The sequence below is a fragment of the Streptomyces pluripotens genome (genome assembly GCF_000802245.2).
In the GTDB taxonomy this organism is placed as follows: Bacteria; Actinomycetota; Actinomycetes; order Streptomycetales; family Streptomycetaceae; genus Streptomyces; species Streptomyces pluripotens.
The window spans coordinates 3564176-3621846 of record NZ_CP021080.1 but is presented as its reverse complement, the minus strand read 5'-3'; the positions used below and the strand labels follow the sequence as shown (position 1 = coordinate 3621846).

Genomic DNA, 57671 nt, shown 5'->3' with positions numbered 1-57671 from the left:
CAGGAACGGCCTGGCCCACGGCACCTACACGGTCACGTACCAGGTCGTCTCGGCCGACAGCCACCCGGTCTCCGGCGCCTACACCTTCTCCATCGGGGCACCCTCGCAGACCGTCGTCCCCAGTGACGGGCCGACCGTGGGTGGGGGAGTCGTGGGCGAGCTCTATGCCATCGGACGGTACGCCTCCTACGCCGGCTTCATCCTGCTCGCCGGCGGCGCAGCCTTCGTGCTCGCCTGCTGGCAGCGCGGCGCCCATGTTCGGGCCCTGCAGCGGCTGGTGGTCGGCGGCTGGCTGACGCTCACCGCGGCCACCCTGTCACTGCTGCTCCTGCGCGGCTCGTACACCACCTCGGGAAAACTCGCCGACGTCTTCGACCTCGGCCTGCTCGGCCAGGTCCCGCAGACCAGGGCCGGTACCGCGCTGGTCTCCCGGCTCCTGTTGCTCGCCGCCGCCGCGCTGTTCATCGCCGTCCTCTTCGGCGCCCACACCCGGCGGGAGGAGGATGCGGGGAAGCGCGACCTGACCCTAGGGCTCAGTCTCGGTGGAATGGCCGTGGCGGTCGGGCTCGCGACCAGCTGGGCGATGGCCGAACACGCCTCGGTCGGGCTCCAGCCGGGCATCGCCATGCCGGTCGACGTGGTGCATCTCCTCGCTGTGGCCGCGTGGCTGGGCGGTCTCGCCGGTCTCCTGGTCGCCCTGTACCGGGCCCCCGCCGAGACCCCGGTCGAGGCCGCAGCCGTCCGCCGCTTCTCGCGGATGGCCTTCGGTTCCGTCCTCGCGCTGATCGCCACCGGCATCTACCAGTCCTGGCGGCAGCTCGGCTCCTGGTCGGCGTTGACCGGGACCCGGTACGGCCAGCTGCTGCTGGTCAAGATCGGACTCGTGGCACTGTTGGTCGGTATCGCGTCGGCATCCCGGCGGTGGACGGCACAACTCGTCGACACGGCCACTCCCACGGGACCGCGCGCGGAGCGTGCACAGCAGGAGCACGCGTCCTCGGTCGCGGCCGGGCACGACTCCCAGCGACCCGCCGAGGACGGCGAGGCCACCAGGATCACGCGTTCCGGCGACAGCACAGGCGCCCAGGCCGCGAGCGTGGACGACGGCCGGAGCAACGGCGACGGTGACTCCCGACGGGCCGCCCAGCTCGCCCGGCAGCGGGCCGCCGTGGACGCCGCCCGGCAGAAGCGGCTGCGGGACGCCGACCCGATCCGCTTCGGGCTGCGCCGCTCGGTGCTCGCCGAGGCGGGCGTCGCGATCGTGCTGCTTGCCATCACCACCGCGCTGACCCAGACCGAACCGGGTCGTACCGAACAGGAAGTCAAGGCCGCCACGTCGTCCGCCGTGTCCGCCTCGGCCGATGCTCCGGACGCATTGGCCCTGAAGCTGCAGTTCGACACCGGCGGCGCCGACGGCAAGGGCGTCGTCAGCGTCGTCCTCGACCCCGCACGTCCGGGCGAAAACGAGATGCACCTGTACGTCCAGCGGCCCAACGGTCAGGCTTTCGACGTTCCGGAGGTGAAGATCTCCCTCACATGCGAAGCGAAGGAGATCGGGCCGCTCCGCGTCACCCCCGACCACATCTCGACCGGCCACTGGTCAGCGAGCGGGGTGCAGATCCCGATGGCCGGCGACTGGAAGATCGCCGTCACCGTGCGCACCTCCGACATCGACCAGACCACCGTCTCCAAGAACGCGCAGATCGGCTGAACGACACCATGCCTGACCAGTCCCCCCAGGAATCCCGTACGCCCGGCTCCGCGCTGCGGGGGCCCGTCGCCGGCAGCGGCGAAGGCCTCTCCCGACGCACACTGCTCGGCACCGCGGGAGCCACCGGAATCGTCCTGGGCTCGGCCGGCGGAGCCATCGGATACGCCGCCGCGCCCGCCCCGCCCACTCCACTGACCTCGATCGGCTCGGAGCGGGCGATGTTTCACGGGAAACATCAGTCCGGCATCACCGAGGGGCTCCAGGCACGCGGCCACATCGCCGCCTTCGACCTGGTGGCGGGCGCGGGCCGCAAGGAGGCGACGGCTCTGCTGCGCCGCTGGTCCACGACGGCCGAGCGGCTGATGGCAGGCGAGGCTGCCGCGCACGACGACACCGATGTGGCCCGGGACGCGGGACCGTCCTCGCTGACGATCACCTTCGGTTTCGGCCACAGCTTCTTCCAGCGGACCGGCCTGGAGAAGCAGCGACCGACCGCCCTCGACCCGCTACCGGACTTCTCCTCCGATCACCTCGACAAAGCCCGCAGTGACGGCGACCTGTGGGTCCAGATCGGTGCGAACGATCCCCTGGTCGCCTTCCACGCCCTGCGTGCGGTCCAGAAGGACGCGGGCGGCACGGCGCATCTGCGCTGGCAGATGAACGGCTTCAACCGCACCCCGGGCGCCACCGCCCACCCCATGACGGCCCGCAACCTCATGGGCCAGATCGATGGCACCGGTAATCCGAAGCCGATCGACCCCGACTTCGACCGGCGGATCTTCGTGCCCGCTCCGGGCGAGCCCGCCTGGATGGCGAACGGCTCCTACGCCGTCGTACGTCGGATCCGTATGCTCCTGGACGACTGGGAGAAACTGTCCCCGTCCGTCCAGGAACAGGTCATCGGGCGCCGCAAGGACGACGGGGCGCCGCTGTCCGGGGGCGGCGAGGCGACCCCGATGGACCTGCAGAAGACCGACTCCACGGGCGCGTACGTGGTCCCGCTCAACGCGCACGCCCGCATCACTCGGCCCGATCAGAGCGGTGGCGCGGCCATGCTGCGGCGCCCGTTCTCCTACCACGACGGCTTCGACGCGGACGGCACGCCGGATGCCGGTCTTCTCTTCATCTGCTGGCAGGCGGACCCACTGCGCGGCTTCGTACCAGTGCAGCGCAAGCTCGACCGGGGCGACGCCCTGTCGACGTTCATCCGGCACGAGGCGAGCGGTCTCTTTGCCGTGCCGGGCGGCCCGGCAAAGGGGGAATACGTGGGACAGCGGCTGTTGGAAGGCTGATCGCGGCCGTGGTGGCGACGGGCTCAGGTGAATCCCCTAGGCGAGGTGGCGGTCCCGACTGTCCTGTCGCGATTCAAACCACCCGGTCGGGTGGCTCTCGTGAGACGGATACGCCGAGCCGCCGGGCCGCTATTAGGGTGAGGTCATGCCAGCGAGCTATGCGTATCTCGGTCCCGAGGGCACCTTCACCGAAGTCGCCCTGCGCACGCTTCCGGAAGCGGCCACCCGGAAGCTGGTTCCCTACGTGTCGGTGCAGTCCGCACTGGACGCGGTACGGGCCGGCGACGCCGAGGCGGCCTTCGTGCCGATCGAGAACTCCGTCGAGGGCGGCATCACCACCACCCTCGACGAACTGGTCGCGGGCGAACCGCTGATGATCTACCGCGAGGTGCTGCTGTCGATCACCTTCGCGCTCCTGGTCCGGCCCGGCACGAAGCTCGCCGACGTCAAGACGGTCTCCGCCCACCCCGCAGCCCAGCCCCAGGTGCGCAACTGGCTGCGCAAACACCTCCCGGACGCCGTGTGGGAGTCGGCCGCCTCCAACGCGGACGCCGCCCGGCTGGTCCAGGAGGGACGCTACGACGCCGCCTTCGCCGGCGAGTTCGCCGCGGCCCGGTACGGGCTTGAAGCCCTGGAGACCGGGATCCACGACGCGGAGAACGCACAGACCCGTTTCGTGCTGGTCGGCCGCCCTGCCCGGCCCGCCGCGCCGTCCGGCGCCGACAAGACCTCGGTGGTGCTGTGGCAGCGCGACGACCACCCGGGCGCTCTGCGCGACCTGCTCGGTGAATTCGCCTCGCGCGGCATCAACCTCATGTTGCTGCAGTCCCGGCCGACCGGCGCCGGCATCGGCCATTACTGCTTCTGCATCGACGCCGAGGGGCATATTGCCGACCGACGGATGGCCGAGGCGCTCATGGGGCTCAAGCGGATCTGTCTCCAGGTTCGTTTCCTTGGTTCCTATCCGCGCGCCGACATCACGCCGGACGCGGCCCGGCCGAAGTTTCCGGGCACGTCCGACGAGGAGTTCATGGCCGCGGCGGACTGGGTGGCACGCTGCCAGGACGGCCGGTTCTAGGCGGGCGTGCCGGCGCAGCCGTTCCTGGCAGGCCCCTGGGCGCGATCGGCGCTACCGGCCGTGGTGCCGGTCCGTAGCCGTGAAGTGGTAAGACCGGCAGATCATCGTTATCCACAGAGGTTATCCACAGGGGCTCTTCTCGATCTGGGGACAAGTCGACAACGAGGAGCCATCGGGTCGACAAATCGCCCTATGGTCCCCAGGCCGACCCACCGGCGCATGACTCACACTTCGTCCACCTGTTTCCTTTGGTTCATCTCTTGGAGCGACCGTTTTCCACCCGAACGTGGGTGTCAGTGGGGTTTGACCCGGGAATTCTTTACCGCATCCATCAGTTCCGGAGTGATCAATTCCGAAATCCACAGAACTTCCACACAGCCTGTGGATAACTCTTCAGGGCGCATGGATCCCTGTGGATAACAGGGATCCCAAGTCCCGCTCCACGCAAGGGAGTCCGGTCAACCGGGCGCCCGACACCTGCCTCGTCCCAGGGAGTGAGACGCTTTCCCCTTGACGGATAAGACACGCTCGGCATTTACCACACAACGGAACGTAAGCCGCGAATCCGAACTAATCACTCGCGGGAATAGTGATTCGTGAGCGGGAACCCGGCACCGGTAGCCTTGGCCCCGTGATTGACCTTCGCCTGCTCCGTGAGGACCCCGACCGTGTGCGCGCGTCCCAGCGCGCCCGTGGAGAGGACGTCGCGCTCGTCGACGCCCTCCTGTCTGCCGACGAGCGGCGCAGGTCCTCCGGCGTCCGCTTCGACGAACTACGTGCCGAGCAGAAGCAACTCGGCAAGCTGATCCCCAAGGCCACCGGGGACGAGAAGGCCGAACTGCTGGGACGTGCCGAGCAGTTGAAGGCCGATGTCAAGGCTGCCGACGCCGAGCGCGATGCGGCCGACACCGAGACCCAGCAGCTCCTGGTCCAGCTCGGCAACCTCGTCCACCCCGACGTACCGGTCGGTGGTGAGGAGGACTTCGTCACTCTGGAGACGCACGGCGCCATCCGCGACTTCGGCGCCGAGGGCTTCGAGCCCAAGGACCACCTGGAACTCGGCCAGCTGCTCGGCGCGATCGACGTCGAGCGCGGGGCCAAAGTTTCCGGCTCCCGCTTCTACTTCCTCACCGGCGTCGGCGCCCTGCTCGAATTGGCCCTGGTGAACGCCGCGATCGCCCAGGCCACTGCGGCCGGGTTCACACCGATGCTCACCCCGGCGCTGGTGCGCCCGCAGTCCATGGCAGGCACCGGTTTCCTCGGCCAGGCAGCCCAGGACGTCTACCACCTCGACAAGGACGACCTGTACCTGGTCGGCACCTCCGAGGTCCCGCTGGCGGCCTACCACATGGACGAGATCATCGACGCCGACCGGCTGCCGCTGCGATACGCGGGCTTCTCGCCCTGCTTCCGCCGTGAGGCCGGCTCACACGGCAAGGACACCCGGGGCATCTTCCGTGTGCACCAGTTCGACAAGGTCGAGATGTTCTCGTACGTCTCCCCCGGTGATTCGCAGGCGGAGCACAAGCGCCTACTGGAGTGGGAGAAGCAGTGGCTGACCTCGCTGGAGCTGCCGTTCCGCGTCATCGACGTGGCCTCCGCCGACCTCGGCGCCTCGGCCGCCCGTAAGTACGACTGCGAGGCGTGGATCCCGACCCAGGGCAAGTACCGGGAGCTCACCTCCACCTCGGACTGCACCGAGTTCCAGTCCCGTCGCCTGTCCATCCGCGTCCGCGACGGCAAGCAGATCAAGCCGCTGGCCACGCTCAACGGCACCCTGTGCGCCGTGCCGCGCACGATCGTGGCCATCTTGGAGAACCACCAGCAGGCCGACGGCTCGGTCCGCGTGCCCGAGGTGCTGCGCCCGTTCCTGGGAGGCCGGGAGGTACTGGAGCCGGTGGCCCGGTGAGCTTCCCGTACGGGCTGGTCGCCACCGACCTCGACGGCACACTCCTGCGCTCGGACGAGTCGGTCTCGCAGCGCACTCGTGACGCGCTCGCCGCGGCCACCGCGGCGGGCGCCGCACACATCGTCGTCACCGGCCGTTCGGTCCCCTGGACCCGGCACATCCTGGACGACCTCGATTACCGTGGCCTCGCCGTCTGCGGCCAGGGCGCGCAGGTCTACGACGCCGGCGCCCACCGCCTGCTGACCTCGGTCACCCTGGACCGGCAGTTGGCCGGCGTGGCTCTGGCCAAGATCGAGGCCGAAGTGGGCCCGCTGTACCTGGCGGCCAGCCGGGACGGGCTCGACGGCGACGTGCTGGTGGGCCCCGGCTACGCGGTCACCGGCAAGCTGCCCGCAACCCCGTTCACGGATGTCTCGGATCTGTGGGCGGCTCCCCTCAACAAGATCTACGTACAGCATCCGACGCTGGGCGACGACGAATTGGCGGACACCGCCCGGCAGGCGGCCGGGGGCTTCGTCACGGTGGCCATGGCGGGCGAGGGCATCGTGGAGTTGCTGCCCCTCGGCCTGTCCAAGGCCACGGGGCTGTCTCTCGCCGCCCGCCGCCTGGGTCTGAAGGCCGCTGACACGATCGCGTTCGGCGACATGCCCAACGACATCCCCATGTTCGGCTGGGCAGCCCGGGGTGTCGCGATGGCCAACGCCCACGAGGAGCTGAAGGCGGTCGCCGACGAGGTGACGGCCTCCAGCGAGGAGGACGGCATCGCGGCGGTTCTGGAGCGGTTCCTGGGATGAAGATGGCTCGGAACCAGGAATTCCGGGCATGTGCAACGGGTACCACGGGCCGCGAAACGCGTGTGCGGCCTACTCGTTCAGGGCCGTTGCTGAAGCGGGAACCCGTGAATCCCGTAGACAGCGTCTCGCGGAGGATGCACGGATCGAACGTGCGCGGGCTTTCCAGGCCCGACCTTGGCTGAGCAAGCCAGTGCCTTACCACTCGGCCAATCCTCCGGGTGGGCGGCCCACGCGAGAGCGACATCGCGTGCTCGAAGCGGCCGCCCCGGGCAGCTTCCCGTGCGGTACGGGCTCGACGGTGGGGCAACTACACCGGAGCCCTCCCCGGGCCGCCCTGCCGGAAGCCGGACGTACTGTCGTGCAGGGACATCGCCCGGCTCCTCTCCCGGCTCGTGGTGCCGGGCCATTCCCGGCGGATGGTGTACAACCACTCTGCCCTGGAGCCGAGTGGGACGCCACCGAATTAACCGGCGGCGGCCTTGCAGAAATGGGCCGAGGACGGTACCGCCCGACTCGATCGCATCAGTTCCACAACCGCTGCTGACCGGCAGGGAGCCGCTGGACGACGAACCGACCGGCGGGCCCTCACCGCCGACGGGACCGCACCACCAGCGAGCCACGGCCGGCGGATACGCACCACCAGCGAGCCCTCACCCACAAACACGCCCTACCGGCGCCGCCACCGACGCCTGCGAGCCTTGCTGAAGAACCAGCCCGCCGGCGGCTCGTCGGAACGCCACGGCTGCGGCTCCGGCGCCTCACCCCGCCAGCGGGCGGCGAGCATCCGGGCCCGGGCGGAGGGCTCGGACGCAGCGGCGGCCCGTATGAACGCCTCGTCCAGCACCACGCCGTCCCAGGCGTCATCGGCGGATCGTCCCCGTGCCGCGTGCTGCGGCATCTCCTCACCCATCTGCGGCCTCCCAGCCGTGCATCGGCCGTCCCCAGTGTGCCCGGCCCGAAGTGAAGTCCCCGTCAAGGCCGCAGACAAGGCCGCAGACAAGGCCTACTCCTCGCCGGCCAGCGTCAGCGCCCGCAGCTTCTGGCCCGCGTACCAGGTGGCCAGGACGGTGACCGCCACCAGCAGCACGGTGGCTGTGGACAGCCCCACGTCGGAGGTCACCAGGTCCCCACCGGCGACCTGGTGAGCGACGGCCAGCGACCACTGCTGGACACTCAGCGTCCGTGCGCCGGGCACCAGGGAGCCGAACAGCGCCTCCCAGACCAGTGCGTAGACGAGCCCGAAGACCACCGCGTGCCGGGAGACCGTGCCCAGCAGCAGGAAGAGCGCCGAGTAGGCGATGGAGGAAACCAGCGCGGCGACCGTGTAGGCCACGGCGATCTGCTGGCCGTTGCCGTTCAGGATCAGGCCCGCGATCAGCGTCGGTACCGCCGAGAAGACCATGGTCACCGCGATGGCGACGATCAGCTTGGTGAAGATGATCGCCGGCCGCTTCAGCGGCTTGGACAGCAGATAGACGACGGAACCGTCGTCGATCTCGGGGCCGATCGCGCCGGTGCCGGCGATGACACCGATGATCGGCACCATGGTGGCGATCGCGAAACCGCCGAGGACGTCCGAGGCGGTCTGGTCATCAGCGCCGGTCAGGCCGCGTACGGCCACGGCGATGACGATCAGTAGCAGAGGCAGCGCGCCCAGAATGAGGGCCCGGCGTCGGCCGAGCAGGGCCCGGTAGGTGAGCCGGGCGACGGTGGGGTCGTACATCTTCGGCCTCCTACGCCGCGACCAGGTACGAGAAGACGGACTCCAGGGACTCGTCGGACGGCGAGACCGTGAGCAGCCGAATGCCGTGGTCCCTGGCGACCTTCGGCAGCAGGGCCGTGAAGCGGCCGAAGTCGACGGCCTGGATGCGCAGCGCGCCCTCGGCCTGATCGACCTCGATACCGGACGTCGACGGGTCGGCGATCAGTGCCGCCGCCAGCGCGCGATCGTCGCTGGACCGCACCAGATAGCGGTGTGGACGATCGGTCATCAGCCGACGGATCCGGCGGAAGTCACCGCTGGCCGCGTGCCGTCCGGCGACGACGACCTCGATGTGCCGGGCGAGTTGCTCGACTTCTTCGAGGATGTGCGAGGAGAACAGCACCGTGCGGCCCTCGTCGCCCATCTTCCGCAGGAGATCCATGAGGTGCATGCGCTGGCGCGGGTCCATGCCGTTGAACGGCTCGTCGAGCAGCAGCAGGGACGGATCGTGGACGAGCGCGGAGGCCATCTTCACGCGCTGCCGCATGCCTTTGGAGTAGGTGGAGATCTTCCGATCCTGCGCGTACTCCATCTCGACCGTTGCCAGGGCTCGTTGGGCAGCCTTCTCGCCCAGGCCGTGCAGTTCCGCGTTGGCCACGACGAACTCGCGGCCGGTGAGGAAGTCGTACATCGCCTCCCGCTCGGGGACAATGCCGATGTGCCGGTAGATGGCGTCGTTGCGCCACACCGGCTGCCCGTCCAGGGTGACCGTGCCGGTGGAGGGGGCGAGGAAACCGCCCATCATGTTGATCAGGGTGGACTTTCCTGCGCCGTTGGGCCCGAGCAGGCCGGTGACGCCCGGTCCGATGGCCATGGTGATGTCGTTGACGGCGACCACGTTGCCGAACCAGCGGGAGACGTGGTCGAGGCTGAGGGTCGTCACATTCCCACCTTCTGGTAGCGGCGCATCAGGAGGCCGTAACTGCCGGCGATCAGACCGAGGACGACCAGGACGTAGACCACACCCTGCCCGACTGACGGGTCGACCGCTCCGGGATTGCGGGCGGTCGCGCCCAGGAAGGCCGACTGGACGCCGTCGATGAGCGTGACCGGCGAGAACAGGCCGATCCACGGGACGGCACCGGTGTTGCCGTGGGTGTAGGCGATCGCCTGCAGCGTGGACACCGCGCCGTAGGAGATGATCAGCACGGCGATCACCGCGGCGATGCCGAAGCCCCGGCGCGGGGTGAAGGCGGCGATGACCAGGCTGATGCCGGCGAACAGCAGGGAGAGCAGGGCCACTGAGACCAGTCCCTCGGCGAATTCCTTCGTCTGATGGGCGAAGCCCAGTTTGGACAACAACGCCCCGACGTACATCACGAGCAGCGGGGCGGCGGTGAGGACGAAGATCGCCGAGGCGAGCGCCGCGAACTTCGCGCGGACGTAGTCGGCGGTCTCGATGGGCCGCGAGAAGTACAGCGGCACGGTCTTGAAACGCAGATCGCGGGAGACGGCCTGGGGCGCCTGCGAGGCGACGTACAGGCTGATCACGGCCTGCAGCATGATCGCGTAACGCGTGTAGACGACCGGGAGTTCGTGCGCCTTGGTGGCCACGGCCACGGCCACCATGATGGCGGCGGGCAGGCACATCACCACGAACAGCAGCATCGGGAGCACCTTGGACTTCACCGAACGGCCGAGTCCGTAAGCACCGCGCAGGGACTGCGAGTACAGCGATCGGCGGGCGTAGGCACGGCCGAGACGCGGGCCTTCGTAGCCGCGGTAGCCGATGTCGTGGATGCGGGTCTGGTCGCCGGAGGGCGGGACCGCTGTGTGCAGGGGCTGCTCAACCGCCATGGCCGACGGGCTCCTTCCGCTGCTCGTCGCTGCTGGTGAACACCTCGGAGATGTGGTGTCGCCGCTGCTCCATGCGCACCAGGCCGAGTCCGAGGTCGGCGACCACGTCCCGGACGATGTCGTACGTCTCCTCGCCCTCGGCGGTCAGCAGCAGCACGCGTCCGGCACCGGGCAGGCCCCCGCTCTCGGGGTGGATGTCTGCCCCCCGCGCATGAAGCGCCTCGCGTACGGCGCGGGTGCCGTCGGGATGGGCGTCGCTGTCGGTGACCTCGATCGCGAGGGTGGTCGTGGTCTGGGTGAAGTCGGTGGTGGAACTGGAGCGCAGCAGCGTGCCGCCGTCGATGACGACGACATGGTCGCAGGTGCGCTCCAGTTCGCCGAGCAGGTGCGAGGTGACCAGGACCGAAATACCGAAGTCGGTGTGGATGCGGCGGATCAGACCGAGCATCTCGTCCCGGCCGACCGGGTCGAGGCCGTTGGTCGGCTCATCCAGGAAGACCAGCCGCGGGTCGTGCACCAGGGCCTGGGCGAGCTTCACCCGCTGCTTCATGCCGGTCGAATAGCCACCGATCGGACGGTAGCGCTCCTCGTACAGGCCGACGTGACGCAGGGTGTCCGCGGTGCGCTCGCGTGCGGCGGCAGGTGGCAGACCGGACATGCGGGCCATGTGGACGACGAACTCGGTGGCCGACACGTCCGGCGGCAGGCAATCGTGCTCCGGCATGTACCCGACGCGCTCGCGGATGGCGGCACCCTTGGTGGCGACGTCGAGTCCGAGCACCTCGGCGCTGCCCTCCGTGGCGGGGGATAGACCCAGCAGGATCTTGATCAGGGTGGACTTGCCGGCGCCATTGGCTCCGACGAGTCCGGTCACACCGGGCCCGATGTCCACGGACAGCCGGTCGAGCGCGGTCACCCGGGGGAACCGCTTGCTCAGGCATTCGGTCGCGATCACAGTCACGCCGTCGACGGTAGTGATCCGGGCCACGTCCGTCGTCAGACCTCAGAGCCCTCTTCGCGTCCGACCCAGGTATGACGGGCCCCTAGGGATCCCCACCGGGTCGGTCCACGACCCACCGACCGGGCACCGTCCACAGCCTCGCCTCCCGCCTATTGACGCCGCCTCTAACAACTGTCACATTCACCAGTGTCAAGTTACGGACACGTACCGCGGTCGACGCAACGACGGGACAGGGCGGCATGACGACGGCAGTGAGCGGCGGACTCGCCGCGCAGTTGCAGGGGTTCAGGCGGGTGCAACACCTCGCCTACGAATGCGCGGAGGCGGTCGCGGCACGGTTGGAACCGGGCGTGACCGAACGCGAGGCGGCGCGGATGCAGCGGGAGTGGCTGCGCGAGCGCGGGGTGCGGGACTGGTTCCACCTGCCCTTCGCCTGGTTCGGCGACCGCACGGCGTTCGTGAACTTCCGCGTACCCCTGCAGTTCTTCCCGACGAGCCGGGCCCTGGAGCCCGGGATGCCCTTCATCCTGGACATGGCGCCGGTGTACGAGGGGTGCACGGCGGACATCGGCTACTCCGGCTCACTCGGTGCCAACCCGGTTCAGGACCGGCTCATGGCCGACCTAGAAGCGCACCGGGAACTCATCCTGCACCAGGTGCGCGAGCGGCGCTCGCTGCGCGAGATCTACGAGAACGTGGACCGGCTCATGGTCCGCCAGGGCTATGCCAACCGGCATCGCGCCTACCCCTTCGGTGTGATCGCCCACAAGGTGGACCGGGTGAAGCAGCGCCGCTTCTCCACCCACCTCTTCGGGTTCGGCACCCAGTCCCTGAAAGGCCTGGCCGCCGATGCGCTGCACGGCCACCGCGAGGGCTGGTCACCGCTGTGGTCGCCGCACCGCTTCTCGGACCACCCACCGCAGCCGGGCCTGTGGGCGGTCGAACCTCACCTCGGCTTCCGGGGCACGGGCGCGAAGTTCGAGGAGATCCTGGTGGTCACCGACTCCCGGGACCCCGAGGAGAGCGCCTTCTGGCTGGACGACGATCTGCCGCACGTGCGGCGCTGGGCGGAGGAGAAGTGACACTGGAAGACGCGCGGGAGCGCTGGGTGCGGACCGGCGGGGTGGAGCTGTGCGTGGCCGAACTCGGTGACCCGGAGCAGCCGACGGTGGTGTTGGTGCACGGCTACCCGGACAGCAAGGAGGTCTGGTCGGAGGTCGCAGGCCGCCTCGCGGACCGCTTCCACGTGGTCCTGTACGACGTCCGGGGCCACGGCCGCTCCACGGCTCCGATGCCACTGCGCGGCGGCTTCACCCTCGCCAAGCTCACCGACGACTTCCTGGCCGTCGCGGACGCGGTCAGCCCCGGCCGACCCGTGCACCTGGTCGGACACGACTGGGGCTCGGTGCAGTCCTGGGAGTTCGTCACGTCCGGCCGCGCGGAGGGCCGTATAGCGTCCTTCACCTCGATGTCCGGACCCTCCCTGGACCACTTCGGACACTGGATCAACGCGCGCGTGAAGCGGCCGACGCCCCGCCGGGTGGGCCAGCTCCTCGGCCAGGGCGCCAGGTCCTGGTACGTGTACCTGCTGCACACACCGGTCCTGCCCGAGCTGGCCTGGCGTGGCCCGCTCGGCAAGCGCTGGCCCAGGATTCTGCAGCGGATCGAGAAGGTCCCCGGGCACGACTACCCCACCGCCTCCCTGCCGTCCGACGCGGCGCACGGCGCCTGGCTGTACCGGGACAACGTCCGCGCCCGGATGCGCCGGCCCCGCACGGATGCATTCGCACATGCGCCCGTGCAGCTCATCACACCCCAAGCGGACGCGTTCCTCTCGGAACGCCTGTACGACGACCTGGAGCAGTGGGTACCGCGGCTCACCCGCCGCACACTCCCGGCGAAACACTGGATTCCGCGTACCCGACCCGATCAACTCGTCTCCTGGATAGAGGAATTCATCATGTCCGTGGAGGGCGGGCGTCCCGCCCCCCATGCCACCGGTCGCCATGCGGAGCGCTTCGGGGGGCAGTTGGTGCTGGTCACCGGGGCGGGCAGCGGGATCGGCCGGGCGACGGCCTTCGCGTTCGCCGAGGCCGGAGCACGTGTGGTGGCAGTCGACCGCGACGCCGAGGCCGCGGCCCGCACCGCCGAGCTGTCCCGGCTGACCGGCGCCCCCGAGGCCTGGGCCGAGACGGTCGACGTCTCCGACGAGCAGGCCATGGAGAAGCTCGCGGAGAAGGTCCACCGCGCGTACGGCGTGCTGGATGTTCTGGTCAACAACGCGGGCATCGGCCTGTCCGGCTCCTTCTTCGCCACCTCCACCGACGACTGGCGCAGGATCTTGGACGTGAATCTCTGGGGCGTGCTCCACGGTTGCCGCCTCTTCGGGGCGCGGATGGCCGAGCGGGGTCAGGGCGGTCACATCGTCAACACCGCCTCCGCAGCGGCATACCAGCCCTCACGGGCGCTGTCCGCCTACAGCACCTCCAAAGCGGCAGTGCTGATGCTCTCCGAGTGCCTACGCGCCGAACTCGCCGGTCAGGGAATCGGGGTGAGCGCGATCTGCCCCGGCTTCGTCAACACCAACATCACTGCCACGGCCCGCTTCGCCGGCGTCGATGAGGCCGAGGAACGGCGCCGCCAGAAGAGCTCCGCCCGGTTGTACGGGATGCGCAACTACCCGCCGGAGAAGGTGGCCGCGGCGATTCTGGACGCGGTGGCCCGTAACAAGGCGGTCGTACCGGTGACTCCCGAGGCACGCGGAGCGCATCTCATGTCCCGCTTCCTCCCCGGGGCGTTGCGGCGCGTAGCACGGCTGGAGCCGAGGCTGTGACCGCAGCAGGACGTCACACCGCTGCGCTCACGCCAGTACTGTGCAGAGCAACATCCCGGCCGCAGGCCGTGCGGCGGCGGGCTGGGCTTCCGCGTTCCCCGTCCTCACGAGCTGGCTGTGGCACCAGAGTTGCATGCTGCCGGAGTGCCGCGGTCTGCAGACTCCAGCCACCTGGGGGAGTTGAGGGGCAGGTCCAACACATCGCCGCCCGTTTCCTGGAGTTCACTACCGAGTACGTCTTCGCCCGCTATCTGGACGATCCGGCGCCTCCGTACGGACGCTCATGCGGCCGACGCAGCCGCACTCGTACGGCGGCTGCGCCCGCTGGCCCGGCAGACCGTTGGTGCCGAACCGGCCCGGGCCATACACCTGTTCGCCCCACATCACCTCCGTGCGTACCTTGCCGTGGACAAAGAGGTGGAGCCGCAGCTCGGCACGCGCCCCGTCCAGTTTGCCACCGAGACGATCACTGCCATGGAAAGGCTTGTTGGTCGGGAACACGCTGCTGCATTCTGCTCACTGAGCACCGAACAGGGGCTTTGGGCCAGAATGTTGGACAAAATGAGGTTAACTTGTCTATGCAACAGAAAAGTTGCTCAAACACACTGAAATCTATGGCCAGTTGTCCACAGATGCTTCAATTCCTTTGTGGATAAGCCTTCCTGACTGTGGATCAAACCTGGTGCCAAAAAATGACCTGCGTGATCCGCGTCTCAGCCGCAGTCTGGATGCATGGACGAAACACGCGCCGTCAAGATGTCGAAGTACCTCTCCAAACACCTGCGCCACCAGCCGCGGCTCATCGGAATCGCACCGGACCCGGGCGGCTGGGTGGAAATCGAGGCACTGATCAACGCGGCCACCGCCAACGGATTCGGTTTCACCCGTGAGGAGCTGGACCACGTAGTGGCTGTCAACGACAAACGGCGCTTCGAGATCGAGGGAACAAGAATCCGCGCCAGCCAGGGCCACAGCATCGAGGTCGACCTCGGCCTGCCCCAGGCGGTCCCGCCGCCGTATCTCTACCACGGGACCGTCGCCCGCAATCTGAATGCGATCCGGGCCGAGGGAATCCGCCCGATGGACCGGAACGATGTACACCTGTCCGCGGACCGGCAAACCGCCACCCGCGTGGGCGCCCGCCGCGGCCGACCCGTAGTGCTCGCCGTCGAGGCCGGCGCCATGCACCACGACGGCTACGTGTTCCGCGTCAGCTCCAACGGCGTCTGGCTGACCGGGGCCGTGCCCCCGGGCTACCTGCGCCTGCCCGGCCCACGCTGACGTGTGCGCCGCGGGCGAGGACAATCAGTGGTGTGCGGCACGGCCCCGGCAGGCCATGTCATTCCCCCGATGCGGGCCTTCCATCAGCCCAGCTGTGCGACCGCCTCCCTGGCGATGCGCTCGAAGACGGCCTCGTCCGCGGCGAAATCCGAGTCCGGGACCGGCCAGTGGACAACGATCTCGGTGAACCCGAGCTCCCTGTGCTGTCCGGCGAAGTCGACGAAGGCGTCCAGGGACTCCAGTGGACGGCCACGGTCCGGTGTGAAACCGGTGAGCAGAATCTTGTCCAGGGTCGTGACGTCCCGGCCGGCGTCCACACACGCCTTGCCGAGCTTCTCGATCTGCCCGCGGATGGCCTGAACCGACTGTTCCGGAGTGCCGGTCTCATACAGCTTCGGGTCACCTGTGGTGACCCATGCCTGCCCGTGCCGCGCGGCCAGCCTCAGCCCGCGCGGGCCCGTCGCGGCCACGGCGAAGGGCAGCCGGGGACGTTGGACGCAGCCGGGGACGTTACGCGCCTCGTGCGCCGAGTAGTGGTCGCCCTTGTACGACACCGCACCCTCGGTCAGCAGCCGGTCGAGTAGGGGCACGAACTCCGCGAGCCGGTCGGCGCGCTCGCGCGGGGTCCACGGCTCCTGGCCGAGGGCCGTGGCGTCGAATCCGGTGCCGCCCGCACCGATACCGAGGGTGATCCGGCCGCCGGAGATGTCGTCCAGGGAGATCAGTTCCTTGGCGAGGGTCACCGGGTGGCGGAAGTTGGGCGATGTGACGAGGGTTCCCAAACGCATACTCTGCGTAGCCGTCGCCGCAGCGGTCAGCGTGGGTACCGCCCCGAACCACGGCCCGTCCCGGAAGCTGCGCCAGGAGAGGTGGTCGTAGGTGTAGGAGGCGTGAAAGCCGAGGTCTTCGGCACGCTGCCAGACCTTCTGTCCTTCGCCCCACCTGTAGATGGGAAGGATTACGGTGCTCAGTCGCATGCCCACGACCCTATGCTCTGGCGACGGGGGCAACGGCAGCACTGGACGTCCCCGGCTGGGGCTGCCTTCAGCGCTCGCGGTAACGCTCGAAGACGCGGGCGCGCTCCTGCTCCCAGGTCCAGTCTGCGGCTGTCCGGTGAAACGGGGCCCCGCCGGCCAACTCGAAGAACTGTCCGGCCGGCCTGCCGGTCTCCTTGAGGATGACGATGGCGGAGAGCATGGGCCTGGGCCCCTTGCTGTCCCTGCGGCACGCGTCGGCCAGCAGGTGGCTGATGATGGAGCCGCGGTAGTGGACGTGGTGTCCCTCCGCCTTCAGCGCTTCGCTGAGGGACTTGTACCAGCCGTCGGTGCGGCCTTCCCACGCCCAACGCCGAAGGATCTCCATCGTCTCGTCCAGCGCTGCCACGTACTCGGCGTCGCCCAGTCTCATCCCGCCCCCGTTCTCACGTCCGGTGAACGGACGCCACGCGCACCTGCGCTGTCGTCACGTCCCAGTACGCTGCCAGACCGCGGTGAGCGCGGCAACGGGGTCGGTGGCGGCCGGTGCCGCCGGCCACCATTCGCCGTCGTTCTCCTGGAGGTAGGGGTACCAGCGGGCGTCTGGGCCGAGGCGCAACTGGATGCCGCGGTTGGTGAGGGTGAGACGGTTGCGCCAGGCCCTGATGCGCACAGGGGCGTCGGTCATCTCGGCGAGGGCCGCGGTCAGCGAGGTACGGGCCACTGCCATCGCCGACGGGTCCGGGCTGTGGGGCTGTTCGGCAACAGCGACGCCGGTCGGACCGCCGTGGCGCCAGGCGCGGGTGAGGCGGGCGAAGGCGATCGGGTTGGCGCCGGTGTTCTGGATCAGGTGGTGGAACCACTCGGGGCCAGGGTCGCTCGCTGCGATGCGTACGGCGTCCTGGTGCTGGGTCAGGCGCAGGGTGGAGGTGTCGCCGGACAGCAGTCGCGTCGCCCGCGCGGAGGCGTCGGCCATCAGGCGCTCCAGGTCCGTGCTGGTGAGACCGCTGCCGGTCGGCGCGGGAATCGGCAGCGCAGCGGCGAGGGCGGATGGTTCGGGCAGCTTGGGCAGCCTCGGGGCGTGCTCGGCCAGGGCGGCCCACGCGGCGTAGGCGCCGGCCGCGTGGATACCTGCCGGAGTGGGCGGGGTGTCCACGGTCCGGCCCGCGGTGCGGCGTGCGCGCAACTCCGCGAGAACCTCGTCCCGGCCGCGGCCCCGCAGCGCGAACAGCAGGAACGGGTCGGCGTCGATGGTGGCGGCGATGGCGTAGCAGAGCGCGGCGGCGTGTTTGCAGGGGTGGCCCCAGTCGGGGCATGAGCATTCGGGGTCGAGTTCGGTGGGCTGCGGGAGCAGGGGGACGCCGGCGTGGCGGGCGTCGTCGACGAGTTCGGCGGGCATCTCGCCGTCGAGGAGTGCGGCGAGGTGCCCGGCTCGAGCCGCGACGGTGTCGAGGAGGGTGTCCCACTGGGCGTCGGCAAGGACGGGCAGGTGGACGGCGGAGCGGTACGGGCGGGGACGGCTGCCCTGAACGTCTGCTCTGACCTGGCCGGGGGCGACGGTGACGGGGCCGACCATGCCCTGGCGGGCGTAGGTGCGCCCACGGGACAGGCGTCCCGAGTCCAGGGTGGAGTCCTCCAGGGCCGTGACCCACGCCTGGCCCCACCAGGTGGCGGCGAAGGCGCGCCTGCCGCGGGCCGGTGCGCGGCGTGGGCCGGGGAGCGAGGGGCTCATGCGGGCCTCCCCAGGGCTACGAGTTCGGCGAGGTCGGCGTCGGACAATTCGGTCAGCGCGACCTCGCCGGAACCGACGACGGCGTCGGCGAGCGCCCGCTTGGATTCCAGCAGCTTCGCCACCCTGTCCTCCACGGTGCCCTCGGCGATGAGCTTGTGGACCTGTACGGGCTTGTCCTGGCCGATGCGGTAGGCGCGGTCGGTGGCCTGGTCCTCGACGGCCGGGTTCCACCAGCGATCGTAGTGCACGACATGGGTGGCGCGGGTGAGGTTGAGTCCGGTGCCCGCGGCCTTCAACGACAGCAGGAAAACCGGCACTTCACCGCGTTGGAAGCGTTCCACCATCTCCTCGCGCCGCGCGACGGACGTGCCGCCGTGCAGGACGAGGGTGGGGATGCCTCGCTCGGCGAGGTGCTTCTCCAGGAGGGTCGCCATCTGCTTGTACTGGGTGAAGACCAGCGCCGACTCGCCCTCGGCGGTGATGGTGTCGACAAGTTCGTCGAGGAGGTCGAGTTTGCCCGAGCGGCCGTGCAGCGGTGTGGACTGACGCAGGTACTGGGCGGGGTGGTTGCAGATCTGCTTCAGCGCGGTGAGGAGCTTGAGGATCAGGCCGCGGCGGGAGATACCGTCGGCTTCGGCGATCTTCGCCATGGTTTCGCGGACCACCGCTTCGTACAGGCTCGCCTGCTCGGCGGTCAGCGGCACGACGCGATCGGTCTCGGTCTTGGCGGGCAGTTCTGGCGCGATGCCCGGGTCTGACTTCCTGCGGCGCAGCAGGAACGGACGGACGAGGCGGGACAGCCGTTCGGCGGCATGCGGGTCTTCGCCCGACTCGATCGCGCGGGCGTGGCGGTCGCGGAAGGCGGTGAGCGGGCCGAGGAGTCCAGGGGTGGTCCAGTCGAGGAGCGCCCACAACTCGGAGAGGTTGTTCTCCACGGGGGTGCCGGTGAGGGCGACGCGGGCGCGGGCGGGCAGGGCGCGCAGTTCGCGGGCGGTGACGGCGTAGGGGTTCTTGACGTGCTGGGCCTCGTCGGCGGCGATCAGCGACCAGGCGTTCTCGGCGAGAGCCTCCCGGTCGCGGCGCAGCACCCCGTATGTGGCCAGGACGATCTCGTCGTTGGCCAGGTCCTTCAAGTGGCGGTCGCCGCCGTGGTAGCGGCGCACTGGCACGGTCGGCGCGAACCTGGCCGCCTCGCGCTGCCAGTTGCCGAGCAAGGAGGTGGGGCAGACGACGAGCGTGGGACCCGCGGTGGCGGGGGCGGTCTGGCGGTGCAGGTGCAGGGCGAGCAGGGTGATGGTCTTGCCCAAACCCATGTCATCGGCGAGGCAGCCGCCGAGGCCGAGTCCGCACATCTCGGCCAGCCAGGCCAGGCCGCGCTTCTGGTAGTCGCGCAGCGTGGCCTTCAGAGCGGCGGGCTGGGCGGCGGGGGCACGGGATTCGGGGGCGCGGATACGAGCCACGAGATCGCCGAGTGCCCCGACCGCCGCGCAGGTGATCGTCTCCCCGTCCCGCTCGATCTCGCCGGTCAGCGCGGCGCCCAGTGCCTCCATGGGGGTGAGTGGTCCCATCCGGCGGCGCCGGGCGCGGGCCACCAGCTTCGGGTCGGCGACCACCCACTGGTCGCGCAGCCGGACAAGGGGGCGGCGCGCCTCGGCGAGGGCGTCCATCTCGGCCTCGGTGAGCGGCTCGCCGCCGAGCGAGAGCTGCCAGCGGAAGTCGAGGAGGGCGTCGGCGGCGAGCATGCCACCGGCGCTGGAGCCGGGTGCCGTGCGCTGTCCGATCTCCGCGGTCGCGGTGAGAGTCTTGACCAGTTCACGCGGCCAGTGCACGTCGATGCCGGCGGCCCGCAGCGTGTCGGTGGCGTCGCCCAGCAGGTCGAAGGCTTCGTCGTCGGTCAGCCGCAGCTGGTCCGGAGCGGCGTCCTTCAGCAGCCGGCCGAGTGGAGACCACACGCGGGCGCCGCGGCGCAGTGCGAGCAGCGCCTCGGTCTCGGCGCGAGGCCCGAGGAGGCGCTCGGTCTCGGACGGCTCGTTCCACAGCCGTGCGGCCTCTACGACGAGCGCCGGATCCGCCGCGGTGTGCAACTGCAGCACGGCCCGGAACTGCCGACGCCGCCCCTCGGGTACGTCGACCCGAAGTGAGACGCCGACGTCGGCGGTGAACGCGGCGACGGTCTCCTCAGCCCACTCCCGCAGGGCGGGCACGGCACGCGCCTCGCGCCAGGCGTACGGCAGCGCTCCCATCCCGAGCGGCGAAGCCGGAGTACGGACCAGGTCGTCCGCGACCGCATCGCAGAACTGCCTTAGCAGCGTGCCTGGTTCGGCGATCCGTAGCGGGCCGGGGCCGGGCTCGGGCAGACAGTGAGCGTGAGGTGGGAGGGCGGAGACAAGGGTGTCCAGTGACTGACGCTGGGCGACGGTGAAAGGGCCTGCCTGCCAGGTGTCGTAGCCAGCGGGGGTGAGGGCCGGGTGGAGACGACCGTCGGCGAGCAGCCTTAGCGCGAAGCGGGCGGCGGCCTGCCAGGCGGCGGCGGACGGGTGCGGTGGCTGCGCCCCGGCCAGGGCGGACACGGCGAGGGCGACGGGGAGCGCGTAGCCCTCCACCCTGCGCCGCCGGACCGACCGGCCGTGCGGCAGCACCAGTTCCACCGACTCGGGTTGGACGCTCGCGGGCACTGTGCCGTCTGCCGCCGCTGCCCCGGTGGGCTTCCAGAGCAGCAGCCGTCCGAGGCGGGCAGGCTCGCCGGGCAGGAACACCGCCGCCCAGCCGCCGTCCAGGAGGGTAACTGCGAAGGCGGTTGCCTCCGGGTCGGCGAGTGGTGGTGTGACCCTCGTGTTGGTACGTGGTTCTCGTACGACGACCCGTGCCACGCTCTTTGCCCCATCGTCTTCCATGCGGCCCTCACCGCATCCCGCTTATCAGGCAGGCCCATCATGGCGGGGCAGGGCAGCCTTGCTCAAACCCGGATGCCGGGTGGCTGTCCCTTTTCGGCGAGTACGGCTTCGGTGTCAGTGGTACCGGGTAATCTGCGACCTCGTGCCAACGTGTACCGAGCGCGAGGACTCGGGGCGCATATCGCAGTATGCTCAGGTCATGGCGGACACGACACGCTTCACGGTGACGCTGCCGACCGAGCAGGTCGCCGAGCTGAGAAAGCTCACCGACAACGTCTCCGGGTATGTTGCCGAGGCGGTGGCACGACAGCTGCGGCACCAGCTGCTCGGCGCCGACCTGCTGCGTCACCAGGAGGAGCACGGGGATTTCACCGAGGAGGAGCTGGCAGAGGCCCGCTCCGGGATCTTCGGGACGACGGGCACAGGTGGGTCGGCGAGTGCGGCGTGAACAAGCACGTCGAGACCGTCGTCCTGGACTCCCAGGGGGTCTCCGCCTGGATTGCCCAGCACCGCAAGATCCTCGCGATGTTCCACGTGTTTCATGCCATGGGTGCCGATTTCGTCATCGGAGCCAACACCATTGTGGAAGTCAGCCATGCGCGGGTGAACATGCCCCGGCTGCGGTGGGTGCTGTCCCGCGTCAAGGTCGAGCCGGTGACTGAGAACGCAGCGAAAGCGTCTGCGGAACTACTCAAGGCCGCAGGTCTGCATGGCCACACGTACGCGATCGACGCGACTGTCGCCGAGATGGCACTGCGCCAGCCCGGGCCGGTGGCCATACTGACGTCCGACGTTGACGACATGGCCCGGCTGTGCGGTGACCGAGTCCGGCTCATCGGCATCTGAGTGCGGAAGTGCGGTTGCCGTCCCCGGCCCAAAGCGAATTCCCCAGGTGCAGGTCGCACCCGGGTGCGCCGAGGCCAGATCCGGACAAGATCGTGCTCACCGGTTTCGCCCGATTCGAAGCCGCCCGGTGTCGCCTCTGGGCCGCCGTCATGAACATCGCCACCGCTGGCAGGAGCCGGGCTTCGCTGAGATCGTCGTGCACCAGCCCGTCCCGGACAACGGTTTCGCCAGGAACGAGAAGGTCCGAGGTGGTCTTCGAGCGAATTGGCCCGGCGGCACCCGCCCGGTCCGCTGGGGCGCACCAGGCGTCATCTGTGTCTCATCTGTGCGGAGTGCCGCACGGCCGTGCGGGCATATGCGCGAGAATGACCGGGTGACCTCAGCGACCAGACAGCCCGAAACCCCTGCCGCCGCACCGCCCCCGCGGCTGATTGCCACCGACCTCGACGGAACGCTGCTGCGCGACGACAAGTCGGTCTCCCCTCGGACTGTCGCCGCGCTGGCTGCCGCCGAGGAGGCGGGCATCGAGGTCTTCTTCGTCACCGGCCGGCCGGCTCGCTGGATGGACATCGTCAGTGACCACGTCCACGGCCACGGCCTGGCAATCTGCGGCAACGGGGCAGCCGTGGTCGACCTGCACGGCGGCCCCGGCGCCCACCGGTTCGTGAAGGTACGCGAGCTGGCCCGGGAGAGGGCCCTGGACGCCGTACAACTGCTGCGCCAGGCGGCACCCGGCACAGTGTTCGCGGTCGAGCAGACGTACGGTTTCCACCAGGAGCCGAACTATCCCAAACTGCACATGGAAATACCGGATCATCTCCTGCCCGCCGAGGAACTGCTCGCCTCCGGCGGGCCGGACGCCGACCAACCCGTGCTGAAGATCCTCGCCTACCACCCCGCCCTCGACCCCGACGCCTTCCTCGCTCTCGCCCGGCTGGCCATCGGCGGTCACGCCAACGTCACCCGCTCCAGCCCGAGCGCCCTGCTGGAACTGAGCGGTGCCGGCGTCTCCAAGGCCAGCACCCTCGCCCTGTGCTGCGCCGAGCGCGGCATCTCCCACAACGAAGTCGTGGCCTTCGGGGACATGCCCAACGACGTCGAGATGCTGACGTGGGCCGGCCGGTCGTATGCGATGGGCAACGCCCATCCGGACGTCGTCACCGCAGCATCGGGCCGTACGGTCGCCAACAACGAGGACGGGGTGGCGCTCGTGATCGAGCAACTGCTCACACCACACGTCTAGTTCTACATCCGGCCCCGCTCCCCGTTGCTTCCGCTCTGGTGGTCGCCGCAACACCCCAGCTCAAGGGATGCGATGGACTTCAGGATTCAGGAGAGCCGGAAGGAACAAGGGTCCCGCAAGCCGAGCGGGGAACGGGAGACGGTGGGCACCGAACCGAACAGCCGCCCACGCGGGACCCTCTGCTGGAACACCCCAGCCGAGCGTCTCGCCGAGCTCCTGACATCAGCCAGTTGATCACTCGTGTGGCAACGGCCCCTGGAATTCGCCTCCCCCGGGCACGGTGTCTCCCGCATTGCTCTCGTCCCGCCGTCGTCCCGCAGTGGGTCTGCCGTTGGTCTGCCCGGTGGAGGCCCGTGCCTCTGTGTCCGCCGTGCCCCGGGAACAACGGGTCGCCCTTGGCGCCTCGTCGCCGCAACGACCCGAGGCGACCGCCAGGGCATCCGCCGTCCCGCCCCGACCAGTGATCGGGGTAGCCCGTCCCCCGCAGCAACCGGTCACCGAGGTATCCCTGCACCCCGAGGCCAACCGGCCGCCGGAGCGACAACGGTCACTCCGCACCGACCAGCATCTCCGCCTCCGCCTCCCGCCGTGCCATCTCACGCAGCGGCCCGTCCACCGCAACCAGCTCCGTGTACGACCCCCGCTGCACCACCTGGCCCGCATCGAGCACGATCACCTCGTCCACCATGTCCAGCCCCGCCAGCCGATGGGTGATCAACAGCGTTGTACGGCCCTCCGTGGCAGCCAGCAGATCGGCCGTGAGCGCATCGGCCGTCGCCAGGTCCAGGTGTTCAGCGGGTTCGTCGAGGACCAACACGGGGAAGTCGGCGAGCAGCGCGCGAGCAAGCACCAATCGCTGCCGCTGACCGCCGGACAGCCGTGCACCATGCTCGCCAATGAGCGTGTCGAGGCCATCGGGCAGCCCGTCCGCCCAGTCCAGCAGCCGGGTCCGGGCCAGCACCCGGCGCAGGTCGGACTCGGTGGCGTCCTTCCTGGCCAACAGCAGATTCTCGCGCACCGAACTATCGAAGAGATGCGCGTCCTGCGCACACAGCCCGACCAACCGCCGTACGTCGTCACCGGCCAGCGCGTACGCGTCCACGCCAGCAAGCGTGTACGAGCCGGCCAGTGGGTCGAGGAAGCGCAGCAACACTTGGGCGAGGGTGGTCTTGCCGGAACCGGACGCCCCGACCACCGCGATCCGCCGCCCCTCCTCCAGCGTGAGATCGCAACCGGCCAACGCGTTGCGTCGTTGCCCCTCATACCGTGCGGCCACCCCCGCAACCACCACTGGAAACGGCGAGGTGGGTGCCTGCCGGGGCTGCTCGGGCTCCCGCACGGGCTCCGGGGCGTCCAGCACCTCGTACACGCGCTCTGCACTCCGCCGCACCCGCTGCCGATAGCGCACTGCGAGTGGTAGCCCCAGCACGGCTTCGAACGCGGCCAACGGGGTAAGGACAACCACGGCCATCGCCACGCCGGAGAGCCGGCCCGCAGCCACCGCCTGAGTGCCGAGCAGCGCAGCGGTCGTGACGGTGAGGCCGGAGATCAGGGCGGTGAGCCCGTCGCCCAACGCGGTGATGGCCGCGGCGCGCGAGGCGATCCGGGTGAGGGTGCCGTCGGCCTGCCGGGCAGCATTCCTCCGGGCAGGCAGCGCACCGGCAACGGCCAACTCGGAGGTGCCGGTGAGCAGATCGGTCACCCGGGTGGCCAGCACCCCCCTGGCGGGTGCCAGTCGACGCTCCGTCCGCCGGGCCGCAGTTGCGGTCACCACGGGTACGCCGACACCGGCTGCTAGCAGGCCCACCGCGAGGGCGGCCCCCGCCTCGGGCAGCAGCCATGCCGCAAAGCCGACCGAGGCGGCAGAAACGGCCGCGGCGACGCCGGCAGGCAGCAGCCAGCGCAGCCAGTAGTCCTGAAACGCGTCCACATCCGCGACCAGCCGGGTGAGTAGATCGCCGCGGCGAGCAGTGCGCAGCCCCACTGGGGAGAGACGTTCCAGGCGCTGGTAGACCGCGCCCCGGACATCGGCCAGCATCCGGAGCACGGCGTCGTGTGACACCAGCCGCTCGGCGTACCGGAACACGGCTCGTCCGATGCCGAAGGCTCGCGTCGCCGTCACAGCCACCATCAGGTACAGCACGGGAGGCTGCTGCGAGGCTCGCGAGATGAGCCAACCGGAGGTGGCCATCAGCCCGACGGCGCTGCCGAACGCCAGGCTACCGAGCAGCAGGGCAAGGACGAGCCGCCCGCGCCGGGGCCCGGCCATCGCCCGGACCCGGGCGAGGATGCCACGCGGCCCGAGCGCCGGTTCGACACGGCCTTCGGTACCGGTCTGCCCCTCGGCGCCCTCACGCCCCCGGGCATCGGCGCTCTCACTGCCCCCTGTCTCCCGCGCGGCCAACTGCGCCGGCCGCACGCCGGCCAGTGTCCTCGGCAACTCAACCGCGTCCAGGCGCACCACCCGGTCCGCCACTTCCAGCAGCGCCGGCCGGTGCACCACCAGCAGTACCGTGCGGCCGGCCGCGAGCCGCCGTACCGCGGCCACGACCTCGGCCTCCGTCGCCCCGTCCAGTGCGGCCGTCGGCTCGTCCAACAGGAGCACGGGACGATCCGCGAGAAATGCCCGAGCCAGGGCCAGCCGCTGCCGCTGCCCGGCCGACAGGCCTACCCCGTCCTCCCCGAGCACCGCGTCGACACCGGCGGGCAGCGTGTCCACGAACTCCAGTGCGCCGGCGTCCCGCAGTGCCCGGCGTACGGCGCTGTCGTCCGCATCGGGCCGAGCCAGCCGCACGTTCTCCGCAATGGTCCCGGCGTACAGGTGCGGCCGTTGCGGCACCCAGGCGATCCGCAACCTCCATTCCTCCAGATCAAGGCCGGCGAGATCGGTGCCAGCGACTCGGACGCGCCCCTCGGTCGGCTGCACGAACCCCAACAGCACGTTCAGCAGCGTCGACTTACCCACACCGCTCGGTCCGACCAGTGCGACGGTCTCGCCGGGCTCGACGGTGAAGGACACATCGGTCACGGCATCGGCGGAACGGCCGGGATAGCGGACGGTGACCCCTTCAAAGGCCACCTCTCCCGTCGGCGCCTCACGGGTGCCGGCCGCTGGGACCGGCGTCTCCAGCACGGTGAAGATCTCCTCCGCGGCGGCAAGCCCTTCAGCCGCCGCGTGGTACTGCGCACCCACCTGACGCAACGGCAGATAGGCCTCGGGCGCGAGCACGAGAATCACCAGGCCGGTGTACAGGTCCATGTCTCCGTGCACCAGCCGCATGCCGATCGCCACGGCGACCAGCGCGACCGACAAGGTGGCGAGCAGCTCCAGCGCGAAAGAGGAGAGGAAGGCGATCCGCAGGGTCCGCATCGTGGCCTGGCGGTACTCACCGGTGATTCTGCGGATGGACTCGGCCTGCGCCTTGGCCCGGCCGAACACCTTCAGTGTGGGCAGGCCCGCGACCACGTCCAGGAAGTGTCCGGACAGCCGGGACAGCAGACGCCACTGCCGGTCCATCCGGGACTGGGTGGCCCATCCGATCAGCATCATGAAGAGCGGGATGAGCGGCAGGGTGCCGATGATGATCGCCGCTGACACCCAGTCTTCGGTCACGATCCGTGCCAGCACCGCCACTGGCACGACCACCGCGAGTCCCAGTTGCGGGAGATAGCGGGAGAAATAGTCGTCCAGGGCGTCAACCCCGCGCGTAGCCAGGGTGACCAGGGAGCCGGTCCGCTGCCCGCCCAGCCAACCGGGGCCGAGGAGAGTCGCCTGGTCGAGAAGCCGTCCCCGCAGTTCGGACTTCACCGCCGCGCTCGCCCGGTGGGCGGCGAGTTCGGTAAGCCAGGACACTAGTGCCCGGCCACCGGCGATCCCCGCCAGGAGCAGTAGGGGAGTGGCCAGTTCACTGACGGTCCTGCCCCGCTGGAAGGCGCCGACTACGACATCGGCGACAAGCATGGCCTGGGCGATGACCAGACCGGCGCCAACCGCTCCCAGGGCGACGACCGCCACGAGGAAGAGACGCGTGGCCTGGGCGTAGCGGAGGAGACGCGGATCAATTGGTTTCACGTGAACACGTCTTTCGGTCACAGGGGTGTGTTTCACGTGAAACACACCCCTGTCGGACTCAGTGCGCGATTTCGGCGATGTGTTGTGTACCGATCCGCTTGCGGAACACCCAGTAGGTCCAACCCTGGTAGAGCAGGACAATCGGTGTGGCGACCGCCGCACACCAGGTCATGATCTTCAGGGTGTACGGGCTGGACGAGGCGTTGCTGACCGTCAGGCTCCAGTCCCCGTTGAGCGTGGACGGCATGACGTTCGGGAAGAGCGACAGGAACAGCATCGCCACAGCAGCCACGATGGTGACACCGGAGAGAGTGAACGACCATCCCTCGCGCCCGAACTGATTGGCCACCAGCGCGGCCACCAGCGCAACAGCCGCGACGATCAGGGCCACCAGGCTCTCGCCGTCACCACTGTCAGCCTGCGTCCACAACAGGAAGGCGAGCGCTAGGACAGCGGTGGTGAGTCCGACCCACAAGGCCAGCTTCCGGGCCCGGGCCCGGATGTCCCCCACCGTCTTGAGCGCGGTGAACACCGCACCGTGGAAGGTGAACAGGGTAAGCGTCACCAGACCGCCCAGCAGGGCATAGGGGTTGAGCAGGTCCCAGAAGCTGCCGACGTACTCGAAGTGCTGGTTGATCTTCACACCACGCACGATGTTCCCGAAGGCAACGCCCCACAGCAAGGCCGGGACCAGCGATGTCCAGAAGATCGCTGTCTCCCAGTTACGTTGCCAGCTCTCCTCTGACCGCTTCGCCCTGTATTCGAAGGCGACGCCCCGGACGATCAGACAGACCAGGATGATCAGCAGGGGCAGATAGAAGCCGGAGAAGAGTGTCGCGTACCACTCCGGGAAGGCAGCGAAGGTTGCGCCGCCCGCTGTGAGCAGCCACACCTCGTTTCCGTCCCAGACAGGCCCGATGGTGTTGATGAGCACCCGCCGCTCGGCCCGGTTGCGGGCCAGCAGTTTGGTGAGGATACCGACCCCGAAATCGAAGCCCTCCAGGAAGAAGTAGCCGGTCCACAGGACGGCGATCAGGACGAACCAGACGTCGTGAAGTTCCATGACTGTCCCCTCGGCCTAGTACGAGAAGGCCATCGGCTTGTCGGCGTCACCCATGTCGCCGCCGATCTTCGTGGGCGGGTTGAGGTCGTCTTCGGTCAGCTCGGGCGGGCCGGCCTTGACGTACTTCGCGAGCAGCTTGATCTCGACCACGGCGAGGATCGCGTACAACGCGGTGAAAACAATCATCGAGGTGAGGACCTCCCCCTGGGAGACACCGGGGGATACCGCGTTCCGGGTCTGTAGGACTCCGTAGACGACCCATGGCTGGCGACCCATCTCGGTGAAGATCCAGCCCCACGAGTTGGCGATCAGGGGGAAGGCCAGGGTCCAGACGGCGATGCGCCAGTACCAGACGGTCAGCTTGGGGCTAAGCGCCTTGTTCTTGAACAGCACCAGATGCGGTACCTCGTCATCACCGACCCGCAGGTGCTGCGGCAGCATGAACTTCTTGCGGGTCAGCCAGAGCCCGGCCAGGCCGATGGCGAAGGAGGCCATGCCGAAGCCGATCATCCAGCGGAATCCCCAGAAGGCAACCGGGATGTTGGGCCGGTAGTCACCGGGACCGAACTTCTGCTGTTCGGCCTTGTTGACGTCGTTGATGCCAGGGACGTACGAGCCGAAGTCGTCGTTGGCGAGGAAGGACAGGAGACCGGGAATCTCTATGGCCACCGTGTTGTGGCCCTTTTCCACATCACCGTAGGCGAAGATCGAGAACGGTGCGGAGTCCTGGCCGTTCCAGAGAGCCTCAGCAGCAGCCATCTTCATCGGCTGCTGCTTGAACATGACCTTACCCAGCACGTCCCCGCTGACCGCGGTGAGCAGACCGGCAACGACGACCGTAACCAGGCCGAGCCGCAGCGAAGTCTTCATCTCGCGGATGTGCTTCTTGCGGGCCAGGTGGTAGGCGGCGATGCCGACCATGAAGGCACCACCGGTCAGGAAGGCCGCAGACAGGGTGTGGAAGACCTGGCTGAGCGCAGTGTTCTGGGTCAGCACGGCCCAGAAGTCGGTCAGCTCCGCGCGCCCCTTCGCCTTGTCGATCTTGTAGCCGACCGGGTGCTGCATCCAGGAGTTGGCTGCGAGGATGAAGTACGCCGACAGAACCGTGCCGATCGCGACCATCCAGATGCAGGCCAAGTGGATCTTCTTGGGCAACTTGTCCCATCCGAAGATCCACAGCCCGATGAACGTGGACTCGAAGAAGAAGGCGATCAGCGCCTCGAAGGCGAGTGGGGCGCCGAAGATGTCACCGACGAAGCGCGAGTAGTCGGACCAGTTCATGCCGAACTGGAACTCCTGCACGATTCCGGTGACCACACCCATCGCAATATTGATCAAGAAAAGCTTGCCCCAGAACTTCGTGGCCCTGAGGTACTTCTCCTTCTCCGTACGCACCCAGGCGGTCTGCAGTCCGGCCGTGAGGGCAGCCAGGGAGATCGTCAACGGGACGAACAAAAAGTGGTAGACGGTGGTGATGCCGAACTGCCAGCGCGCCAGTGTCTCCGGCGCCAAAGCCAATTCCACGTCGTCAGCTCCTTACATCGCGCGTGGTAGCGGCAGTTTGCCCCTTTTGCCACATGCATCATGGGAGCAACCGGGACACGCTTGTGAACGCGTTCACATTCACAAGTCATTATGACCCACCGATTTTCAGCCGGATAGGGCAGGGTGGCCCTACGACCAGGGAGTCAGGACCTTGATTGCAGCTTCAACATCTCGTTGAAGTTCATGCCGTGCAGATACCGATCCCTTGGCTAAGGGCAACATCACCGCGCCCCCGACAGGGAGGCATCGACCGCACGGCTCCCGCCAAGGCGTGGGCAGCCACCTCTACTACGCACACATGGGGCGAATGGGTACATTTCTGTACAGGAGTATCTGTTTCACGTGAAACGGATGCCCAGAAGATGCTGCCCCGGGCACGGTGGCCTTCTGCACGGACGGCGACGCACATGCCCTGCCTTACGACCCCACCCTGGCCTCTCAACGGCCGGGGTCCCCCCGAACGAAGTTCGGGGGGACCCCGGAATGCCCCCTCGCTAGCCCCTGCGATCTCCTCGGGGGCGTGGACGAGGACGCCGATGTCCTGGCGACCGTACGAGACGGCGACCCCGTACACATGGAACTGGTGGAACTGATCGTCGAGTAGACCGGCCGCGGAGCTAGAGCTCCTTACGGAACGCCTCCGTCGCCCTCAGGAAGATGTCGTTCGCCTCGGTCTCCCCGATCGTCACCCGCACGCCCTCGCCCGGGAACGGCCGGACCACCACGCCGTGCTCCTCACAGGCCTGCGCGAACGCAGTCGTACGCTCCCCCAGCCGCAGCCACACGAAGTTGGCTTGTGTCTCCGGCACCGTCCAGCCCTGGCCACGCAGCGCGTCGACCACGCGCGTGCGCTCGCACACCAGGGAGCCGACCCGGCCCAGCAACTCGTCCTCGGCCCGTAGTGAAGCCACCGCCGCGTCCTGCGCGAGCTGGCTCACCCCGAACGGCACCGCCGTCTTGCGCAGCGCCGCCGCCACCGGCTCATGAGCGATCGCGAAACCGACACGCAGCCCGGCGAGCCCGTAGGCCTTGGAGAACGTGCGCAGCACACAGACGTTGGGCCGCTCCCGGTACAGCTCGACGCCGTCCGGCACCTCGGGGTCGCGGATGAACTCCCGGTAGGCCTCGTCCAGCACCACCAATACGTCCCCGGGGACCCGGTCCAGGAACCGCTCCAGCTCGGCCCGCCGCACCACCGTGCCAGTCGGGTTATTGGGGTTGCAAACGAAGATCAGACGCGTCCGGTCGGAAATCGCGTCCGCCATCGCGTCCAGGTCGTGCACATCACCCGGCGTGAGTGGCACCCGCACCGACCGCGCGCCGCTGATCTGCGTGATGATCGGGTAGGCCTCGAAAGACCGCCAGGCGTACATCACCTCGTCGCCCGGACCACTGGTGGCCTGGAGCAGCTGCTGGGCGACGCCCACAGAGCCGGTACCGGTGGCCAGGTGAGTGACCGGGACACCGAAGCGTTCCGACAACTCGCCCATCAGCCCGGTGCAGGCCATGTCCGGATAGCGGTTGAAGTTGTGGGCAGCCGCAGTCACGCTCTCCATCACGCCGGGCAGCGGCGGATACGGGTTCTCGTTGGAGGACAACTTGTAGGCGACCGGACCATCGGCCGCAGCGCCTCCAGCGGCAGCCGCAGATTGGATACTCCGCCCCGGCTTGTAGGTGGGGACGCCCTCCAGCTCGGCGCGCAGCTTGGGGCTCATCTCGCTCACCGCAGTCCTCCTCGCGACCACCAGCGGACCGTCGACACCGCCGGCTTCCAATACTGCTCACCTTATGAGGATTCGGCGCCGCTGCGTACAGGTGCGGGACGGCAAGAGATGAACCTCATGGCCCCCTGGGCATCGCGGGCATCACCGTACGAAGCGTGCGTTTCGGGGGGCGCACTGTACATATATCTATGCGCCGGTGGCTCGCGCCGTGGCGCGCATCCCTCGTGAAGGTGAGTTGAGACCTCTTCGAGACATCGACTACTTGGCAGGTTCACACGCGTCAACAAGCCAGGTCATGGCATCAAAACCATCAACTACCTTAGTTTCCAAGGAAGTTGCTGCAATACGACCATGCAGAAACGTACCTTCCAAGGCGTGCATATGCGTCCGCACTACCCCACCGCATGAGCCCTACTATCGGCTCGCCATGACAGCAGCAGGGAAGCACCAGGTGAGCCGCGCGGAAACCTCACGTCGAGGCAGTCGGCCGAGCCGGGCGGGCATCAGAGACGTGGCCGCCGCCGCCGGAGTCTCCATCACGACCGTCTCCGATGCCCTAAACGGCAAGGGCCGGCTCCCGGATGCCACCCGGCGCCATGTCCGCGAAGTCGCGGACCGGCTGGGGTACCGGCCCTCGGCCGCCGCCCGTACCCTCCGTACCGGCAAGTCGGGACTGATCGGCCTGACCGTGACGACGTACGGGGATGAACCTTTCACCTTCACCGAGTTCGCGTACTTCGCCGAAATGGCCCGGGCCGCCACATCGGCGGCACTCGCCCGCGGCTACGCCCTTGTCATCCTGCCCGCGACCTCCCGCCACGATGTGTGGTCCAACGTCGCCCTGGACGGCACGGTGGTCATCGACCCCTCCGACCAGGACCCGGTCGTCAGCGAACTCGTCCGACAGGGTGTGCCCGTCGTCTCCGACGGCCGCCCGGCCGGCACGCTCCCGGTCACAGCCTGGGTCGACAACGACCACGAGGCCGCAGTGCTCGGCATCCTCGACCATCTCGCCGACGCCGGTGCCCGCCGGATCGGCCTGCTCACGGGCACCACCACGGACACGTACACCCACCTGTCCACCACCGCCTACCTGCACTGGTGTGAGCGGGTCGGCCAGGACCCGGTATACGAGGCCTACCCCGCACACGATCCGTGCGCAGGCGCCGTCGCCGCCGACCGGCTACTCGCCCGACCCGACCGGCCCGACGCCGTCTACGGCCTGTTCGACCCCAACGGCACCGACCTACTCGCCGCCGCCCGCCGCTACGGACTGCGCGTGCCGGATGATCTGCTGCTGGTGTGCTGCAGCGAGTCCACCGTGTACGCCAACACCGAGCCGTCCATCACCACGCTCTCCCTGAAGCCGCGCCGCATCGGCACGGCCGTCGTTCAGCTGCTCATCGACGCCATCGAGGGCGTCGATGCGGACCATCCGGTCGAGCAGGTGATACCGACCGAGCTGATCGTGCGTACCTCCTCCCAGCGACGCCCCCCGCGCACGACGGTCAGCCCGCCACGGACCCCAGACGACAGGTAGCCGCTCCCAGGCGCGGAAGCCGGCGTCCGGTCCGGTGCCGGCTCCGGGGCGGATCCCCTGGGAGCCGGGCACTCCGGTCGCCAGGCGAGATTCCGGCGTCCGAACCCGGGGCACACGGCCGGACCTACGCGCGGTTGCCCGGATCCCGAGGACCGCTCGGCCGCAGGTGCGAACAGTCCGGCGAGCATCCGCGTCCGGCCGACAGCCTGCCGAACACCTGACCAAACGGGGCGAAAGCCGCGGTGAGCTGGAGTCTTGTTCCGATTCACCACCCCTGGGTCATCACACGGCGCGACGTGCATTCCTATGATGGGCCCACGACACCGCGGACCGCTGCGACCAGGCAGTCCGATGCGGTGCAGATGCGGCGCGATGGTGGAGGGGTCTGATGACTCAGGGGGCCGGTCAAGGACCCGAGGCGGAGCGCACGGCGACGCTGCGCGACTTCCGGGTGCCCGCGTATGTGCACGAGACCGGTCCGTACACTCACGGCGCCCACCCCAGCGGTGCCGTCCCACCCGGTGACGACACCTACCCGGAGGGCTATACGCCCACCCAGCGCGATCTGCCCGTCATCAACCGCGGGGACACCCTGCAGGTCCCCGTCGCCCCAGCCCCCGCCGCCACGGCCCCCCACCCGGTGAACGGCCCGGGACCGCTGTACGTCGTCGGCGACGTACACGGATACCTGGACGAACTGCTGGCCGCCCTGCAGGAACAGGGGTTGATCAACTCCTCTGGCCAGTGGTGCGCGGGTACCAGTCGGCTGTGGTTCCTGGGCGACTTCACCGACCGGGGCCCGGACGGCATCGGCGTCATCGACCTGGTGATGCGGCTGTCCGCCGAGGCCGCCGCGGCCGGCGGCTACTGCAAGGCCCTTATGGGCAACCACGAACTGCTACTGCTCGGCGCCAAGCGGCTCGGCGACACCCCTGTCAACTCCGGTGCCGGCACGGCCACTTTCGAGGCCGCCTGGCTGCTCAACGGCGGCCAGAAGACTGACATGGACCGCCTACAGGACCACCACCTGCAGTGGATGGCCCGCCTGGACGCCGTCGAAGAAGTCGACGGCTATCTACTGATCCACTCCGATACCACCGCCTACCTCGACTACGGCGACTCGATCGAGGCGGTCAACGACACCATCCGCGAGACCTTGACCCGCAACGACGCCGACGAGTGCTGGGATCTGTTCCGCAAGTTCACCAAGCGCTTCTCCTTCCGCGACGAGGGCGGTGCAGACGCCGTGCGGTCCCTTCTTGATACGTACGGCGGCACCCGGGTCGTTCACGGCCACAGCCCCATCCCCTATCTGCTCGGCGAGGTCGGCTCCGAGGACGGCGAGGAGGACACCGGTCCGGCCGTCGAGGGTCCGCACGTCTACGCCGACGGACTCGCCATCGCCATGGACGGTGGAGTGACCATGGCCGGAAAACTCCTGGTCCAGCAACTTCCCTTGGGAAGCTGACGGTTCCGGGAGAAGACGTCTCACGGCACAGTACGCGCGGACCGGCACGTAATTTTCGGCAACCCCCTGTCACCGTATGCCGTCACGGCTCTACCATCGGCTTATCCGTAGCAGGCTCCCCTCCGTTTCTGCCCGACGGCTCGCCGGCGTGCGAGCCCCAAGCCCTACGGAGCATCGGGGGATGCACATGAACAGCGTTCCGCAGCACCTGCAGAGCGAGGACCGCCAGGAATTCGAGCGGCTCCTCGATGAGGCGCTGCGCTCCGCACCACACCGCCCGGAACTGGCCGCACTCGGACAGCGGCTCAACCCCGAACAACTGCGCACCATGGCGCTCAACGCCACCGCCCTGATCACTGGGGCCGCGGCGGCCGAGTACCAGCACTATGTGAAGATCCGCGAGGAACTGCGCCACCCAGCGCTGTCCGGCCCTCCGGCCAGCGGGGACTCCGGCACCACGGCCCCGGGCACCACCGCAACGGAACTCTCCACCACTCCCGGCAGAGCTGCCGGGAGCACGGGCGCGGGCGCCATCGCCGTCGTCGCCGTGCTGGCTCCCGTCCTGGCCGGAACCGCAGCGGCGATCTTTCTACTCGTGGGCTACGTACTGAAGGTGCTGGCTCCTGGGCAGTCCTTCGCCGAGACCATGATCACCACCGGCTGGGTGTTCGGTGCCGTGACCGCCGCGGCGATCCTCGTCGCCGCCGTCGGACTCCTGCTCACCGCCCTGCGCAACAGCACCTCTCCCGAGGCCCGGGCGCGGGACGCAGCGCACGAGGAACTGGCCGGCGCCAGAGAGGCCTGGCGGAACGCTCTGCTGGAACGCGGCATCCTGCCGTTCCTCCGGAACGCGCTCACCGAACCCGACCCAGCCGCACTGCAGCCCACGTGCCCGCCCGCCCCGGCCAGTCGTATACCGCGTCTGGGCTATGACCGCCCCGGGTTCAGCAGCCCCGACGACGGAGCCGGCTCCGGCCAGCCAAGCTTCACTAGTCCGGACTACACGAGCCCGGACTACACGAGCCCGGACTTCGGCGGTCCTGAGCACCTGCCCGAATAGCCCCGGTGGGGCCCGACGGGAGAAAGCGCGAGCCCCCGCTGAGCGGACACGGCGGCAACCGGAGCGGCGCGACCGTCAGGCCGGCCGCCGACCGCCGCGCCTCACCGCGCCCGCCGCCCTCGCTACCGGTCCATCGTGGTGCACCACAGGGGACGTGACCTGGCCGTGTACCCCTGCAAGCTGGAACAGAGGGGGTCTTGCCGTTCCCCACGGCCAGATGCGCCAACGAGGTACGGCGGCGGTCTCGGCAGCAGCGTCTGGGCTGCCAGGTAGGAAGTACGGCGGGAGCGCGAGACCAATTACCGCTGGGCACCGTAGTCCCGCCGCACCTCCGGGTCCCGGATGCCTGCTGCGTTAAGGCTGTCAGTCCACGCGCTCATGGGGAGATCGTAGGGACCCTGTGGGGCGCTTTGTTGGGATGGATGCACCATGTCCAAGACCAGTGCATCGACCACCTCATGCGAGCTCATGCGGAGAGCCCGGCATCACTCAGTGGCCACTGCGCGGCGATCCGTTCCGATGGCGTCCCGCGTGGTGGCATCGTGGTGATGTTCCCCAGGCAGCAGGCCCAGGGAACATCACCGATCCAGGTACGTCAGTCCGCCAGCGGCAGATAGACCCTGTTCCCGCTCGCCGCGAACTCCTTGGACTTCTGCAGCATCCCCTCGGCGATCTCCTCGGCGGTGGCGCCCTCGGCCATGTCACCGCCGAACCGCTCGGTGATGCTTTGGCTGATCTTCATGCTGCAGAACTTGGGCCCGCACATGGAACAGAAGTGAGCTGTCTTGGCAGGCTCCGCGGGCAAGGTCTCGTCGTGGAACTCCCGTGCCGTGTCCGGGTCCAGAGCAAGGTTGAACTGGTCTTCCCAGCGGAACTCAAAGCGGGCGTCGGAGAGTGCGTCATCCCACTCCTGGGCACCCGGGTGTCCCTTGGCAAGATCGGCAGCGTGTGCGGCGATCTTGTACGTGATGACGCCGGTCTTGACGTCATCACGGTTGGGCAGGCCCAGGTGCTCCTTCGGCGTGACGTAGCAAAGCATCGCCGTACCCCACCAAGCGATCATCGCGGCACCGATGCCGGAGGTGATGTGGTCGTACGCCGGAGCGACGTCCGTCGTTAGCGGGCCGAGCGTATAGAACGGAGCTTCATCACAGATCTCCTGCTGGAGGTCGATGTTCTCCTTGATCTTGTGCATCGGGACGTGACCCGGGCCCTCGATCATGGTCTGTACGTTGAAACGCCTGGCGATCCTGTTGAGTTCCCCGAGCGTGCGCAGCTCCGCGAACTGAGCCTCGTCGTTGGCATCCGCGATCGACCCCGGCCGCAGACCGTCGCCCAGCGAGTATGTGACGTCATAGGCCGCGAGGATTTCGCACAGTTCCTCGAAGTTCTCGTACAGGAACGATTCCTTGTGATGCGCCAGGCACCATGCGGCCATGATCGATCCGCCGCGCGAGACGATCCCGGTCTTGCGGTTGGCGGTGAGCGGTACGTACGCCAGGCGCACACCAGCGTGGACGGTCATGTAGTCCACGCCCTGCTCAGCCTGCTCGATGACGGTGTCCTTGTAGATCTCCCAGGTCAGTTCCTCGGCCTTGCCGTCAACCTTCTCCAGTGCCTGGTAGAGCGGCACCGTACCAATGGGCACGGGGGAGTTGCGCAGCACCCACTCACGGGTGGTGTGGATGTTGCGGCCGGTGGACAGGTCCATGACCGTGTCAGCGCCCCAACGGGTCGCCCAGGTCATCTTCTCGACCTCCTCCTCGATGGAGGACGTCACTGCGGAGTTACCGATGTTGGCGTTGACCTTCACCAAGAACCGCTTACCGATGATCATCGGCTCGATCTCCGGGTGATTGACATTGGCCGGCAACACCGCCCGGCCCGCCGCGATCTCCTCGCGGACCACCTCGGGGGAGACGTTCTCCCGTAGGGCCACGAACTCCATCTCCGGCGTGATCTCGCCCCTGCGCGCGTAGGCGAGCTGCGTCACCGCCTGGCCGCTGCGGGCCCGCCGCGGCTGACGCGGCCGACCGGGGAAGACCGCATCCAGGTTCCGCAGCCCGCCGCGCGGCGAGGTGTGCTTGATCCCGTCGTCTTCAGGCCGGACGGGGCGGCCGGCGTACTCCTCCGTGTCGCCGCGGCTGATGATCCAGTTCTCTCGGAGAGGCATAAGGCCTCTGCGTACATCGGTGTCGACGAATGGATCGGTGTACGGGCCGGACGTGTCATAGAGGGTGACCGACTGCCCGTTGGTGAGGTGCACCTGACGGACCGGCACGCGCAGGTCGGGGCGTGTGCCCTCGACATACGCCTTGTGCCAGCCGACGGACTTCCCGGCCTCCGGGGACTCCTCGTCCTGAACAGAGGCAGGCGTGCGTGCGTCCTTGTTGGTCATGAGACCTACTCCCTACGCCGGCATTACCCGGTAACAGGTTCGGCGGTCGACGCAGCGGATTCCGTCTTCCGATGTTTCCTGCGAAACGTCGCTCGTTTCACGTGAAACACCGTGTATACGGAGGTCAGCGCCCTCTCAGCCCGGTGCTCCGAGCTCCCGCGTGTGCAAAGGTGCCTCCACGCTAGCGCCATGGGTGGCGCGGTGAACAGTGGGCCCCCGGCGTTCTTGCAATGATCTGGCGGTGACCAGGATGGAGCAGCACCCGTACCAGCCGCCAGAACAGCTCCAGCAAGACGGCTTGGAGCAGGGCAGCGGACACCGTGGGAATCCCAGACATGGCCACTCACGCGGTCACGAGCACGCTCACCACCGCAACCACGGCCACAGTCACAGCCATGGACCCGCTACGCCCGTGTCCAAACACCTGCGCAAGGTCATCGCAGCGGTCCTGGTCCCGTTCAGCGCGGCGGTCATCGTCGCTCTGGTACTGCTCTGGCCCGGGGGTGCCCCACCACACCAACGCACTGGGGTCGGCTTCGACCGGCAAACCCAGCAGGCCACCGTCGCCAAAGTGGTCGAAGTGAGCTGCGGTTCGGCGAACGCCTCCGCTGGCACCCCGGCCGCCGGCACATCGGCCACCGGGGACAACCGGGCGGCACGGGAGACCGGCGGCATCTGCAGGAAGGCGACCATCCGGGTCGACACAGGCAACGACCGGGGGCGTAGGTTCACCGAGATCGTGCAACCGGACCAGTCACGGCAACTGCACCAAGGGGAAAAGGTCGTGGTCGCCTACGAGCCCTCGGCACCCAAGGACCTGCAGTACTCGGTGACCGATGTGAACCGAAAGCTTCCCGTTGCGCTACTCGCGGGCATCTTCGCTCTTGCCGTCGTAGTGGTGGGCCGGATGCGTGGGGTCATGGCACTCATCGCCTTGGCCGTGAGCTTCCTGATACTGGCCCTGTTCATCCTGCCGGCGATCCTGCAGGGATCGAACCCACTGGTCGTGGCGGTCATCGGGGCGAGCGCCATCATGCTGATCGCCCTGTACCTGTGCCATGGACTGTCGGCCCGGACTTCAGTGGCGGTGCTCGGCACTCTGATCTCGCTGGCGATGATCGGTGTGCTCGGCTCGCTGTTCATCGATTGGGCTGCCCTCACCGGCAACACGGATGACAGCACTGGCCTGATCCACGGCCTGTATCCGTCGATCGACATGAGCGGTCTGCTGCTGGCCGGTGTCATCATCGGTTCGCTCGGGGTCCTGGACGATGTGACCGTGACGCAGACCTCAGCCGTCTGGGAGCTGCATGAGGCCAACCCGTCGATGGGCTGGCGCGGACTCTACCGAGCCGGCATCCGCATCGGCCGCGACCACATCGCATCTGTGGTCAACACCCTCGTCCTCGCGTACGCCGGTGCTGCACTGCCGTTGCTGCTGCTGTTCTCCATCGCGCAGAGCAGCCTGGCAACCGTGGCCAACAGCGAGCTGGTCGCCGAGGAGATCGTGCGCACTCTGGTGGGCTCGATCGGCCTGGTCGCCTCGGTCCCGGTCACCACCGCCCTCGCCGCGCTGGTGGTGTCGGCCGACCGGCCGGGGCCGTCTACCCCGGCGCCCGCCGGAGCGCAGCCCGCCCAGGCCCTCGGTAGCCGCCGGGGCAGACGCCGGAAACGGTGATCGGGCGGGGCTCGCACCACATATGCAGAAGCGTTCCTGCACGCTTCCAGACCGCCTTGCAAGGCGCCCGACGCCCTTGCTGTGACGCTTCAGCCGGCGCTCTGCTCCTCGGCCAAGATGCGATCCAGGGCCTCGTCGAGATGGGCGTCGAAATCAGCCAGCGCACCCTCTTGACCAAGCGGTACGAGCCTGTCCGTCCGATCGAGGAAGGCCACGAGCGGAGGCGCCGACGAACGGAACAGGGCCTGGTCGCTCCCGACCTGAAGGCGGATCAGGACCTCACCCAGCACCTCCGGATCAGCGGGGGCAATGTGCACATCCCCTTCACCGCACGGCCTGCCGACCCCGTCGATCAGCAGTTCACGCCCGAAAGTCCAGGTCACCGGGGCATCACCGGGCAAATGGAAGGTGAGCCGCACGGCGTAAGGATCATTGCCCTCGTAGCGCAACTCCACCGGGATACGGAAGGAGAGTTCCTCCGACACCAGAAAACTCATCATGACTTCTGCCTGTACGGACTCGCGCATCGCCTACCTCGTCATATGACGTCGACTGGCCAGGATTGATCCTTCTAGCTGTGGTCAAATCTTGCTGAACGTACACGAGGCATCACAAGGAGTGAGTTTTCAGATACTGATAGAGAGAGTGAGGGCACTGAGGGAGCGCCCGATTTCCGCCTGCAACCGGTGGGCCGCGGGCAGCAGCCGGTCGGCCTGGCGGATCGGCAATGACATGGCCACGGTGGCCACAGTGGTGCCGGCCGTAATCGGCACCGCCGCGCAGACCGTACCGAGCGCGTACTCCTGGCGCTCCACCACCGGCTCCATACGCCGCATCCGCGCCAGCCGTCGCAGCAGGGCGTTGTTGTCCCGCACGGTGTACGGCGTGATGGCCTGCGCGGGATAGCGGGCGAGATGATCCCGCCGGGCCTCCTCGTCCAACTGGGAGAGCAGGCACTGCCCGATGGCGTGCGCATGACCCGTCTCCCGGAAATCCGCCCACTCCTCGACCGCGGGGGTCTCTGGGGAGTCGGAGACGCACACGATCTCGATATCGCCGTCCTGGTACATCGCGTAGTACATCGGCACACCGATCAGATCGCGCCACTGTGCGAGCGTGTCCGCCATCGCGCTGCGACGCTTTTGCTGCGCCCCACTGCTGCTCAAGCGCTCCGTCGCGTCACCGAGGAAGAACAGTCCCTTCTCACGGCGCAGATAGCCCTCGTACACCAAGGTGCGCAGCAGGTGGTACGCCGTGGGCAAAGCGAGGCCGGTCTCGCGGGCCAGTTGTTTGGCCGGGGCTCCGCGGGCGTGACCCGCAACGGTCTCCAGCAGGCGCATGGCACGCTGGACCGATCCGATGAGCGTCGTGGCCGGTGGTTCGGGGACATCCACGAGGGACGCTCGATCCGAGAGATCTGCTGGCCGTGGGGCCGTGGAGGAGTCCGCTGGCTTCGATTGCACCACCAGGTCGGCAGTATGCGGTTGCCCGGGAACAGCCACCGCTGGTGGTCGATGGCCAGGAGTTGGGCAGCAGCGCGATGGGACGGGGGGTGCATGGGGTACTGCGGATGCGGTGCCGACAGTGGCCAAGGATCACTCCCGAAGCGCGAGGGTCAACCCGTGCCGAGGAAGGGCACGGCTGGAGTCCGGACTCCCCGGGGTCGGGACCCGGGGAAGTCCGGACTCTAACCGTCCACCACCGCTCACAGGCCGCCGCACAGGGAAACTTCCCTCCCGCGAGGGAACCGGTGGTCCCTTTACCGGGCACCGGCCCCCACTTCCTTCACCAGTCGCTGCGCGACGACGAGTTCGACATGAACTTACGCACGATGTAGATCAGCCCGCCGACCAGAGCGACGAAGACCAGCGCCTTGAACAGCAGACTGATCACAAAACCGACCACGGTCGCTATCAGGCCGCCAAACACGACCAGGGCGATGACCGGCACCGCAACCCACTTCACCCACCACGGCAGCCCCGCGAAGATCTCTCGCATCGCCCTCGTCCTTTGCGTTCTCGTGTGTCGTCTGTGTTCTCCACCCGATGCTAGAACCGCCATCGGACTCGTGGGGACTTCGCATCCCTTGTCCTCCCCTGACCTGTCCCCTAGGGAACCCCGAGGACCGGCTCACGCCTCGGGCGGGGAGAAGACGACCAGTACACGCAGGTCCTCGCTGATGTGGTGGAACTTGTGGGCGACCCCTGCGGGCACGTACACCACGCTGCCCCGCGCTACCTCGCTCGTCTCCAGACCCACCGTGATCGACGCCCTGCCGCTCACGACGAAGTACACCTCGTCCTGACGGTGCGGCTTCTGCGGATCGTGCTCACCCGCATCGAGGGCATACAGCCCCACCGACATGTTCCGCTCCCGCAGGAACTGGAGATAGGCGCCCTCGTTGGCGGCGCGCTCCGCCTCGAGTTCATCCAGTCGGAATGCCTTCATCGCCGCTGCTGCCCTCATCCCACTGCTCGTTTCCGACCCGGTCTGCCACGATCAGACACATGAAGAATTTTGTAGTCAAGACGATCGCCAACGCCGGCGCCCTGGCAGTCGCCGTATGGCTGCTCGACAAGATCACCCTGACCGGCGACAGCACGGCCAAGAAGGCCGGCACGCTCATCGTCGTCGCGCTGATCTTCGGCCTGGTGAACTGGCTGGTCAAACCCATCGTGAAGGTGCTCACCTTCCCGCTGTTCATCCTGACTCTCGGGCTGATCACTCTGGTCGTGAACGCCCTGATGCTGTTGCTGACCTCCTGGCTGAGTGGTAAATCCGATCTTCACTTCCACGTGCAGGGCTTCTGGACGGCCGTTGTCGGCGGCCTGATCATCTCCATCGTCTCCTGGGCACTGCACGTCGTCCTGCCCGACGAGGACTGAGCCCGCCATGACCTACCGCGTCTGCTTCGTGTGCACCGGCAACATCTGCCGCTCACCGATGGCCGAATCCGTCTTCCACGCGCGCGTGGCGGAGGCCGGGCTCGCAGAACTGGTGACGGTCGACAGCGCCGGCACCGGCGGCTGGCACGAAGGAGAGGCCGCCGACCCGCGCGCCGCCTCGGTCCTCGGGGAGCACGGATACGGCACCGAACACATCGCCCGCCAGTTCCAGTCGTCGTGGTTTCCCCGCCTCGACCTGGTGATCGCGCTCGACACCGGCCATCTCAAGGCCCTGCGCCGCCACGCGCCAACCGAGGAAGACGTACGCAAGATCCGCCTGCTGCGCTCCTTCGACCCCTCTGCCGGTGACGAACTCGACGTACCGGACCCGTACTACGGGGACCGGGACAACTTCGAGGAGTGTCTTGAGATGGTGGAGGCGGCGAGCACCGGGCTGCTCGCCGCCGTGCTCGCAGAACTGGAAGGACGAACCGCATGAGCGACGCCGCCAGGGGCGGGGGCCACACGGGCGACGGCACCCGAGCGGTACGGGCAGGACTACCCGAACCTGTGAAACACGAGCCGACCATGCCCGGACCGGTGTTCGCGGCCCACTTCCACCTGCCCGGTGACGTGACGGGTCCGTACTCGTACGGACGCGACGACAACCCCACCTGGACACTGCTGGAACGTGCCATCGGCGAGCTGGAAGCGCCCAGGCAGGACGTCGAGACGTTGGTGTTCGCCTCTGGCATGGCGGCGATCTCCGCGGTGCTGTTCTCCCAGCTGCGCGCCGGGGACGCGGTCGTACTGCCGTCAGACGGCTACCAGGTACTGTCACTGGTCCGCGCCCAATTGGAGGCCTACGGCATCGAAGTACGCACCGCACCCACGCGTGGTGACGCCCAGTTGAAGATCCTCGACGACGCCCGGCTGCTGTGGATCGAGTCCCCGTCCAACCCCGGACTCGACGTGTGCGACATCCGACGGCTGGTGGAGGCGGCACACGCGCGGGGCGCCCTGGTGGCCGTGGACAACACCCTCGCCACGCCGCTCGGACAGCGGCCGCTGGAGGTGGGCGCAGATTTCTCCGTCGCCAGCGGCACCAAGCAACTCACCGGGCACGGAGACATCCTCCTGGGCTACGTCGCCGGCCGCGACGCCACGGCCATGGCCGCCGTACGGCGCTGGCGCAAGATCACCGGAGCGATCTCCGGGCCCATGGAGGCCTGGCTCGCGCATCGGTCCATCGCCACCTTGCAGCTGCGCGTCGAACGTCAGAACACCACCGCCCTGCGTGTCGCCGAGGTCCTGCGGCAACACCCCGCAGTGTCCGGCCTGCGCTACCCGGGGCTGCCCGACGACCCCTCCCACAAGATCGCTTCACAGCAGATGTTCCGCTACGGCTGTGTCGTCTCCTTCACGCTGCCCACACGCGCGCGAGCCGAACGTTTCCTTGCGGCACTGCACCTGGTCGAGGACGCGACGAGCTTCGGCGGCGTTCGCTCCACGGCCGAACGCCGGCGCCGCTGGGGCGGTGACGCGGTCCCGGAAGGCTTCATCCGCATGTCCGTCGGCGCCGAAGACCCCAAGGACCTGGTGGCCGACCTGCTGCGTGCTCTGGACGAGTCGGCCGGGTAAGCGGGGACGCCTTCATCTGCCGAGACAGCAGGACGGTCCGAGCCTCCCCCCTCGTGGCTCGGACCGTCGCCGGTTCCGCATGCGAAGAACCGCTTGACCAAGGCTAGTTGACCCTGTGTCAGTGTCCAATCACGCAGGCGACAGCGTCCTATCGACTTATTTATAGTTGATGCCTGCCCAGAGGCCGGAGAACGGCAGAGACAGGGGAGGGCGTGCCATGGATCTGGCCTTGCTGCGGACCTTCGTCACCGTTCACCGGGCAGGTTCCTTTACTCGCGCCGCCGCACTGCTCGGGCTCTCCCAGCCCGCCGTCACCTCACAGATCCGCACGCTGGAACGCCAGCTGGGCAGACCTCTTTTCCTCCGGCAGGCCCGCGGCGTGACCCCGACGACCATCGGCGACGAACTCGCGCACAGGGCCGCACCCCACCTCGACGCCCTGCTGGAAATTGCCGAAAGCAGCCTGGACGACGAAGCGCCGGCACGGACGCTGCATCTCGCCGGTCCGCCGGAGTTCACCGCCGAACGCGCCCTGCCCGCTCTTACCGAGCTGTCCGGCGAAAACGGCCACGGCCTCACGCTGCGTGTCTCCTTCGGCATTGCGGAGGAGATCCTGGAAGGGCTGGCCGCCGGACACCATGACCTGGCCATCAGCACGGCCCGGCCACGCGGAACCCTGCTCACCGCGAGCCCGCTCTGCGATGAAGAGCACGTGCTCGTGTCCGCCCCACACTGCGCGGAGAGGATCGGTTCGGACGCTCTACGCCTGAGAGGGGCACCCGCCCTGGAGAACCTACCCATCGTCGAGGTCCACGAGTCGCTGCCCTTCGTCTCGCGCTACTGGACCTCCGTCTTCGGAGCCCGCCCGACGGCCTCGGGCACGATCGTCGTACCCGACCTGCGAGCCGTACTCGCCTGTGCGATCGCGGGCGCTGGGCTTGCGGTGCTGCCCCGATATCTCTGCACTCCGGCCCTCAATCGCGGCACGATCGTCACTCTGCACGACCCGGCAGTACCACCGTTGCGCACCTATTTCTTGGTCGCACGCACCGGCACCCTCGCGATGCCGCATATAGCCCGCGCCCACGAGCGGCTGAAGCGGGCAGCGATGGCATGGCGCTGAGGCCTTTCTCCACGGCATACGCAGACCGCGCTCGCATGGTGACGCTTCGCAATGTTTCACGTGGAACCAGCCGGGCCACATTTCTCCCATGACCGTCCGACCCGTGGTCAAGCGCACCGCCCGCGCCGTCCTCCTGGACGCTGACGACCTCATCCTGATCAAGCGCACCAAACCCGGTGTGGATCCCTACTGGGTCACGCCCGGTGGTGGGGTCGAGCCCAGAGACCCGACCGTCGTGGACGCCCTGCACCGTGAGGTGTACGAGGAACTGGGCGCCAAGATCACCGATGTGGTGCCGTGCTTCGTGGACACCGTGGAACACATCGGTGAGGACGGCGGTGCCACCGGCGTAAAGGTGCAACACTTCTTCGTCTGCCGGCTGGAATCGATGAATCCATCCCTGCGGCACGGCCCCGAAGTGGACGAGCCGACCGGGGAGTACGAGATCGTCCGTGTCCCGTTCACGCGCGTCGGCATCGCCTCCGTCCATCTGGTCCCACTGTCGCTGCGCCATTACCTGGACGGCAACATCGAGGGAGTACGCGCCATGCACGCTCCCGACCTCGGATAGCGCAGTCAGCCTCCGACAACGAGCAGTGTCTCCATCGAGTCGTGCCTTATGCGGTTGGACGGGACACCGATGTCCCGGAGTGTGTCCACTCCTCTGCGGATCATTCCGGGCGGCCCCGAGAGGTAGGCGTCGTACTCGTGCCAGGGGCCGTAGGCGCGTACGGCATCGGGTAGCTGGTGATTGGTCTGCTGGTCTATGACGGCCCGGACCGATAGCCAGGGATGAGTCTGCTGAATCCTGAGCATGGTGTCGATGTCGTACAGGTCGTGGTCGGTCCGTGCGCCGTAGAACACCTCGACCGTTCGGCGCTCTCCGCGCTCGGCAATGTCCTCGACCATGGCCTTGATGGGCGCTATGCCCGTGCCACCGCCCAGGCAGAGCAGCCCCCTGTCGGTCGAATGGTCGACGGTCATCGACCCGACCGGGGGGCCTAGGCGTACGACGTCCCCCGGCCGCGCGTGATGCACCAGCGCGTTGGAGACCCATCCGGCTGGAACAGCCTTCACATGGAAGGTCAGCATGCCGTCCGATCGAGGTGCGGAGGCGAAGGAGTAGTGCCGCCACACCCGGGGCCACCAGGGCGTCTCCACGCTCGTGTACTGGCCCGCAAGGAAAGGATAGGGCTGGTTCGGACGTACGGTGACAATCGCGATGTCGGAGGTCCTGAGCTCGTGCGTGACGATCTCGGCCTGCCACCAGGCGGGAGCGCGCAATTCGTCTGCCGCCGCCGCGTCGATCATGACCTGGGAGATCGTCGTGTATGCCCGCACCCAGGCCGCTTCGATCTCCGGGTTCCAGACGGCAGCGGCGTACTTGGTCAGTGCACCGATCAGGCATTCACCCACGGCCGGATAGTGCTCAGCGCGCGTTCCATACTTGCGGTGTCCGCGGCCCAGGTTCTGCAGGTAGTCGACAAGGACTGAGGTGTCGTCCAGGTACTCGGCCGCCGTAAGTAAGGCCTTCAGCAGGCGGTCTCGCTGCGCGTCCATCGCGGCCGGGAACAGAGACCTCAGATCGGGGTGACGAACGAAGAGGAGGGCGTAGAAGTACGAGGTGACCTTGTGGGCAACGGGGCCGATCTCGGCCATCGTGCGGCGGATGAGGATCGCATCCCGAGAGCCTTCCTGAGTGGTCGGCACCGACCGCTGCTGGGACTCGGGCAGCGAGGCCGCCACCACCGCGGAACCATCCTCAGATGACCGTGGGGCAGGTGTGTCAGCCGCCTGCGAGGCGGTCGGAGCCGATGATGTCCTACGCGGCGTGAACCAGTTGCCCCCGCCCGACATGCCGTTCTCCCCCGACGTAGTGGTCGGAGCGTCCATGGTGTGCCCTCGCCTCGAACGTCTTCTGGTCTGCGCACCTCCTCCTCGGAAGGTGCCCGCTTTCCCCCGGCAGGCGGCCAGCCGCAACGCTTGCTCCGCAGCTTCCCATCCCCTGGGAAGCCTTGGTCACGAAACCGGAAACATGGGTTTCGAGCCCTCCCTCCCGTTAGGCTGCTGCCCTGCCTCGGCCCGCTCGGGACGCGCGCACTCCGTCCCGGACGTGAACCGGATTCGACCCTACCGGCCGCCGCCGCACGCACAAGTCCCCTCCTTCTTTCCCTTGCCCTCGAACAGGGAAAGAACTGTGTGGATTGTTCAACTACCTTGATGCACGGACCAATTCATAGACCTCCCACAGATCTCGTCCCGTGGAGGAGGGAGTCGCAAGTCCGGCCAGGTGAGCGTCGGCATTGACCGCCACGGAAACCGGTACGACAGCAAACTGTTCCTTGTCCGATGACGAGTCTCCGTACGCCGCACAGTCCGCCCGTGCCACGCCGAACTCTTCACAGAGGTGGTCCGCGATAGTTACCTTGGCCGCAGCGCTGAGCACACCGGACGGAGCGACGGGGCTCGGTGAACGGCACCGCAGGAAAACGGGATCCATGGGCCGCGCGAGCGCCCCACTCCAGGAAACCCTCAACGAAAAGGGAGGGTGAGAGCGCCACCACCGCGCAGTATTCACCCGCGCTCCTGGTCGCCGCCCAGACCTCGCGAATGCAGTCCAGCCAGGGGGACCGCATCGAATGCGACGCTCACATGTGCCTCGGTCAGCCCCATCTCTAGGTCATACACTTGCGCCGCGCACTCCGGCGGACCATGCGCCCTTCCGCGATCGCATAGTTCAACGCCGCCGTCTCCGTTTCCAGCTCCACCTGGCGGGAAATCTCCACCGGCACGGTGCTCCCGTGCAACAACGCGCCATCGAGATCGAAAAGATGGAGTCTCGCCATGGCCACGAGGCCATCCGGCTGGCGACGTTTCACGTGAAACACCCACACATGTCCGCAGGCTTTACGCATGAGTACAACGTGGCCAAAAGCACGTATGTCTGCACCGAAACGGGTGGACGCCGAGGGCACCGGTCAGACAGCCTGACCTGCGTGCCAACTCCTTCCCTTGCCGCTCTTCCCATCCGCCGTCTGACGCTTCGCGATCTCACTGCCTGCGCCGACTTGTCCGAAGACCGGGGGTGGCCACGCGAAGAACACAAGTGGGGCTTCCTCCTCACAGCAGGAAACGGCTTCGGCATTGACGACCCGCAAGGAGGGCTTATCGCCGCCTGTGTCGTCACGGAGTACGGCTCATCGGAGCGGCTGGATCTAGGCGCCATCGGCATGGTTCTGGTGGCAGAACGCCACTCTCGACAGGGCGTCGGCCGCCGCTTGATGCGGCATGTGCTGTCGGTCATGGGAACCACGCCACTGACCCTGCACGCCACCCCCAACGGCCGTCCCTTGTACGAGGAGCTGGGCTTCAAGGCAACAGGCCGAACGGAAATGCTGACAGGCCGCTTCACTGCTGGGGATTGGGATTCAGGCGTACCAACGCGCGCAGCTACTGCGGAGGACCTTCCGGCGATCCTGCGTCTCGACGAGGAGGTGTTCGGTGCTGACCGCACTCCCCTCATCACTCGGCTGCCTGCTTTCGCCGACCAGCTACGGGTGGCCGAGGAGGAGGGCCGGATCACCGGCTACACGGCTGCGTGGCCCAATATGGACACCCAGGTCGTCGGCCCGTTGATCGCCCAGGAAGCGGAGACTGCAAAGGCCCTGATCGCCTCGCTAGCGGCCCATACTGACCGTCCACTGCGCACCGACATCGATGTGCGTCACAAGGAGCTGCTGGCATGGGCGAAGGCCCAAGGGCTGGCCTCAGTGGCCTTCAACTCCGTGATGGTCTACGGCATCACGGACCTTCCTGGCGACTGGACACGGAGATTCGCACCGCTGACAGTGGCGGCGGGCTGAGCCGTCGTAGGACGGGTCCGGTCTCACCGCGGCACTGGGTGGGGCCCACGCGTCCGTCCGGGACGGAGCGCCCACGATAAGCGGCAGGGCCCAGTGGGCGGCCAGACGTTCCCTGCTACCGGACGTCTCCTCCCGGAACGCCGAGCCAACCACACTGGAGTGGGGCTGAGCCCTCGAACGCTAGGGTGCGAGTGTGGAAGGACTCGATATACGTTACGCAACGGCCGACGACCTGTCGGCAATCGTCGCCCTGCTCGCCGACGATCCGTTGGGCGCTCAACGCGAGTCACCCCATGACCTGGCCCCGTACCAAGCCGCGCTGGATCGCCTGTCCATGGATCCGAACCAGCACCTCGTCGTCGCCGTACGGGAAGGCCGCGTCATCGGCACCCTCCAGCTCACGATCATTCCCGGTCTCTCTCATCAGGGGGCGACCCGAGCGCTCATCGAGGCCGTGCGCATCCATGCCGACGAACGGGGCAGTGGGCTGGGCAGCCTGCTGATCAAGTGGGCGATCGACACATCGCAGCGGCTCAGCTGCCGGATGGTGCAGCTAACTTCGGACAAGTCACGTACCGACGCTCATCGCTTCTATGAGCGCCTGGGTTTCAATGCCTCGCACGAGGGCTTCAAACTGAAGCTCTAAGTGGGTGTTCTGCGGGTCTTCGTCTGATTTCAGCTTGAGTCGGTCTCTGGGGTGGTCGGTGCCGGCGGGGTGAAGGTGAACAGGCCGGGTTCAGCTTCGGTGAGGATGCCTCGGTTGTCCAGGCGTTTCAGCTTGGCGCGCATACCTTCGGTGTGCCGCGGCTCGGTGCCGGTGCCGAGAGTGCGGCAGACATCCCTGGCGCGCAGCCCGTCCCCGTTGTGCTCGAAGAGGGCCAGGAGCTCGCGGTAGCCGGGCGGCAGCGGCTCGGGCGGTGGGGCGCCGTCCTCGGTGGCCAGTTCCAGCACGGTCTCGCGGGTGGTCTCCAGCCGCTCCAGAGTGTGCTCGGCGGCGGCGAGTTGCTCGGTGAGTTCGGCGATCTGCTCACGCAGCCGTTCGGCGGTCTCGTGCACCAGCCGCTGCCGGGCCTCGATCTTGTCCAGGAGCTGTCTCACCGCCCGCTCCCGCTCGCCTGGGATGCATCGCGCCAGGTCGGGGTGGCGGTGCGGGTGAGGCGGCGGAGCATGACGTCGGTTATGGACCAGTGGATCATCGCCACCGAGCTGGCCGGTCGGGTCTCGTAGTCCCGCACGAGTCTGCGATGGAGCAGGAGGGTGCCGAACGTCTGCTCCACCACCCATCTCTTGGGTTCCGGGGTGAACCCTCTTGCCCCGGGCTCACGTTGGACGATCTCCACGTCGATGCCGAGGCGGGTGCCGTGCTCGACCACGGCCTGCTTGAACCCGGCGTCCACCCAGCTCTTGGTCACCGTGGGTGCGGTGGCGGCGACCTTGTCCAGCAGGGCGATGCCGATGGTGTTGTCGTGCACGCTCGCAGCGACCACGACCACGGCGATGATCAGGCCGAGGACGTCGGTGGCGATGCCCCGCTTGCGGCCCGGGCTCTTCTTGCCCGGATCCAGCCCGGTCGTGTCCTTCGGCGCGTTCACCGAGGCCTTCACCGTCTGCGAGTCCAGGACGACGGCGGTGGGATCCTCGTGCCGCTTGCGCATTTCGCGGGCCTGCCAGCGCAGCAGGCCGTGGATGGTCTCGGCGGTTCCGTCATCCCGCCACAAGGGCGAAGTAGTAGTACACCGCGCTCTTCGGTGGCAGGTCATGCGGCAGGTAACGCCACTGGCAGCCGGTGCGGGCCTGGTACAGGATCGCGTTGACGATCTCCCGCATCGCGTACTGGCCCGCATGCCCGCTGACCGACGGGTGCCTCGCCTTCCAGGCCGTGATGGCCGGCCGGATCAGCTCCCATGCCTCATCCGGCAGATCACTCGGGTACGGCTGGCGCCCGCCCACGCTTCCCAGCAGACCGCACCCCTGGCTGACCGTGAAGCCCCGGAACCGGACAACCCGCCCTCAAGCGCAACGAGAACCGCCGAACTCTCGCAGAACACCCACTAACAGCACCACAGATACGAGCAGAACAGGGCGGTGTGTTTCACGTGAAACACACCGCCCTGCCTCTCGTCGCTAGCGCATCCCCCGCCACCCCTTCGGGTCCACTCCACCGGGCACCGGAGCATCGGTGTCGTACGGCTGCCGCGTGAACACGAATGACCCTAGGTCAAGGTGGCTCAGAGTCCCGTCCGCACGTCGAACTGGCTGCAGCAGCTCTCCGGCGTAGTAGCCCTCCAGGCCGGTCCAGGTGCCGTCGCCGTTCGGGCGGAACCGGGAACGCCGTCCGCTGCCGGTGAGCGGTCCCAGTGCGAGCAGGCCGTCGGCACTGGCCCGCAGACCGAAGGCATGGGGTCCCCAGTACCACTGCCCCGCCAGCTCCAGTACTGCCGGATCGACGTCATACAACGGCCGCCAGGGCTTAGGGAAGAGCGGTTCCGCCTCGGCGACGATCCGCACGAGGTCCGCGGCCACCACACCGGGCAACGGTCCACTGGTGCAGTTGGCAAGCACTACCGCGGCAACATCGTCCTCCACGCTGATCGTGAGGTTCGCAAGGAAACCCGGCAGCGATCCGGAATGCCCGACCAGCAACCTGCCGTCGCGGTGCTGGATCTGCATCCCTAGTCCGTAGGCGATTCCACCCGCAACATCGGCGGCTTCGGTGGGTGCCGCCGGGGTCCGCATCTCCCTCACCGACTCGGCACTCAGCACCTGGTGGTCGCCGCGGGTCAGAAACGCGGCGAACCGTGCCAGGTCAGCTGTGGTCGACCACAGCTGACCGGCTGGTGCCATCCTGCCGAGATCCTCCAGCGGCTCGGGCAGCAGCGCGTCGGCCCATGGATGCACGGCCCACCCACCCGCGTGCGGGGGCTCCGGATGCGCACTCGTGCGGCGCAGGCCGAGCGGTTCGAGGATTTCACCGCGCAGTACCTCTTCCCAAGGAGCACCACGCAGTTCCTCCACCAGCGCGCCGAGCAACGTATAACCGGGGTTGGAGTAGTGGTGCCGTCGGCCGACGGGATGGAGAAGGGGCTGCTCACCGAGCACATCACTCAACTCGGGTCGCAGGGAGCCGGGGGTCCGTTCCCACCAGGGCGCCGGCGACTCGGCCGCCAGCCCCGCGGTGTGAGCGAGGAGATCGGCGATCGTCGCCTCCCCAGCACCAGTACCTGGCACATGTTTCTCCAGGGCATCGCTGAGGTCGAGCAGCCCCTCGTCACGCAGGCGCATCACCAGGACAGCCGTGAAGGTCTTGGTGATGGACCCGATCCGGTACTGCACGGTCTCGCCCGGTGCGTCTCCATCCACCGATGCCCGTGCACCGTGCCACACGACCTGCCCATCCCGCACGACGGCGGCGACCAGCGACGGCGCTCGGCCTTCGGCCTGTGCAAGGGCAATCCGGTGCAGCAAGGCACGGCGGGTTCCGGGGAGCAGCGCTTCCTGATACGTCGTCATGGGCCCAGTTCACCTGCTACGGCGGCGGACGTCGAATCCACTACGCGCACTCTGCTGCATGGCCTCGTGGACCTCCCTGGAAGGGGCCCGGAGAGCGGCGGAACTGGACGCCGCTGTGTTTGCGCGCAGGGCGCCGAGGGAGTCGGACCCGGTCGCCCTGCGCGGGGGACACGCTGCCGTTCGTGCCTGTCGTGGCGTATCTGGCTGCACCGGGCTGGCGGCTGGCGACCTGCGGTCTGCAGCCGCACTGGACAGCACCCCGGCCGGCCAGACCGGGGAAGCACTGGCCGAGCTGGCTCACTGACCGCGCGGGCCGGTGGGGGTCGCGGTCGTCCCGCAGTTCCTAGGCGACATCGCCAGATCGCTCAGCGCCCGCGCCACACCCGTCGGGCCAGAACCGTTCTGGTACACGGGCCAGTGGGCCCCTTCACCTTGGGTTCTAACGGTCCTCGCCACTCCCACCGATCATGGGTGTTGCGAGGACCGTTAGAACCCGAGAAGGGCGGAGGCCGACTTCGTCTGTTCCGCCATCGCATGTCCTCGCGAGGAGTCCACTGCTCCTCGCGTCCACTGTAGGAGGCCAGCCGGCAGACACCCGAGATGTGCCCCGGAGGGAAGTACCTGGGCGGTCGATCAGCCGGTGCGTTCAAGGAACCGCGTCCCCCGCGCCCGGCATCGGAGGCCCAGCAATCCGCCGAGATCGACGAGTTTCCCCCACGAAATGCGAGACCGTACAACCTCGCTTCAGGTCTGGGCCATGTCCACGAAGCGGGAGTAGTGACCCTGGAAGGCAACCGTGATCGTGGCTGTCGGGCCGTTTCGATGCTTGGCCACGATCAGATCCGCCTCACCCGCGCGTGGAGACTCCTTCTCGTATGCGTCCTCGCGGTGCAGCAGGATGACCATGTCGGCGTCCTGCTCAATGGAGCCGGACTCACGCAGGTCGGAGACCATCGGCTTCTTGTCGGTGCGCTGCTCGGGACCTCGGTTCAGCTGGGAGAGTGCGATGACCGGGATCTCCAGCTCCTTCGCGAGCAGCTTGAGGTTACGAGACATGTCCGAGACCTCCTGTTGACGGCTCTCGGCGCGCTTGGAGCCACCGGACTGCATCAGCTGGAGGTAGTCGATGACGACCAGCTTCAGGTCGTTGCGCTGCTTCAGGCGTCGGCACTTGGCGCGGATCTCCATCATCGACAGGTTCGGGGAGTCATCGATGTAGAGCGGCGCGGCCGAGACATCGGGCATGCGGCGGGCCAACCTGGTCCAGTCCTCGTCGGTCATCGTGCCGGATCGCATGTGGTGCAGGGCGACCCGGGCCTCGGCCGACAGGAGACGCATCGCGATCTCGTTCCGGCCCATTTCCAGCGAGAAGACGACGCTGGGGAGGTTGTGCTTGATCGAGGCGGCCCGTGCGAAGTCCAGCGCAAGGGTCGACTTACCCATGGCCGGACGGGCCGCAATGACGATCATCTGCCCAGGGTGCAGGCCGTTGGTCAACGAGTCGAAGTCGGTGAACCCCGTGGGCACACCCGTCATCTCACCGCTGCGCGAGCCGATCGCCTCGATCTCGTCGAGGGCGCCCTCCATGATGTCGCCGAGCGGCAGGTAGTCCTCGCTGGTCCGCTGCTCGGTGACGGCGTAGATCTCGGCTTGCGCGCGGTTGACGATCTCGTCCACGTCCCCGTCAGCCGCGTAACCCATCTGTGTGATGCGTGTGCCGGCTTCGACTAGGCGCCGCAGAACGGCCCGCTCGTGGACGATCTCCGCGTAGTACTCGGCGTTGGCCGCCGTCGGCACGGTCTGGACGAGACTGTGCAGATAGGCTGCGCCGCCGACCTTGTTGATCTCGCCGCGCTTGGTGAGCTCGGCGGCGATGGTGATCGGGTCGGCTGGCTCGCCCTTGGCATAGACGTCCAGGATCGCTTGGAAGATGGTCTCGTGCGCGGGTTTGTAGAAGTCGTGGCCCTTGAGGATCTCGACCACGTCTGCGATGGCGTCCTTGGACAGCAGCATGCCGCCCAGCACGGACTGTTCGGCATCCAGGTCTTGCGGGGGCACTCGCTCGAAAGAGGTACCGGCGCCGTCCCACGAGGCGTTGTCCCGGCCCCGGTCGTGCTGCTCGTCACGGCCGCGGCCGCCGTCATCACGCCGGCGGGAGGCCGGCAGACGATCGCTGGGTCCGCTGTCGGCCCACGGATCGTCCAAGGGCTCGGAAATGCTCACCGAGCCACCTCCTCCCGTCCGCGGAGCGGACCTCGCCGTGTCCTCTTTTGTACGACACGACACTGACAAATAAGAGGCCCAACTCCAGTTCTGGCGCGTCGGATTTGTGACGATTCCCGGGCCGCGGGAAAGACTCTTCCCGGGCTGCGGGAAGGAGCGGGCGCCGGACAACGGTAGGCCTGTCGGCACCGTCAGCCAATCTGGTTATCCACAGGCCATGTGGACGACCGCCCAGATACTGTGGAGAACTCGTCAAAACCTGTGCACGACACGGTGGACAGTGCTGTGAACAAGCCCTCGATCTCATCGAGTAGGTGGCTCCGACCTGCGGACTTACCATCCACCGGCTGTGTAGAAGAAAAACTTCCCCCGTCGAGCCAAGATCGCTTCGAACGAAGCACGAAAGGACACGGTCCACGCCTTCCAGTAAGGGCCACTACGCCTTTGCATCACTTACCTGTGGACGATTACATTAGCGCTCATGACCGAGGCTCCCGCGAAACCCCGAGCTGTCCGCCGACGGCACGACCGAGAGATCGTCACGCTGGCCGTGCCGGCCTTCGGAGCGCTAGTTGCCGAGCCCCTTTTCGTCATGGCGGACAGTGCGATCGTCGGCCATCTAGGAACTGCCCAACTCGCTGGCCTCGGCGTGGCTTCGGCTCTGCTCACCACCGCCGTGAGTGTCTTCGTCTTCCTCGCCTACGCGACCACGGCCGCCGTGGCCCGTCGCGTCGGCGCCGGCGACTTCCAGACCGCCATCCGCCAAGGCATGGACGGCATCTGGCTGGCACTACTAATCGGCGTCGCCGTAATCACCATTGCCCTTCCGTTCTCGGGTGACATCGTGGACCTCGTCGGCGCCTCCCCGACCGCGGCCCCATACGCCACGACATACCTGCGCATCTCCTCCCTTGGCATTCCGGCCATGCTCATGGTGCTCGCGGCTACGGGGGTGCTGCGCGGCCTACAGGACACCAACACTCCGCTCTACGTCGCCGTCGCCGGATTCATCGCCAACGCCGGACTCAACGCAGGGCTCGTCTATGGCGTCGGTCTCGGCATCGCTGGGTCGGCCTGGGGTACGGTCATCGCCCAGTGCAGTATGGCGGCCGCCTATCTGACCGTGATCGTACGTGGTGCCCGTCGGCACGGCGCTTCCCTCCGCCCGGACATCACCGGCATCCTCGCATCGGCACAAGCAGGTCTTCCCCTCCTGGTCCGCACACTTTCACTGCGTGCAATTCTGGTCATAGCCACGGCAGTGGCAGCACGTCTCGGCGACGCCGACATGGCCGCCCACCAAATCATCCTGTCGCTGTGGAGCCTGCTGGCCTTCGCCCTCGACGCGATAGCGATCGCGGGACAGGCCATCATCGGCCGCTACCTCGGCTCGGACGACCCCCAGGGCGCCCGCGAGGCGTGCCGCCGCATGATCCAGTGGGGCATCACGACCGGTGTCGGCCTGGGCCTGCTCGTGGTGGCCGCGCGACCGCTTGTCCTGCCTCTGTTTACCAGCGACCCAGTGGTGACGGACACAGCACTGCCCGCTCTGCTGATGGTGGCACTGTCGCAACCCGTCTGCGGCATCGTCTTCGTCTTGGACGGGGTCCTGATGGGAGCAGGCGACGGGCCGTACCTGGCTTGGGCCATGGTTGTCACCTTGGCCGTGTTCGCGCCGATGGCGCTGCTCGTCCCTGTGGTCGGTGGTGGCCTCACCGCGCTCTGGACAGCGATGACGTTGATGATGACCATCCGCCTACTGACGCTGTGGCGGCGTGCCCGCTCCGGCCACTGGCTCGTGACAGGTGCCACCCGCTGACTGTTTCACGTGAAACGTGCTCCCCGTGACAGCGTTCCTACGCTTCGGTTACCGGAGCGTAGGAACGCTGTCACGGGGAGCACGAGAAGGGGGCCGCACCCGTAGATGGTGCGGCCCCTTCATCGGCTCATGCGAGCACAGCGGTCAGCCCGCGACGACCTCGATGTTGACCTTGGCGGCAACCTCGGGGTGCAGACGCACGAACGTCTCGTGGGCACCCAGGGTCTTGATCGGAGCGGACAGCTCGATACGGCGCTTGTCGACCTCGGGGCCACCGGAAGCCTTGATCGCGGAAGCGATGTCGGCCGGGGTGACGGAACCGAAGAGACGGCCAGAGTCGCCGGAGCGGACGGCCAGGCGGACCTTCACGCCCTCGAGCTGGGCCTTGACCTGGCTGGCCTGCTCGATGGTCTGGATCTCGTGGATCTTGCGGGCGCGACGGATTTGCTCGACGTCCTTCTCGCCACCCTTGGTCCAGCGGATGGCAAACTTCCGCGGGATCAGGTAGTTGCGAGCGTAACCGTCCTTGACGTCGACGACGTCGCCCGCGGCGCCGAGGCCGGAGACCTCGTGGGTGAGGATGATCTTCATGTGTCAGTCACCCTTCCCTTAGCGCGCGGTGGAGGTGTAGGGCAGCAGCGCCATCTCACGGCTGTTCTTGACGGCCGTGGCGACGTCACGCTGGTGCTGCGTGCAGTTGCCGGTCACGCGGCGAGCACGGATCTTGCCGCGGTCGGAAATGAACTTCCGCAGCATGTTCGTGTCCTTGTAGTCCACGTACGTGACCTTGTCCTTGCAGAAAGCGCAGACCTTCTTCTTCGGCTTGCGCACAGGCGGCTTCGCCATGGTGTTTCTCCTGTGTGATCAAGAAGTTTGGGTACGACCCACCCTCGGCCCGAAGGCTCAGAAGGGGGGCTCGTCCGAGTAGCCGCCACCGCCGCCGGAGCCACCG

The 57671-nt window shown here is 67.9% G+C and carries 48 protein-coding genes, 1 tRNA gene and 2 pseudogenes (2 of these 51 running past the window's edge); 23 read left to right on the top strand and 28 right to left on the bottom strand.

The window, feature by feature from the left end:
• The 5 genes from LK06_RS16250 to LK06_RS16230 form a co-directional block, all read left to right on the top strand.
• Nucleotides 1–1711 carry the 3' portion of a copper resistance CopC/CopD family protein gene (locus tag LK06_RS16250; protein WP_039654919.1) on the top strand. It extends 287 nt beyond the left edge of the window, so the window shows 1711 of its 1998 coding nt (coding positions 288–1998); the start codon falls outside the window, past its left edge; the stop codon is at nucleotides 1709–1711.
• Nucleotides 1712–1719: 8 nt separating this feature from the next.
• Entirely contained in the window at nucleotides 1720–3003 is a 1284-nt protein-coding gene (efeB, locus tag LK06_RS16245; protein WP_039654920.1) for an iron uptake transporter deferrochelatase/peroxidase subunit, read from the top strand.
• A gap of 145 nt (nucleotides 3004–3148) precedes the next feature.
• Nucleotides 3149–4081: a prephenate dehydratase gene (pheA, locus tag LK06_RS16240; protein ID WP_039654921.1), complete on the top strand. Its 933-nt coding sequence runs from the start codon at nucleotides 3149–3151 to the stop codon at nucleotides 4079–4081.
• Between the two features lie 631 nt (nucleotides 4082–4712).
• Nucleotides 4713–5990, top strand: coding sequence for a serine--tRNA ligase (serS, locus tag LK06_RS16235; RefSeq protein ID WP_043407209.1), 1278 nt, complete (start codon nucleotides 4713–4715; stop codon nucleotides 5988–5990).
• Nucleotides 5987–6784 (top strand): HAD family hydrolase, encoded by a 798-nt coding sequence (locus LK06_RS16230; protein ID WP_039654923.1) that lies wholly within the window; start codon nucleotides 5987–5989, stop codon nucleotides 6782–6784. The genes serS and LK06_RS16230 overlap by 4 nt, the downstream gene beginning before the upstream one ends.
• A gap of 128 nt (nucleotides 6785–6912) precedes the next feature.
• Here the strand turns inward: LK06_RS16230 and LK06_RS16225 are convergent.
• From LK06_RS16225 to LK06_RS16200, 6 genes are all read right to left on the bottom strand, one after another.
• Nucleotides 6913–7000 (bottom strand) — tRNA-Ser (locus LK06_RS16225).
• Between the two features lie 451 nt (nucleotides 7001–7451).
• A complete protein-coding gene (locus tag LK06_RS16220) occupies nucleotides 7452–7694 on the bottom strand; it encodes an SGM_3592 family protein (protein ID WP_039654924.1) in 243 nt (80 codons plus the stop codon).
• A gap of 93 nt (nucleotides 7695–7787) precedes the next feature.
• Nucleotides 7788–8507, bottom strand: coding sequence for an ABC transporter permease (locus tag LK06_RS16215; protein ID WP_043432949.1), 720 nt, complete (start codon nucleotides 8505–8507; stop codon nucleotides 7788–7790).
• Nucleotides 8508–8517: 10 nt separating this feature from the next.
• Nucleotides 8518–9429, bottom strand: a complete 912-nt coding sequence (locus LK06_RS16210; RefSeq protein WP_039654926.1) for an ABC transporter ATP-binding protein — start codon at nucleotides 9427–9429, stop codon at nucleotides 8518–8520.
• Nucleotides 9426–10343 carry an ABC transporter permease gene (locus tag LK06_RS16205; RefSeq protein ID WP_039654927.1) on the bottom strand — a complete coding sequence of 306 codons (918 nt, stop codon included), beginning with the start codon at nucleotides 10341–10343 and terminating at the stop codon, nucleotides 9426–9428. Before LK06_RS16205 ends, LK06_RS16210 begins: the two co-directional genes overlap by 4 nt.
• The gene (locus LK06_RS16200) at nucleotides 10333–11298 is read right to left on the bottom strand and encodes an ABC transporter ATP-binding protein (protein WP_043433015.1); all 966 of its coding nucleotides are present in this window, start codon (nucleotides 11296–11298) and stop codon (nucleotides 10333–10335) included. Before LK06_RS16200 ends, LK06_RS16205 begins: the two co-directional genes overlap by 11 nt.
• Nucleotides 11299–11543: 245 nt before the next feature.
• On the opposite strand from LK06_RS16200, the gene LK06_RS16195 reads away from it, so the two are divergent.
• From LK06_RS16195 to LK06_RS16185, 3 genes are all read left to right on the top strand, one after another.
• A complete protein-coding gene (locus LK06_RS16195) occupies nucleotides 11544–12386 on the top strand; it encodes a M24 family metallopeptidase (protein WP_039654928.1) in 843 nt (280 codons plus the stop codon).
• The gene (locus tag LK06_RS16190; protein WP_174673884.1) at nucleotides 12383–14137 is read left to right on the top strand and encodes an SDR family oxidoreductase; all 1755 of its coding nucleotides are present in this window, start codon (nucleotides 12383–12385) and stop codon (nucleotides 14135–14137) included. Before LK06_RS16195 ends, LK06_RS16190 begins: the two co-directional genes overlap by 4 nt.
• A gap of 732 nt (nucleotides 14138–14869) precedes the next feature.
• Nucleotides 14870–15418 (top strand): RNA 2'-phosphotransferase, encoded by a 549-nt coding sequence (locus LK06_RS16185; protein WP_039654929.1) that lies wholly within the window; start codon nucleotides 14870–14872, stop codon nucleotides 15416–15418.
• Between the two features lie 83 nt (nucleotides 15419–15501).
• Here LK06_RS16185 and LK06_RS16180 read toward each other — a convergent pair whose 3' ends face one another.
• The 4 genes from LK06_RS16180 to LK06_RS16165 form a co-directional block, all read right to left on the bottom strand.
• Complete coding sequence (locus LK06_RS16180) at nucleotides 15502–16401, bottom strand: LLM class flavin-dependent oxidoreductase (RefSeq protein ID WP_043432948.1); 900 nt, start codon at nucleotides 16399–16401, stop codon at nucleotides 15502–15504.
• Between the two features lie 61 nt (nucleotides 16402–16462).
• The gene (locus LK06_RS16175; protein WP_043407220.1) at nucleotides 16463–16825 is read right to left on the bottom strand and encodes a hypothetical protein; all 363 of its coding nucleotides are present in this window, start codon (nucleotides 16823–16825) and stop codon (nucleotides 16463–16465) included.
• 54 nt (nucleotides 16826–16879) lie between these two features.
• Nucleotides 16880–18124 carry an SWIM zinc finger family protein gene (locus LK06_RS16170; RefSeq protein WP_039655665.1) on the bottom strand — a complete coding sequence of 415 codons (1245 nt, stop codon included), beginning with the start codon at nucleotides 18122–18124 and terminating at the stop codon, nucleotides 16880–16882.
• Nucleotides 18121–21018: a DEAD/DEAH box helicase gene (locus tag LK06_RS16165; RefSeq protein WP_086083356.1), complete on the bottom strand. Its 2898-nt coding sequence runs from the start codon at nucleotides 21016–21018 to the stop codon at nucleotides 18121–18123. The genes LK06_RS16170 and LK06_RS16165 overlap by 4 nt, the downstream gene beginning before the upstream one ends.
• A 199-nt stretch (nucleotides 21019–21217) precedes the next feature.
• Between LK06_RS16165 and LK06_RS16160 the strand changes: the two genes are divergently transcribed.
• The 3 genes from LK06_RS16160 to LK06_RS16150 all read left to right on the top strand — a co-directional run bounded on the left by LK06_RS16160 (nucleotide 21218) and on the right by LK06_RS16150 (nucleotide 23107).
• Nucleotides 21218–21466 carry a hypothetical protein gene (locus LK06_RS16160; protein ID WP_043432947.1) on the top strand — a complete coding sequence of 83 codons (249 nt, stop codon included), beginning with the start codon at nucleotides 21218–21220 and terminating at the stop codon, nucleotides 21464–21466.
• Nucleotides 21463–21864 (top strand): hypothetical protein, encoded by a 402-nt coding sequence (locus LK06_RS16155; protein WP_043432945.1) that lies wholly within the window; start codon nucleotides 21463–21465, stop codon nucleotides 21862–21864. The genes LK06_RS16160 and LK06_RS16155 overlap by 4 nt, the downstream gene beginning before the upstream one ends.
• A 355-nt stretch (nucleotides 21865–22219) precedes the next feature.
• Nucleotides 22220–23107, top strand: a complete 888-nt coding sequence (locus tag LK06_RS16150) for an HAD hydrolase family protein (protein ID WP_174673883.1) — start codon at nucleotides 22220–22222, stop codon at nucleotides 23105–23107.
• Nucleotides 23108–23654: 547 nt separating this feature from the next.
• Here LK06_RS16150 and cydD read toward each other — a convergent pair.
• The 4 genes from cydD to hisC form a co-directional block, all read right to left on the bottom strand.
• On the bottom strand, nucleotides 23655–27179 hold the full coding sequence (gene cydD / locus LK06_RS16145; protein ID WP_043432942.1) for a thiol reductant ABC exporter subunit CydD: 3525 nt from the start codon (nucleotides 27177–27179) through the stop codon (nucleotides 23655–23657).
• 58 nt (nucleotides 27180–27237) lie between these two features.
• Complete coding sequence (gene cydB, locus LK06_RS16140) at nucleotides 27238–28242, bottom strand: cytochrome d ubiquinol oxidase subunit II (RefSeq protein ID WP_043432940.1); 1005 nt, start codon at nucleotides 28240–28242, stop codon at nucleotides 27238–27240.
• A gap of 15 nt (nucleotides 28243–28257) precedes the next feature.
• Nucleotides 28258–29766 carry a cytochrome ubiquinol oxidase subunit I gene (locus LK06_RS16135; protein WP_039655655.1) on the bottom strand — a complete coding sequence of 503 codons (1509 nt, stop codon included), beginning with the start codon at nucleotides 29764–29766 and terminating at the stop codon, nucleotides 28258–28260.
• Nucleotides 29767–30404: 638 nt separating this feature from the next.
• Nucleotides 30405–31511, bottom strand: coding sequence for a histidinol-phosphate transaminase (gene hisC, locus LK06_RS16125; protein ID WP_039655709.1), 1107 nt, complete (start codon nucleotides 31509–31511; stop codon nucleotides 30405–30407).
• 427 nt (nucleotides 31512–31938) lie between these two features.
• Here hisC and LK06_RS16120 point away from each other — a divergent pair, with 427 nt between their 5' ends.
• The 3 genes from LK06_RS16120 (at nucleotide 31939) to LK06_RS16110 (ending at nucleotide 35579) form a co-directional block, all read left to right on the top strand.
• Nucleotides 31939–33051, top strand: coding sequence for a LacI family DNA-binding transcriptional regulator (locus LK06_RS16120; protein ID WP_071659298.1), 1113 nt, complete (start codon nucleotides 31939–31941; stop codon nucleotides 33049–33051).
• 388 nt (nucleotides 33052–33439) lie between these two features.
• Nucleotides 33440–34519: a metallophosphoesterase gene (locus LK06_RS16115; RefSeq protein WP_039655647.1), complete on the top strand. Its 1080-nt coding sequence runs from the start codon at nucleotides 33440–33442 to the stop codon at nucleotides 34517–34519.
• A gap of 181 nt (nucleotides 34520–34700) precedes the next feature.
• Entirely contained in the window at nucleotides 34701–35579 is an 879-nt protein-coding gene (locus LK06_RS16110; RefSeq protein ID WP_039655645.1) for a membrane protein, read from the top strand.
• A 595-nt stretch (nucleotides 35580–36174) separates the two neighbouring features.
• Here the strand turns inward: LK06_RS16110 and thiC are convergent.
• Nucleotides 36175–37977 carry a phosphomethylpyrimidine synthase ThiC gene (thiC, locus tag LK06_RS16105; RefSeq protein WP_043432938.1) on the bottom strand — a complete coding sequence of 601 codons (1803 nt, stop codon included), beginning with the start codon at nucleotides 37975–37977 and terminating at the stop codon, nucleotides 36175–36177.
• 250 nt (nucleotides 37978–38227) lie between these two features.
• On the opposite strand from thiC, the gene LK06_RS16100 reads away from it, so the two are divergent.
• On the top strand, nucleotides 38228–39655 hold the full coding sequence (locus LK06_RS16100) for a YibE/F family protein (protein ID WP_039655641.1): 1428 nt from the start codon (nucleotides 38228–38230) through the stop codon (nucleotides 39653–39655).
• A gap of 89 nt (nucleotides 39656–39744) precedes the next feature.
• Here LK06_RS16100 and LK06_RS16095 read toward each other — a convergent pair whose 3' ends face one another.
• The 4 genes from LK06_RS16095 to LK06_RS16080 form a co-directional block, all read right to left on the bottom strand.
• Nucleotides 39745–40182 (bottom strand): SsgA family sporulation/cell division regulator, encoded by a 438-nt coding sequence (locus LK06_RS16095; protein ID WP_039655640.1) that lies wholly within the window; start codon nucleotides 40180–40182, stop codon nucleotides 39745–39747.
• Nucleotides 40183–40281: 99 nt separating this feature from the next.
• Nucleotides 40282–41049, bottom strand: a complete 768-nt coding sequence (locus LK06_RS16090; protein ID WP_267894073.1) for an IclR family transcriptional regulator — start codon at nucleotides 41047–41049, stop codon at nucleotides 40282–40284.
• Nucleotides 41050–41440: 391 nt separating this feature from the next.
• Nucleotides 41441–41653 (bottom strand): DUF5326 family protein, encoded by a 213-nt coding sequence (locus LK06_RS16085; RefSeq protein WP_039655638.1) that lies wholly within the window; start codon nucleotides 41651–41653, stop codon nucleotides 41441–41443.
• A 132-nt stretch (nucleotides 41654–41785) separates the two neighbouring features.
• Entirely contained in the window at nucleotides 41786–42103 is a 318-nt protein-coding gene (locus LK06_RS16080; protein ID WP_043432934.1) for a cupin domain-containing protein, read from the bottom strand.
• 59 nt (nucleotides 42104–42162) lie between these two features.
• Between LK06_RS16080 and LK06_RS16075 the strand changes: the two genes are divergently transcribed.
• The 5 genes from LK06_RS16075 (at nucleotide 42163) to LK06_RS16055 (ending at nucleotide 45875) form a co-directional block, all read left to right on the top strand.
• Nucleotides 42163–42540: a phage holin family protein gene (locus LK06_RS16075; protein ID WP_039655635.1), complete on the top strand. Its 378-nt coding sequence runs from the start codon at nucleotides 42163–42165 to the stop codon at nucleotides 42538–42540.
• A 7-nt stretch (nucleotides 42541–42547) separates the two neighbouring features.
• Nucleotides 42548–43039 (top strand): low molecular weight protein-tyrosine-phosphatase, encoded by a 492-nt coding sequence (locus LK06_RS16070; RefSeq protein WP_043432932.1) that lies wholly within the window; start codon nucleotides 42548–42550, stop codon nucleotides 43037–43039.
• Nucleotides 43036–44181, top strand: coding sequence for a cystathionine gamma-lyase (locus LK06_RS16065; RefSeq protein WP_043432930.1), 1146 nt, complete (start codon nucleotides 43036–43038; stop codon nucleotides 44179–44181). Before LK06_RS16070 ends, LK06_RS16065 begins: the two co-directional genes overlap by 4 nt.
• A gap of 217 nt (nucleotides 44182–44398) precedes the next feature.
• Nucleotides 44399–45304, top strand: coding sequence for a LysR family transcriptional regulator (locus LK06_RS16060; protein WP_039655630.1), 906 nt, complete (start codon nucleotides 44399–44401; stop codon nucleotides 45302–45304).
• 88 nt (nucleotides 45305–45392) lie between these two features.
• On the top strand, nucleotides 45393–45875 hold the full coding sequence (locus LK06_RS16055; protein ID WP_043432928.1) for an NUDIX domain-containing protein: 483 nt from the start codon (nucleotides 45393–45395) through the stop codon (nucleotides 45873–45875).
• A 5-nt stretch (nucleotides 45876–45880) separates the two neighbouring features.
• On the opposite strand, the gene LK06_RS16050 is transcribed toward LK06_RS16055, so the two are convergent.
• Nucleotides 45881–47197 carry a globin domain-containing protein gene (locus LK06_RS16050; protein WP_167747944.1) on the bottom strand — a complete coding sequence of 439 codons (1317 nt, stop codon included), beginning with the start codon at nucleotides 47195–47197 and terminating at the stop codon, nucleotides 45881–45883.
• A 319-nt stretch (nucleotides 47198–47516) separates the two neighbouring features.
• Nucleotides 47517–48150: pseudogene (locus LK06_RS34365) on the bottom strand (HAD family hydrolase).
• Between the two features lie 150 nt (nucleotides 48151–48300).
• Between LK06_RS34365 and LK06_RS16040 the strand changes: the two are divergent.
• Nucleotides 48301–49167, top strand: a complete 867-nt coding sequence (locus LK06_RS16040; RefSeq protein ID WP_039655627.1) for a GNAT family N-acetyltransferase — start codon at nucleotides 48301–48303, stop codon at nucleotides 49165–49167.
• Between the two features lie 193 nt (nucleotides 49168–49360).
• Complete coding sequence (locus LK06_RS16035; protein ID WP_039655625.1) at nucleotides 49361–49813, top strand: GNAT family N-acetyltransferase; 453 nt, start codon at nucleotides 49361–49363, stop codon at nucleotides 49811–49813.
• A gap of 29 nt (nucleotides 49814–49842) precedes the next feature.
• On the opposite strand, the gene LK06_RS16030 is transcribed toward LK06_RS16035, so the two are convergent.
• The 4 genes and pseudogenes from LK06_RS16030 to dnaB form a co-directional block, all read right to left on the bottom strand.
• Nucleotides 49843–50265 carry a hypothetical protein gene (locus LK06_RS16030; RefSeq protein ID WP_052318880.1) on the bottom strand — a complete coding sequence of 141 codons (423 nt, stop codon included), beginning with the start codon at nucleotides 50263–50265 and terminating at the stop codon, nucleotides 49843–49845.
• Nucleotides 50262–51117, bottom strand: a pseudogene (locus LK06_RS16025) (IS5 family transposase). Before LK06_RS16025 ends, LK06_RS16030 begins: the two are co-directional and overlap by 4 nt.
• A 174-nt stretch (nucleotides 51118–51291) precedes the next feature.
• A complete protein-coding gene (locus tag LK06_RS16020; RefSeq protein WP_043408677.1) occupies nucleotides 51292–52677 on the bottom strand; it encodes a serine hydrolase domain-containing protein in 1386 nt (461 codons plus the stop codon).
• A gap of 744 nt (nucleotides 52678–53421) precedes the next feature.
• Complete coding sequence (gene dnaB / locus LK06_RS16015; protein ID WP_039655614.1) at nucleotides 53422–54900, bottom strand: replicative DNA helicase; 1479 nt, start codon at nucleotides 54898–54900, stop codon at nucleotides 53422–53424.
• A 481-nt stretch (nucleotides 54901–55381) separates the two neighbouring features.
• Between dnaB and LK06_RS16010 the strand changes: the two genes are divergently transcribed.
• On the top strand, nucleotides 55382–56719 hold the full coding sequence (locus LK06_RS16010) for an MATE family efflux transporter (RefSeq protein ID WP_043408674.1): 1338 nt from the start codon (nucleotides 55382–55384) through the stop codon (nucleotides 56717–56719).
• A 144-nt stretch (nucleotides 56720–56863) separates the two neighbouring features.
• On the opposite strand, the gene rplI is transcribed toward LK06_RS16010, so the two are convergent.
• The 3 genes in view from rplI to LK06_RS15995 are tightly spaced (at most 57 nt apart) and all read right to left on the bottom strand, a layout consistent with a single transcriptional unit that may run on beyond the window.
• Nucleotides 56864–57310: a 50S ribosomal protein L9 gene (gene rplI / locus LK06_RS16005; RefSeq protein ID WP_039655611.1), complete on the bottom strand. Its 447-nt coding sequence runs from the start codon at nucleotides 57308–57310 to the stop codon at nucleotides 56864–56866.
• 18 nt (nucleotides 57311–57328) lie between these two features.
• Nucleotides 57329–57565 (bottom strand): 30S ribosomal protein S18, encoded by a 237-nt coding sequence (gene rpsR / locus LK06_RS16000; RefSeq protein ID WP_003949403.1) that lies wholly within the window; start codon nucleotides 57563–57565, stop codon nucleotides 57329–57331.
• 57 nt (nucleotides 57566–57622) lie between these two features.
• On the bottom strand, nucleotides 57623–57671 hold the 3' end of the coding sequence (locus LK06_RS15995) for a single-stranded DNA-binding protein (RefSeq protein WP_039655607.1). The gene runs 524 nt beyond the window's last position; the window shows 49 of its 573 coding nt (coding positions 525–573); the start codon falls outside the window, past its right edge; its stop codon occupies nucleotides 57623–57625.

Excerpts from the sequence above, each read along its gene's own strand:
- LK06_RS16055 (WP_043432928.1), top strand. The coding sequence starts at position 45,393 with ATGACCGTCCGACCCGTGGTCAAGCGCACCGCCCGCGCCGTCCTCCTG.
- rplI (WP_039655611.1), bottom strand. The coding sequence starts at position 57,310 with ATGAAGATCATCCTCACCCACGAGGTCTCCGGCCTCGGCGCCGCGGGC.
- LK06_RS16115 (WP_039655647.1), top strand. The coding sequence starts at position 33,440 with ATGACTCAGGGGGCCGGTCAAGGACCCGAGGCGGAGCGCACGGCGACG.
- LK06_RS16095 (WP_039655640.1), bottom strand. The coding sequence starts at position 40,182 with ATGCGCGAGTCCGTACAGGCAGAAGTCATGATGAGTTTTCTGGTGTCG.
- cydB (WP_043432940.1), bottom strand. The coding sequence starts at position 28,242 with ATGGAACTTCACGACGTCTGGTTCGTCCTGATCGCCGTCCTGTGGACC.
- LK06_RS16070 (WP_043432932.1), top strand. The coding sequence starts at position 42,548 with ATGACCTACCGCGTCTGCTTCGTGTGCACCGGCAACATCTGCCGCTCA.
- LK06_RS16215 (WP_043432949.1), bottom strand. The coding sequence starts at position 8,507 with ATGTACGACCCCACCGTCGCCCGGCTCACCTACCGGGCCCTGCTCGGC.
- LK06_RS16020 (WP_043408677.1), bottom strand. The coding sequence starts at position 52,677 with ATGACGACGTATCAGGAAGCGCTGCTCCCCGGAACCCGCCGTGCCTTG.
- LK06_RS16195 (WP_039654928.1), top strand. The coding sequence starts at position 11,544 with ATGACGACGGCAGTGAGCGGCGGACTCGCCGCGCAGTTGCAGGGGTTC.
- LK06_RS16120 (WP_071659298.1), top strand. The coding sequence starts at position 31,939 with ATGACAGCAGCAGGGAAGCACCAGGTGAGCCGCGCGGAAACCTCACGT.
- rpsR (WP_003949403.1), bottom strand. The coding sequence starts at position 57,565 with ATGGCGAAGCCGCCTGTGCGCAAGCCGAAGAAGAAGGTCTGCGCTTTC.
- LK06_RS16085 (WP_039655638.1), bottom strand. The coding sequence starts at position 41,653 with ATGCGAGAGATCTTCGCGGGGCTGCCGTGGTGGGTGAAGTGGGTTGCG.
- LK06_RS16175 (WP_043407220.1), bottom strand. The coding sequence starts at position 16,825 with ATGAGACTGGGCGACGCCGAGTACGTGGCAGCGCTGGACGAGACGATG.
- LK06_RS16080 (WP_043432934.1), bottom strand. The coding sequence starts at position 42,103 with ATGAAGGCATTCCGACTGGATGAACTCGAGGCGGAGCGCGCCGCCAAC.
- LK06_RS16185 (WP_039654929.1), top strand. The coding sequence starts at position 14,870 with ATGGACGAAACACGCGCCGTCAAGATGTCGAAGTACCTCTCCAAACAC.
- LK06_RS16100 (WP_039655641.1), top strand. The coding sequence starts at position 38,228 with ATGGAGCAGCACCCGTACCAGCCGCCAGAACAGCTCCAGCAAGACGGC.
- LK06_RS16050 (WP_167747944.1), bottom strand. The coding sequence starts at position 47,197 with ATGGACGCTCCGACCACTACGTCGGGGGAGAACGGCATGTCGGGCGGG.
- LK06_RS16010 (WP_043408674.1), top strand. The coding sequence starts at position 55,382 with ATGACCGAGGCTCCCGCGAAACCCCGAGCTGTCCGCCGACGGCACGAC.
- LK06_RS16075 (WP_039655635.1), top strand. The coding sequence starts at position 42,163 with ATGAAGAATTTTGTAGTCAAGACGATCGCCAACGCCGGCGCCCTGGCA.
- thiC (WP_043432938.1), bottom strand. The coding sequence starts at position 37,977 with ATGACCAACAAGGACGCACGCACGCCTGCCTCTGTTCAGGACGAGGAG.
- LK06_RS16065 (WP_043432930.1), top strand. The coding sequence starts at position 43,036 with ATGAGCGACGCCGCCAGGGGCGGGGGCCACACGGGCGACGGCACCCGA.
- efeB (WP_039654920.1), top strand. The coding sequence starts at position 1,720 with ATGCCTGACCAGTCCCCCCAGGAATCCCGTACGCCCGGCTCCGCGCTG.
- LK06_RS16110 (WP_039655645.1), top strand. The coding sequence starts at position 34,701 with ATGCACATGAACAGCGTTCCGCAGCACCTGCAGAGCGAGGACCGCCAG.
- LK06_RS16150 (WP_174673883.1), top strand. The coding sequence starts at position 22,220 with ATGCGCGAGAATGACCGGGTGACCTCAGCGACCAGACAGCCCGAAACC.
- LK06_RS16160 (WP_043432947.1), top strand. The coding sequence starts at position 21,218 with ATGGCGGACACGACACGCTTCACGGTGACGCTGCCGACCGAGCAGGTC.
- pheA (WP_039654921.1), top strand. The coding sequence starts at position 3,149 with ATGCCAGCGAGCTATGCGTATCTCGGTCCCGAGGGCACCTTCACCGAA.
- LK06_RS16220 (WP_039654924.1), bottom strand. The coding sequence starts at position 7,694 with ATGGGTGAGGAGATGCCGCAGCACGCGGCACGGGGACGATCCGCCGAT.
- LK06_RS16060 (WP_039655630.1), top strand. The coding sequence starts at position 44,399 with ATGGATCTGGCCTTGCTGCGGACCTTCGTCACCGTTCACCGGGCAGGT.
- LK06_RS16165 (WP_086083356.1), bottom strand. The coding sequence starts at position 21,018 with ATGGAAGACGATGGGGCAAAGAGCGTGGCACGGGTCGTCGTACGAGAA.
- LK06_RS16170 (WP_039655665.1), bottom strand. The coding sequence starts at position 18,124 with ATGAGCCCCTCGCTCCCCGGCCCACGCCGCGCACCGGCCCGCGGCAGG.
- LK06_RS16205 (WP_039654927.1), bottom strand. The coding sequence starts at position 10,343 with ATGGCGGTTGAGCAGCCCCTGCACACAGCGGTCCCGCCCTCCGGCGAC.